51 protein-coding genes (1 of these 51 cut by a window edge) are annotated in these 56,065 nt (G+C 70.2%); 17 read left to right on the top strand and 34 right to left on the bottom strand.

What is annotated here, in order from left to right:
• Window positions 1–341: 341 nt before the first annotated feature.
• From rnhB to AC3A57_RS18810, 13 genes are all read right to left on the bottom strand, one after another.
• A complete protein-coding gene (gene rnhB, locus AC3A57_RS18750) occupies window positions 342–962 on the bottom strand; it encodes a ribonuclease HII (protein ID WP_487580306.1) in 621 nt (206 codons plus the stop codon).
• Between the two features lie 162 nt (window positions 963–1,124).
• Complete coding sequence (gene lpxB, locus AC3A57_RS18755) at window positions 1,125–2,363, bottom strand: lipid-A-disaccharide synthase (protein ID WP_487580307.1); 1,239 nt, start codon at window positions 2,361–2,363, stop codon at window positions 1,125–1,127.
• A gap of 259 nt (window positions 2,364–2,622) precedes the next feature.
• The gene (locus AC3A57_RS18760) at window positions 2,623–3,108 is read right to left on the bottom strand and encodes a hypothetical protein (RefSeq protein WP_487580308.1); all 486 of its coding nucleotides are present in this window, start codon (window positions 3,106–3,108) and stop codon (window positions 2,623–2,625) included.
• A gap of 6 nt (window positions 3,109–3,114) precedes the next feature.
• The gene (gene lpxA, locus AC3A57_RS18765; RefSeq protein WP_221673255.1) at window positions 3,115–3,897 is read right to left on the bottom strand and encodes an acyl-ACP--UDP-N-acetylglucosamine O-acyltransferase; all 783 of its coding nucleotides are present in this window, start codon (window positions 3,895–3,897) and stop codon (window positions 3,115–3,117) included.
• 4 nt (window positions 3,898–3,901) lie between these two features.
• Window positions 3,902–4,357: a 3-hydroxyacyl-ACP dehydratase FabZ gene (fabZ, locus tag AC3A57_RS18770; RefSeq protein ID WP_487580309.1), complete on the bottom strand. Its 456-nt coding sequence runs from the start codon at window positions 4,355–4,357 to the stop codon at window positions 3,902–3,904.
• 152 nt (window positions 4,358–4,509) lie between these two features.
• Window positions 4,510–5,529 carry a UDP-3-O-(3-hydroxymyristoyl)glucosamine N-acyltransferase gene (gene lpxD / locus AC3A57_RS18775; protein ID WP_487580310.1) on the bottom strand — a complete coding sequence of 340 codons (1,020 nt, stop codon included), beginning with the start codon at window positions 5,527–5,529 and terminating at the stop codon, window positions 4,510–4,512.
• Between the two features lie 28 nt (window positions 5,530–5,557).
• Window positions 5,558–8,026 carry an outer membrane protein assembly factor BamA gene (bamA, locus tag AC3A57_RS18780; protein WP_487580311.1) on the bottom strand — a complete coding sequence of 823 codons (2,469 nt, stop codon included), beginning with the start codon at window positions 8,024–8,026 and terminating at the stop codon, window positions 5,558–5,560.
• A 97-nt stretch (window positions 8,027–8,123) separates the two neighbouring features.
• The gene (gene rseP, locus AC3A57_RS18785; RefSeq protein WP_487580312.1) at window positions 8,124–9,485 is read right to left on the bottom strand and encodes an RIP metalloprotease RseP; all 1,362 of its coding nucleotides are present in this window, start codon (window positions 9,483–9,485) and stop codon (window positions 8,124–8,126) included.
• Window positions 9,486–9,523: 38 nt separating this feature from the next.
• Window positions 9,524–10,702 carry a 1-deoxy-D-xylulose-5-phosphate reductoisomerase gene (locus AC3A57_RS18790; protein WP_487580313.1) on the bottom strand — a complete coding sequence of 393 codons (1,179 nt, stop codon included), beginning with the start codon at window positions 10,700–10,702 and terminating at the stop codon, window positions 9,524–9,526.
• A 7-nt stretch (window positions 10,703–10,709) separates the two neighbouring features.
• Entirely contained in the window at window positions 10,710–11,561 is an 852-nt protein-coding gene (locus AC3A57_RS18795; protein WP_487580314.1) for a phosphatidate cytidylyltransferase, read from the bottom strand.
• Entirely contained in the window at window positions 11,558–12,322 is a 765-nt protein-coding gene (gene uppS / locus AC3A57_RS18800; RefSeq protein WP_487580315.1) for a polyprenyl diphosphate synthase, read from the bottom strand. The genes AC3A57_RS18795 and uppS overlap by 4 nt, the downstream gene beginning before the upstream one ends.
• A 152-nt stretch (window positions 12,323–12,474) precedes the next feature.
• Complete coding sequence (gene frr / locus AC3A57_RS18805; RefSeq protein ID WP_221673247.1) at window positions 12,475–13,032, bottom strand: ribosome recycling factor; 558 nt, start codon at window positions 13,030–13,032, stop codon at window positions 12,475–12,477.
• Window positions 13,033–13,253: 221 nt separating this feature from the next.
• On the bottom strand, window positions 13,254–14,360 hold the full coding sequence (locus AC3A57_RS18810; protein ID WP_487580316.1) for a cation diffusion facilitator family transporter: 1,107 nt from the start codon (window positions 14,358–14,360) through the stop codon (window positions 13,254–13,256).
• A gap of 213 nt (window positions 14,361–14,573) precedes the next feature.
• Between AC3A57_RS18810 and AC3A57_RS18815 the strand changes: the two genes are divergently transcribed.
• Together AC3A57_RS18815 and AC3A57_RS18820 are read left to right on the top strand one after the other, a co-directional pair.
• Window positions 14,574–14,960, top strand: a complete 387-nt coding sequence (locus tag AC3A57_RS18815; RefSeq protein WP_487580317.1) for a BlaI/MecI/CopY family transcriptional regulator — start codon at window positions 14,574–14,576, stop codon at window positions 14,958–14,960.
• 1 nt (window position 14,961) lies between these two features.
• Window positions 14,962–16,641 (top strand): M56 family metallopeptidase, encoded by a 1,680-nt coding sequence (locus AC3A57_RS18820; RefSeq protein ID WP_487580318.1) that lies wholly within the window; start codon window positions 14,962–14,964, stop codon window positions 16,639–16,641.
• 96 nt (window positions 16,642–16,737) lie between these two features.
• Here AC3A57_RS18820 and pyrH read toward each other — a convergent pair whose 3' ends face one another.
• On the bottom strand, window positions 16,738–17,460 hold the full coding sequence (pyrH, locus tag AC3A57_RS18825; RefSeq protein WP_221673243.1) for a UMP kinase: 723 nt from the start codon (window positions 17,458–17,460) through the stop codon (window positions 16,738–16,740).
• A gap of 300 nt (window positions 17,461–17,760) precedes the next feature.
• On the opposite strand from pyrH, the gene AC3A57_RS18830 reads away from it, so the two are divergent.
• Entirely contained in the window at window positions 17,761–18,453 is a 693-nt protein-coding gene (locus AC3A57_RS18830; RefSeq protein ID WP_221673242.1) for an AIM24 family protein, read from the top strand.
• 211 nt (window positions 18,454–18,664) lie between these two features.
• A complete protein-coding gene (locus AC3A57_RS18835; protein WP_487580319.1) occupies window positions 18,665–18,928 on the top strand; it encodes a hypothetical protein in 264 nt (87 codons plus the stop codon).
• Window positions 18,929–19,272: 344 nt separating this feature from the next.
• Here the strand turns inward: AC3A57_RS18835 and tsf are convergent, their stop codons facing one another.
• A complete protein-coding gene (gene tsf / locus AC3A57_RS18840; RefSeq protein WP_487580320.1) occupies window positions 19,273–20,151 on the bottom strand; it encodes a translation elongation factor Ts in 879 nt (292 codons plus the stop codon).
• A gap of 159 nt (window positions 20,152–20,310) precedes the next feature.
• A complete protein-coding gene (gene rpsB, locus AC3A57_RS18845) occupies window positions 20,311–21,150 on the bottom strand; it encodes a 30S ribosomal protein S2 (RefSeq protein WP_221673239.1) in 840 nt (279 codons plus the stop codon).
• 438 nt (window positions 21,151–21,588) lie between these two features.
• On the opposite strand from rpsB, the gene map reads away from it, so the two are divergent.
• From map to dapE, 6 genes are all read left to right on the top strand, one after another.
• The gene (gene map / locus AC3A57_RS18850) at window positions 21,589–22,365 is read left to right on the top strand and encodes a type I methionyl aminopeptidase (protein WP_487580321.1); all 777 of its coding nucleotides are present in this window, start codon (window positions 21,589–21,591) and stop codon (window positions 22,363–22,365) included.
• The gene (glnD, locus tag AC3A57_RS18855) at window positions 22,362–25,007 is read left to right on the top strand and encodes a [protein-PII] uridylyltransferase (RefSeq protein WP_487580322.1); all 2,646 of its coding nucleotides are present in this window, start codon (window positions 22,362–22,364) and stop codon (window positions 25,005–25,007) included. The genes map and glnD overlap by 4 nt, the downstream gene beginning before the upstream one ends.
• Complete coding sequence (gene dapD, locus AC3A57_RS18860; RefSeq protein ID WP_487580323.1) at window positions 25,004–25,909, top strand: 2,3,4,5-tetrahydropyridine-2,6-dicarboxylate N-succinyltransferase; 906 nt, start codon at window positions 25,004–25,006, stop codon at window positions 25,907–25,909. The genes glnD and dapD overlap by 4 nt, the downstream gene beginning before the upstream one ends.
• Before the next feature lie 74 nt (window positions 25,910–25,983).
• Window positions 25,984–26,382: a hypothetical protein gene (locus AC3A57_RS18865; RefSeq protein ID WP_487580324.1), complete on the top strand. Its 399-nt coding sequence runs from the start codon at window positions 25,984–25,986 to the stop codon at window positions 26,380–26,382.
• Between the two features lie 76 nt (window positions 26,383–26,458).
• Window positions 26,459–26,818: a Spx/MgsR family RNA polymerase-binding regulatory protein gene (locus AC3A57_RS18870; protein WP_487580325.1), complete on the top strand. Its 360-nt coding sequence runs from the start codon at window positions 26,459–26,461 to the stop codon at window positions 26,816–26,818.
• Window positions 26,815–27,969 carry a succinyl-diaminopimelate desuccinylase gene (gene dapE, locus AC3A57_RS18875; protein ID WP_487580326.1) on the top strand — a complete coding sequence of 385 codons (1,155 nt, stop codon included), beginning with the start codon at window positions 26,815–26,817 and terminating at the stop codon, window positions 27,967–27,969. The genes AC3A57_RS18870 and dapE overlap by 4 nt, the downstream gene beginning before the upstream one ends.
• A 182-nt stretch (window positions 27,970–28,151) precedes the next feature.
• Here the strand turns inward: dapE and AC3A57_RS18880 are convergent, their stop codons facing one another.
• Window positions 28,152–30,569 (bottom strand): penicillin acylase family protein, encoded by a 2,418-nt coding sequence (locus tag AC3A57_RS18880; protein ID WP_487580327.1) that lies wholly within the window; start codon window positions 30,567–30,569, stop codon window positions 28,152–28,154.
• 215 nt (window positions 30,570–30,784) lie between these two features.
• Here AC3A57_RS18880 and AC3A57_RS18885 point away from each other — a divergent pair, with 215 nt between their 5' ends.
• Window positions 30,785–30,907 carry a hypothetical protein gene (locus AC3A57_RS18885; protein WP_487580328.1) on the top strand — a complete coding sequence of 41 codons (123 nt, stop codon included), beginning with the start codon at window positions 30,785–30,787 and terminating at the stop codon, window positions 30,905–30,907.
• 129 nt (window positions 30,908–31,036) lie between these two features.
• Window positions 31,037–32,722 carry an asparagine synthase B gene (gene asnB, locus AC3A57_RS18890; protein WP_487580329.1) on the top strand — a complete coding sequence of 562 codons (1,686 nt, stop codon included), beginning with the start codon at window positions 31,037–31,039 and terminating at the stop codon, window positions 32,720–32,722.
• A 79-nt stretch (window positions 32,723–32,801) separates the two neighbouring features.
• Here the strand turns inward: asnB and AC3A57_RS18895 are convergent, their stop codons facing one another.
• Both AC3A57_RS18895 and AC3A57_RS18900 read right to left on the bottom strand, forming a co-directional pair.
• Entirely contained in the window at window positions 32,802–33,272 is a 471-nt protein-coding gene (locus AC3A57_RS18895) for a hypothetical protein (RefSeq protein WP_487580330.1), read from the bottom strand.
• Window positions 33,273–33,593: 321 nt separating this feature from the next.
• Window positions 33,594–34,760, bottom strand: coding sequence for a polysaccharide deacetylase family protein (locus AC3A57_RS18900; protein WP_487580331.1), 1,167 nt, complete (start codon window positions 34,758–34,760; stop codon window positions 33,594–33,596).
• A gap of 163 nt (window positions 34,761–34,923) precedes the next feature.
• On the opposite strand from AC3A57_RS18900, the gene AC3A57_RS18905 reads away from it, so the two are divergent.
• A complete protein-coding gene (locus AC3A57_RS18905) occupies window positions 34,924–36,744 on the top strand; it encodes a monovalent cation:proton antiporter-2 (CPA2) family protein (protein WP_487580332.1) in 1,821 nt (606 codons plus the stop codon).
• Here the strand turns inward: AC3A57_RS18905 and AC3A57_RS18910 are convergent.
• Both AC3A57_RS18910 and AC3A57_RS18915 read right to left on the bottom strand, forming a co-directional pair.
• Window positions 36,741–37,673: a TolB family protein gene (locus AC3A57_RS18910; RefSeq protein ID WP_487580333.1), complete on the bottom strand. Its 933-nt coding sequence runs from the start codon at window positions 37,671–37,673 to the stop codon at window positions 36,741–36,743. The genes AC3A57_RS18905 and AC3A57_RS18910 overlap by 4 nt on opposite strands.
• Window positions 37,670–38,308, bottom strand: a complete 639-nt coding sequence (locus AC3A57_RS18915; protein WP_487580334.1) for a CGNR zinc finger domain-containing protein — start codon at window positions 38,306–38,308, stop codon at window positions 37,670–37,672. Before AC3A57_RS18915 ends, AC3A57_RS18910 begins: the two co-directional genes overlap by 4 nt.
• A gap of 304 nt (window positions 38,309–38,612) precedes the next feature.
• Here AC3A57_RS18915 and AC3A57_RS18920 point away from each other — a divergent pair, with 304 nt between their 5' ends.
• The gene (locus AC3A57_RS18920) at window positions 38,613–39,557 is read left to right on the top strand and encodes an MBL fold metallo-hydrolase (protein WP_487580335.1); all 945 of its coding nucleotides are present in this window, start codon (window positions 38,613–38,615) and stop codon (window positions 39,555–39,557) included.
• A 385-nt stretch (window positions 39,558–39,942) separates the two neighbouring features.
• Here AC3A57_RS18920 and AC3A57_RS18925 read toward each other — a convergent pair whose 3' ends face one another.
• Window positions 39,943–41,316: a trypsin-like serine peptidase gene (locus tag AC3A57_RS18925; protein WP_487580336.1), complete on the bottom strand. Its 1,374-nt coding sequence runs from the start codon at window positions 41,314–41,316 to the stop codon at window positions 39,943–39,945.
• A 351-nt stretch (window positions 41,317–41,667) separates the two neighbouring features.
• On the opposite strand from AC3A57_RS18925, the gene rnr reads away from it, so the two are divergent.
• From rnr to sugE, 3 genes are all read left to right on the top strand, one after another.
• Window positions 41,668–44,103, top strand: coding sequence for a ribonuclease R (gene rnr / locus AC3A57_RS18930; RefSeq protein ID WP_487580337.1), 2,436 nt, complete (start codon window positions 41,668–41,670; stop codon window positions 44,101–44,103).
• 405 nt (window positions 44,104–44,508) lie between these two features.
• On the top strand, window positions 44,509–45,264 hold the full coding sequence (gene rlmB, locus AC3A57_RS18935; RefSeq protein WP_221673221.1) for a 23S rRNA (guanosine(2251)-2'-O)-methyltransferase RlmB: 756 nt from the start codon (window positions 44,509–44,511) through the stop codon (window positions 45,262–45,264).
• A 567-nt stretch (window positions 45,265–45,831) separates the two neighbouring features.
• Window positions 45,832–46,143: a quaternary ammonium compound efflux SMR transporter SugE gene (gene sugE / locus AC3A57_RS18940; RefSeq protein ID WP_221673220.1), complete on the top strand. Its 312-nt coding sequence runs from the start codon at window positions 45,832–45,834 to the stop codon at window positions 46,141–46,143.
• Between the two features lie 48 nt (window positions 46,144–46,191).
• On the opposite strand, the gene AC3A57_RS18945 is transcribed toward sugE, so the two are convergent.
• The 12 genes from AC3A57_RS18945 to pstC form a co-directional block, all read right to left on the bottom strand.
• Complete coding sequence (locus AC3A57_RS18945) at window positions 46,192–46,809, bottom strand: glycoside hydrolase family 19 protein (RefSeq protein WP_487580338.1); 618 nt, start codon at window positions 46,807–46,809, stop codon at window positions 46,192–46,194.
• 153 nt (window positions 46,810–46,962) lie between these two features.
• Window positions 46,963–47,943: a hypothetical protein gene (locus tag AC3A57_RS18950; protein WP_487580339.1), complete on the bottom strand. Its 981-nt coding sequence runs from the start codon at window positions 47,941–47,943 to the stop codon at window positions 46,963–46,965.
• 31 nt (window positions 47,944–47,974) lie between these two features.
• On the bottom strand, window positions 47,975–48,622 hold the full coding sequence (rnt, locus tag AC3A57_RS18955) for a ribonuclease T (RefSeq protein ID WP_221673218.1): 648 nt from the start codon (window positions 48,620–48,622) through the stop codon (window positions 47,975–47,977).
• Between the two features lie 104 nt (window positions 48,623–48,726).
• A complete protein-coding gene (locus tag AC3A57_RS18960) occupies window positions 48,727–49,407 on the bottom strand; it encodes an HvfX family Cu-binding RiPP maturation protein (protein WP_487580340.1) in 681 nt (226 codons plus the stop codon).
• Window positions 49,408–49,465: 58 nt separating this feature from the next.
• Complete coding sequence (locus AC3A57_RS18965; RefSeq protein WP_487580341.1) at window positions 49,466–50,242, bottom strand: HvfC family RiPP maturation protein; 777 nt, start codon at window positions 50,240–50,242, stop codon at window positions 49,466–49,468.
• A gap of 6 nt (window positions 50,243–50,248) precedes the next feature.
• Window positions 50,249–51,106: an HvfB family MNIO-type RiPP peptide maturase gene (locus tag AC3A57_RS18970; protein ID WP_487580342.1), complete on the bottom strand. Its 858-nt coding sequence runs from the start codon at window positions 51,104–51,106 to the stop codon at window positions 50,249–50,251.
• A gap of 19 nt (window positions 51,107–51,125) precedes the next feature.
• On the bottom strand, window positions 51,126–51,602 hold the full coding sequence (locus tag AC3A57_RS18975) for an HvfA family oxazolone/thioamide-modified RiPP metallophore (protein ID WP_487580343.1): 477 nt from the start codon (window positions 51,600–51,602) through the stop codon (window positions 51,126–51,128).
• 173 nt (window positions 51,603–51,775) lie between these two features.
• Entirely contained in the window at window positions 51,776–52,291 is a 516-nt protein-coding gene (locus AC3A57_RS18980; protein WP_487580344.1) for an RNA polymerase sigma factor, read from the bottom strand.
• 312 nt (window positions 52,292–52,603) lie between these two features.
• Window positions 52,604–53,314 (bottom strand): phosphate signaling complex protein PhoU, encoded by a 711-nt coding sequence (phoU, locus tag AC3A57_RS18985; protein WP_487580345.1) that lies wholly within the window; start codon window positions 53,312–53,314, stop codon window positions 52,604–52,606.
• A gap of 109 nt (window positions 53,315–53,423) precedes the next feature.
• Window positions 53,424–54,278, bottom strand: a complete 855-nt coding sequence (gene pstB / locus AC3A57_RS18990) for a phosphate ABC transporter ATP-binding protein PstB (protein WP_487580346.1) — start codon at window positions 54,276–54,278, stop codon at window positions 53,424–53,426.
• Window positions 54,271–55,173: a phosphate ABC transporter permease PstA gene (gene pstA, locus AC3A57_RS18995; protein ID WP_487580347.1), complete on the bottom strand. Its 903-nt coding sequence runs from the start codon at window positions 55,171–55,173 to the stop codon at window positions 54,271–54,273. The genes pstB and pstA overlap by 8 nt, the downstream gene beginning before the upstream one ends.
• Window positions 55,173–56,065, bottom strand: partial view of a phosphate ABC transporter permease subunit PstC gene (pstC, locus tag AC3A57_RS19000; protein WP_487580348.1) — the 3' portion only. It continues 82 nt past the right edge of the window; 893 of the gene's 975 nt are visible here — the last part of the coding sequence; the start codon falls outside the window, past its right edge; it ends in the stop codon at window positions 55,173–55,175. The genes pstA and pstC overlap by 1 nt, the downstream gene beginning before the upstream one ends.

Here is a 56,065-nt window from a genome sequence, read left to right on the forward strand (position 1 = left end):
GGGGATGCCAGAGCTGGCCGACAAGGTGATTCGGGACGTGTTCAAGCCGTTTGATGCACTTGTACGTTGACAGTGCACACCAAAGAAAAACGCGTTTGCGCAAACCTCCCCTGCGAGTTCGGTGCCGGCGCGGGGATTTTTCGATAGGACATCCTTGTCCTGTCGAAAAACGGCGCACATCCTGTGCGCCGCCCTTCGGGTCTACGGTCGTTCTCGCAAGTTCGTTGCTGCGCCAAGCTCTTCAAGCAAAAGCAAAAGCAAAAGCAACAGTGCGTATCGTTGCAGTTGCAGCGGCGCAAACCGCGACCGTCATGCACCGATTTCGCGCCGCGCAGACGCGCTCAGAACAAGGCCAACTGGCCTTCGGCGATGCGCACCGGGGCGAAGCTGCGGCGGTGCTGCGGGCAGGGGCCGTGGGCGCTCAGCGCGGCCAGGTGGGCGGCGGTGGAATAGCCTTTGTGCTGGTCGAAGCCGTAGTGCGGGTACTGCTCGTGCAGGCCGCGCATCATCCGGTCGCGGGCGACCTTGGCCAGGATCGAGGCGGCCATGATCGACGGTTCCAGCGCGTCGCCGCCGACCAGCGCCTGGGCGGCGCAGGGCAGGCCGGGCGGCAGGTGGTTGCCGTCGATCCGGACCAGGTCGGCGCCGGGGGCCAGCGCCAGCACCGCGCGGCGCATGCCGGTCATGGTGGCCTGGAAGATGTTGATCCGGTCGATTTCCTCGACCTCGACGAACTCGATCCGCCAGGCCAGGGCGCGTTCCTGGATCAGCGGGAACAGCGCCTCGCGGCGGGCCTCGGTCAGCTTCTTGGAATCGTCCAGGCCCTCGATGCGCCGGCGGGGGTTCAGGATCACCGCGGCGACCGCGACCGGCCCGGCCAGCGGGCCGCGCCCGGCCTCGTCGACGCCGGCGATCAGGCGCGGCTTGGCGCGGGGGCGGACGGTGGCGGCGGGGGCGTTCAAGGCAGCGGGCGGGTGCAGAGGAATGAGTGGAGAGGAGCGAGCGGCGAAGAACGAGGCCGGCGCAAAGGTCAGGACATGCAAAAGGCGGGAAAACCGATCGAAGCCGATGCGCAGGCGGGTACTCGTTCCTGGTTCCGCTGAGCCGGCCGCCGATCTCGAAAGCTAGGCGTTGCTTGCCGCATTCTCGCCGATCAATTGCTCGATCGCATCGGCGGCGCGCGCCGAGGCGTCGCGCTTGAGCTCCAGATGGATGCGCTGGAACTTCGGCAACAGCGCGGCTGCGGCCTGCCGGTCGCGCAGCCAGCGCAGGCAGGCGCCGGCCAGGTTCTCCGGCGTGCACTCGGCCTGCATCAGCTCCGGCACCAGCGCTTCGCCGGCGAGCACGTTCGGCAGGGCGTAGTGGTCGACCTTGAGCATGCCCAGGCCCTTGACCAGGGCATAGGTCAGCGGCGCGACCTTGTAGGCCACCGCCATCGGCCGCTTGGCCAGCATCGCCTCCAGGGTGGCGGTGCCGGAGGCCAGCAGCACCGCGTCGCTGGCGACCATCACCGTGCGCGCGCCGCGGTCGACGATGCGCAGCGCGCGGCTCAGCCGCGCACCGTCCGGGTGCGCCTGCAGGATCCGTTCGAACGCGGCGCGCGAGGCGGCGTTGGCCATCGGCGCGACCACGCTCAGGCGCGGCTCGGCGGCCAGCATGAGCGCGGCGGCGGCGAGGAAGTCGCCGGCCAGGCGTTCGATTTCGCCGACCCGCGAGCCCGGCAGCATCGCCAGCACCGGCGCTTCTTCGTCCAGGCCCAGGTTCATCCGCGCTTCCTCGCGGTCGGGGTGGATCGGCATCTCGTCGGCGAGCGGATGACCGACGAAGCGCGCGTCGACGCCGAACTCGGCGTAGATCGGCGGCTCCATCGGGAACAGGCACAGCACCCGGTCGGCGCTGTGACCGATCTTCTGCGCGCGCTTGCGCCGCCAGGCCCAGACCGAGGGGCTGACGTAGTGCACGGTGCGCACGCCGCGCTGCTTGAGCCAGCGTTCGACGCCGAGATTGAAATCGGGCGCATCGATGCCGATGAACGCGTCGGGCTTCCAGTCCAGCACCCGCTGGCGCACGTCGCGGCGCAGGCGCAGCAGGCGCGGCAGGTGCTTGAGCACTTCCGACAGGCCCATCACCGCCAGTTCGCCGGCGTCGAACCAGGTGTCCATCCCGGCCGCGCGCATCTGCTCGCCGCCGATGCCGACGAACTCGGCGCCCGGGTGGCGGCGCTTGAGCTCTTCGATCAGGGCGGCGCCGAGCAGGTCGCCGGAGGCCTCGCCGGCGATCAGGGCGTAGCGCGGCGGCGGGGGCGGCGGAGCGGGGAAGATCTGGTCGATGGGGGCGGGGACGACGGCGGCAGGGGCGTTCATCGGGGCAGGGAGCGTTCCGGTTCGAGCCGGCGCCGGTTCGCGCGCAAACGCAGCGCGACGGCCGGCCGGGAATGAGGACGGTGCCGCATTCTCGCCTGGAACGGCGCGGGCATGGGGCCATTGCGGCCGGCGAGCGGCACTTGCTGCCAAACGGCGTGACCCGCGTCGGCTTTTGCGGGCCGCGGGGCAGGCGCCGGCGATACCGGCTCCGGCCGCGCCCGGGCACGGCGCCAGGCCGCGACGGCGACCGCCGCCGCGCTCAGCGCGCCGGCCGCGAGGCCGAAAAGTGGCGTTCCAGTTCGCGCCGGTACTGGCGGTAGTCGAAGACGAAGTCCAGCGGGCCGACGTCGGCCGCGTCCGCGGTCGGGGCGAAGCCGTGCTCGTATTCCGGCGCCACCTGGCGCCACGCGACCCGGTCCTCGCCCAGTTCCAGGACACAGGACACCACGCCGCAGTAGTCGCAGCCGCAGTGGCAGCGGTACAGCACCAGGCGCGCGCTGCCGAGCTGATTGTGCGCCGGTTGCAGGCCGAGGAACGCGGCGAAGCCGCGTTCGACCAGCGCCGGCGGGCGCGGGACTTCCAGGTCGCTGTCGGCGTTGCCGAGGTCGCGGGCGATGCCCAGCCACTGCGTGAGCGGGCGTTCGTCGATGAAGATCTCGGCGACCTCGGCGCGCCGTTGCGCCCCGTCCACGGCGTAGGCGAAGACGGTCTGGCCGATGCGCAAGCGTCGGATCGTCGCTGTCATCGCGCTTCAGCGCAGCAACGGCCGCTCGCCGTTGCCGATGAAGTCGAGCAGGGCGCGCACGTCCGGGCTGTCGGCGGCGATGTCCTCGAGCTTGGCCCGCGCTTCTTCCAGCGAAGCGCCGGAGACGTACAGGGTGCGGTAAGCGCGCTTGATCGCGCCGATGCGTTCGGCGTCGAAGCCGCGGCGCTTGAGGCCTTCGCTGTTGATCCCGCGCGGGCGGCCGTAGCCGTCCTGGGCGACCATCAGGAACGGCGGCACGTCGCCGTTGACCAGCGCGCCCATGCCGATGAAGGCGTGCGCGCCGATCCGGCAGAACTGGTGGATGCCGGAGAAGCCGCTCATGATCACCTGGTCTTCCACGGTGACGTGGCCGGCCAGGGTCGAGTTGTTGGAGAACACGCACTGGTTGCCGACCTGGCAATCGTGGGCGACGTGGGTGTAGGCCAGGAACCAGTTGCCGTTGCCGATCCGGGTCAGGCCGCCGCCGTTGCCGGTGCCGCGGTTGACGGTGACGAACTCGCGGAACACGTTGTCGTCGCCGATTTCCAGCTCGGTGCGTTCGCCGGCGAATTTCTTGTCCTGCGGGTCGCCGCCGATCGCGCACTGGGCGTAGAAGCGGTTGCCGCGGCCGATCCGGGTCGGGCCGTGGACCACGCAGTGCGGGCCGAACACGGTGCCGTCGCCGACCTCGACCTGGTCGCCGATGTAGCAGAACGGGCCGACCACGACGCCGTCGCCGAGGCGGGCGCCGGGTTCGACGAAGGCGGTGGGGTGGATCGTGGCGCTCATCGCGTCACTCCTTGACCTCGGCGCAGACGATGTCGGCGCAGGCGACCTGCTCGCCGTCGACGCGGGCCACGCCGGTATAGATGGCCATGTTGCGGATGGTGCGCTTGAGCGTGACCTCCAGCTCCAGGCAGTCGCCCGGGGTGACCATGCGCGAGAACTTGGCGTTGTCGATCTTGACCAGGTAGAACAGGCGGCCGTCGGCGACGCCGCCGTGCGAGAGCTGGGTCAGGATGCCGCCGGCCTGGGCCAGCGCTTCGATCACCAGCACGCCCGGCATCACCGGGTGGCCGGGGAAGTGGCCGTTGAAGAAGGGCTCGTTGCAACTCACGTTCTTGCGGCAGAGCACGCGCTTGTGGGCTTCGAACTCGACCACGCGGTCGACCAGCAGGAACGGGTAACGGTGCGGCAGCAGCTTCTGGATCGCCGTAACGTCGAGCGGGAGTTGCAGGGTCTGGCTCATCTTCTTGGGTTCTTCCGTTATGCGCGTCCTGCGCTGGGAGTCCGCGGTCCGTCCGCGGCCCGTCGTGATCGGCTTGCGCCGCAATGCCCATTGTCCCGCAGTTTTCGCCGCGGGTGTGGCGCCGGCGTATGGTGGCGCCGGGGCAGGGCGGCTCAGCCGCCCTCGCGCGGACGCGGGTTGCGGCGGGCGATCGCGTCGAGCTGCTTGAACCGGGCGGCGTTCTTGCGCCAGCTGCGGTTGTCCATCAGCGGCGTGCCGGAGGAGTACTCGCCCGGCTCGCGGATCGAGCTGGTGACCAGGCTCATCGCGGTGATCACGACCTTGTCGCACAGCTCCAGGTGGCCGAGCACCCCGGCGCCGCCGCCGATCAGGCAGTAGCGGCCGATCCGGGCGCTGCCGGCCGCGGCCGAGCAGCCGGCCATGGCGCTGTGGGCGCCGATGCGGACGTTGTGGCCGATCTGGATCTGGTTGTCCAGGCGCACGTCCTCTTCCAGCACCGTGTCCTCGATCGCGCCGCGGTCGATGGTGGTGTTGGCGCCGATCTCGCAATCGTCGCCGACCACGACGCCGCCGAGCTGGGGCACCTTGAGCCAGCGGCCGGCCTCCATCGCCAGGCCGAAGCCGTCGGCGCCGAGCACCGCGCCGGGATGGATCAGCACGCGCTGGCCGAGCCGGACCCGGGTCACCAGGGTCACCCGGGCGATCAGCTCGCTGCCGGCGCCGACCACGCAGTCCTCGCCGATCACGCAGCCGGGGCCGACGATGGCGCCGGCCTCGATGCGGCTGCGCGCGCCGATGCTGACGAAGGGGCCGATATGCGCTCCGGCGGACACTTCCGCGCTGGGATCGATCGCGGCCGAGGCGTGGATGCCGGGTTCGCGCAGCGGGCGCGGCTCGAACAGGGCCGAGATCTTGGCGAAGGCGGCGTAGGGATCGCGGGCGATCAGCGCGGTGCCGGCGTAGCCCTCGGCGTCGTCCTCGCGCATCACCACCGCACCGGCGCGGCTCGCGGCGAGCTGGGCGCGGTACTTGGGATTGGCGAGGAAGGCCAGCTGGCCGGGCTCGGCCCGGGCCAGGGTGCCGACGCCGAGCACGCGCGCGGCGCCGTCGCCGCGCAAGCCGAGCGCGAAGCGCTCGGCCAGTTCCCGCGCGGTGTAACCCTCGGCGCTCACAGCACGGTGCCCAAAGCGCGGTCGGCGATCAGAACGTGCCGCCGAAGGTGAACTGCAGGCGTTCCAGTTCGTCGCCGCGGTCGAGCTGCTGGCCTTGCGCGTTGTACTCCGGACCCTGCTTCTTGAACGGGAAGGCGTAGCTGATCGAGATCGGGCCCATCGGCGAGCGCCACATCAGGGCGATACCGGCCGAGGCGCGCAGCTCGCCCGCGTCGAAGGCGTCGTAGTCCTTGTAGACGTTGCCGAAGTCGACGAACGCGGAGATGCGCGCGGCCGGCGTGTCGAGCAGGGTCGGGAAATACATTTCCAGCGAACCGGTGGTCTTGAACGCGCCGCCCAGCGGCTGCTTGTAGGTCGCGCCGACGAAGGCGGCCTCGCGCGGGCCGAGGGTGTTGTCGGTGAAGCCGCGCACCGAGCGCACGCCGCCGGCGTAGAAGTTCTCGAAGAACGGCAGGCCGGTCGCGGTGATGGTCTCCGGCGGCTCGCCGCCGGGGCCGTCGCGGTCGATGATGCGGCTGCTGTCCTTGCCGTAGCTGTCGCCGTAGCCCAGTTCGGCGCGGGTGTTGAGCACCAGGTGGCGCGACAGCGGCCAGAACTTGGAGAAGTTGTAGTTGATCTTGTAGTACTCGACCGTCGAGCCCGGCAGGGTCGCTTCCAGCCACACCCGCTGCTGGGTGCCGGCGGTCGGGGTCAGCGCATGGTTGAGGCTGTTGCGGCCCCAGCCGATCTGCGCGCGCCAGGCGTGGAAGGTGCGTTGGCCGAGCGCGTCGAGGTAATCGATGATGCTCGGCGGCGCGGTGTTCTCGAACGCCAGGATCTCGTTGCTGTCGATGCCGAGCAGGCCGGTCACCGAGTCGGTCTCGGTCAGCGGCACGCCGAGCACGACCTGGGCGGTGCCGTTGGTGGTCGAGTACTGGGCGGTGTTGAAGTCGGAGTAGTCGAGTTCGCGCCAGGACAGGTTGTAGCCCAGCGAGACGCCGTCGTCGGTGAAGTAGGGGTTGGTGTAGGAGAAGTCGTAGCGCGACTGGTAACGGCTGCGCTGCGCCTGCACCGACACGCGGTTGCCGCTGCCGAGGAAGTTGTTCTGCGACAGCTGGATCTGGGTGGTCAGCTTGCCCAGCTGCGAATAGCCCAGGCCGAACACGAAGCTGCCCGAGGTGGTTTCCTTGAGGTTGTAGACCACGTCGACCTGGTCGTTGGTGCCGGGCACCGGCTTGCTCTCGACGTCGACGTTCTCGAAGTAACCCAGGCCCTGCAGGCGGATCTTTGAGCGGTCGATCGCCGCCTGCGAATACCAGGTGCCTTCGAACTGGCGCATTTCGCGGCGCAGCACTTCGTCGGCGGTGCGGGTGTTGCCCTTGAACACGATCCGGCGCACGTTGACGCGCGGGCCCGGCACCACCTGCATGTTGATGCCGACGGTCTTGTTCTCGCGGTTGACGTCAGGGATCGGATTGACCTGGGCGAAGGCGTAGCCGACGTTGCCCAGGGTCGCGGTGATCGCGTCGGAGCTGATCTCGAGCAGGCGGCGCGAGAAGATCTGTTCCGGCTTGACGATGACCAGCTTCTCGATCTCTTCCTTGGGCAGGATGGTGTCGCCGGTGACCTGCACGCTGGCGACCTTGTACTGGTCGCCCTCGGTGACGCCGGCGGTCAGGAACATGTCCTGGCGGTCCGGGCTGATCGCGACCTGGGTCGAGTCGATGCTGAAGTCGACGTAGCCGCGGTCGAGGTAATAGGAGTTGAGCTTTTCCAGGTCGCCGGACAGCTTTTCGCGCGAGTACTGGTCGTCGCGGCGGTACCAGCTGAGCCAGTTGTGCTCGCGCGATTCCCAACCGTCGAGGATGTCCTTCTGCTCGAACTTGTCGTTGCCGATCAGGTTGATGTGGCGGATCTTGGCCGCCTTGCCTTCCTTGACGGTGATGGTCAGGTCGACGCGGTTGCGGTCGAGGCGGTTCACCGAGTTGGTGATCTCGACGTTGTACTTGCCGCGGTTGTTGTACTGCCGGGTCAGGTCCTGGGTGACCTTGTCCAGGGCCAGGCGGTCGAAGGTCTCGCCTTCGGCCAGGCCGATTTCCTTCAGGCCCTTGAGCAGGTCTTCGCTCTTGATGTCCTTGTTGCCGGTCAGGGTCAGCTTGTTGATCGCCGGACGCTCGGCGACGGTGACCACCAGGATGGTGCCCTGGCGGTCGAGCCGGACGTCTTCGAAGAAGCCGGTCTTGTACAGCGCGCGGATGGCGTCGCCGGCCTTGGCCGTGTCCATCGTGTCGCCGCGCTCGACCGGCAGGTAGGTGAAGACGGTGCCGGCGGAGATGCGCTGCAGCCCGTCGATGCGGATGTCGCTGACCGTGAACGAACCCGGTGCCGGAGCGTTCGGCGCGCCGCCGCCCAGCGAGAACGGATCGGCGGACTGCGCCATCGCGGGAATCGCCGGCGCCGAGGTCATTGCCGTGGCAAGGGCGAGGGCGAGCAGGCGGCGATTAGGGATTCGCGTCATCATTACGTCCGTTTGGGGCTGGATGCCGGCAGTCGGGCATCGGGTCGAAGTGCGGCAGGATAGAGGGCAAAGCGTTCGTTCGAGCGTCAGGCCGGCATCAGCGCACCAAGTTGTTCAGGATGTCGTTGTAGAACGCCAGGCCCATCAGGCTGGCGATCAGGGCCAGGCCGACGAAATGTCCGGCCGCCATCACGCGCTCGCTGACCGGGCTGCCTTTGACCAGCTCGATAAGGTAATACAGCAGGTGACCGCCGTCCAAGATCGGGATCGGCAGCAGGTTCAGGATGCCCAGGCTCAGCGACAGCAGGGCCAGCAGCTGCAGATACCAGGCCGGCCCGTTGCGGGCATAGGCATTGGCGGCGCGGCCGATGGTCACCGGGCCGGCCACCGTGTTCTGCAGCGAGACCCGGCCGGTGAAGGCGCGGCCGATCATCGCGAACAACTGCTCGGTCTGGTGCACGCCCTCGCGCAGCGCCGCCGGCACCGCCTGCAGCGGGCCGTAGCGCAGCACCGCGTCGCGCGCCGGCTCGGGCATGGCGGCCGCGGTGAGGCCCAGGCCCCAGTAGGTTCCGCCGTCGGGCCTGGTCATCGGCTTGGGGGCGATTTCCAGCGCCAGGCGGTCGCCGTTGCGGGCCACTTCTATCATCGCCGCGCCGCCGCGCTCGCCGAGCTTGGTCACCGCCGCGCTGAGGTCGTCCCAACTGCGCACCGGATCGCCGTCGAGCGCGGTGACCCGGTCGCCCTCGGCCAGCACGCCCCAGGCCGGGGTGTCCGGCGCGATCCGGCCGATCACGGTCGGGCGCAGCTCGTGGCGGCCGCTGAGGCCGACGATCTGCACCGCGCGGCGCTCGTCGAACTCCGCCGGCAGGCGCGACAGCTGCAGTTGGCGGGTGGTCTGCGCGCCGTTCTCGGCGCGGATCCGCACCGCCACGTCCTCGCGGTCCAGCGCGTAGGGCAGCAGGGCCAGTTGCACCTCGCTCCAGGTCGGGGTGTCGCGGTCGCCGATCCGCAGCACGCTGTCGCCGCGGCGCAGTCCCGACTCGGCGGCCAGGCCGACGGCGTCGCCGATCACCGGCGCGAAGTCGGGGCGGCCGATCACGAACATGCCCCACAACAGGGCCACGCACAGGACCAGGTTGGCGACCGGGCCGGCGGCGACGATGGCGATGCGCTGCCACACCGGCTTGCGGTTGAAGGCCTGCGGGATCAGCGCGTCGGGAATCTCGAATTCGCGCTCGTCGAGCATCTTGACGTAGCCGCCGAGCGGAATCGCGCCGATCGCGTACTCGGTGCCGTCGGCGCCCTTGCGCAGCCACAGCGGCTTGCCGAAGCCGATCGAGAAGCGCAGCACCTTGACCCCGCAGCGGCGGGCGACCCAGAAATGGCCGAACTCGTGGATGGTCACCAGCAAGCCGATGCTGATGATGAGCCACCACAGCGATCCCAGGACCTCGCTCATGGCTGCCTCGACGACGGTGGCTGGGCTGCTGCCATGGTTCAGGCTCGTTGAACGATCGCCTGTTCGGCGTGGCGGCGGGCCCGTTGGTCGGCGTCGCGCAACGCCGCCAGCGAACTGGCCGGTTGGGAGGGGAGCGCGGCGAGGGTGTCCTCGACCAGCGCCGGTATCGCTAGGAAACCGATGCGCCGCTGAAGAAACGCTGAAACCGCCACTTCGTTGGCGGCGTTCAGCACCGCCGGCGCGGTGCCGCCTGCGGCCAGGGCCTCGAAGGCCAGGCGCAGGCAGGGGAAGGCGGCGAGGTCGGGGCGCTCGAAATCGAGCCGGCCGTGGGCCAGCAGGTCGAGCCCGGCCACGCCCGAGTCGATCCTTTGCGGCCAGCCGAAGCCCACCGCCAGCGCGGTGCGCATGTCGGGCAGGCCGAGCTGGGCCAGGGTCGAGCCGTCGACGAATTCGACCAGCGAATGGACCAGGCTTTGCGGGTGCACCAGCACTTCGATGCGTTCGCCGCCGACCCCGAACAGGTGGTGGGCCTCGATCACTTCCAGGCCCTTGTTCATCAGCGTCGCCGAATCGACCGAGATCTTCGGCCCCATCGACCATTTGGGATGGGCCACCGCCTGTTCCGGGGTGACTTCGGTCAGCTGCGAACGTGTACGGCCGCGGAACGGGCCGCCGGAGGCGGTCAGCAGGATCCGCTTGAGACCGGCGTGGGCGTGCGCGTCGGGCAGGCACTGGAAGATCGCATTGTGCTCGCTGTCGATCGGCACGATGCAGGCGCCGGCCTGGGCGGCGGCGTCCATCAGCAGCTCGCCGGCCAGCACCAGGGACTCTTTGTTGGCCAGCAGCAGGCGCTTGCCGGCGCGGGCGGCGGCCAGGGTCGAGGTCAGCCCGGCCGCGCCGACTATGGCCGCGACCACGGTGTCGCAGACCGGCGAGCCGACCAGTTCGACCAGGGCCTGGTCGCCGCCATGGGCCTGGGTGGCCAGGCCGCGTTCGCGCAGGCCGTCGCGCAGCGCGGCGAAGCCGCCCGGGTCGGCGATCACCGCGTGCTCGGGGCGATGGCGTTCGCACAACGCGAGCAGGGCGTCGACCTTGCCGCCGGCGGCGAGCACGCTGGCGCGCAGCGAATCGGGGTGGCGCGCGATCACGTCCAGCGCGGACGTGCCGATCGAACCGGTGGCGCCGAGTACGGCGACCTTGCGGGCGGGAGCGGTCATGGCCGGATCAGAACCCGAAGATGGCCTTGCCGAGCGCGAACACCGGCAGCGCGGCGAGCACGCCGTCGATGCGGTCGAGGATGCCGCCGTGGCCCGGAATCAGATGACCGGAGTCTTTGACCCCGACATGGCGCTTGAGCAGGCTTTCGAACAGATCGCCGACTACCGAGAACAGCACCGCCGCCAGCGACACCAGCGCGATCCAGTGCAATTGCTCGGTGCGGGCGCCGGCCAGCAGCGAAAAGCCCACGCCGGCGGCGACGCCGGCGATCGCGCCGCCGATCAGGCCTTCGACGGTCTTGTTCGGGCTGACCCGCGGGGCCAGCTTGAGCATGCCGAACTTGCGTCCGGCGAAATAGGCGCCGCTGTCGGCGGCCCAGACCACGGCCAGCGCGGTCAGCAGCCACCAATGGCCGTTCGGGCCCTCGGCGTGGATCCAGGCCAGCGCGCACCAGGCCGGAATCACGCTCAGCGCCGCCGCGGCGAGCTTGAACGCCCGCGCATAGGTCTCGTGGTTGCTGGCGAACTGGAAGCGCTGCAGCCACAGCAGGGCCAGCAGCCACCACACCACGCCGACCAGCGAGGCGATCTTGAACAACACCATCGACGGCGCCTGCACCGCGCCCATGCCGCCGCCGCGCGACGCCCAGACGATGGTCACCATCAGCGCCAGGTGCGCGACCAGCAGCACGGTGCGCGACAGGGTGTCCTCGATCTCGGCCAGGTCGAACCACTCCCACAGGCCGGCCAGGAACAGCACCGCGGCCACGGCGATCATCCACGGCGTCGGCAGCAGCAGGATCGCAGCGATCGCGACGGGCGCCATGACCAGCGCGGCGAGCAGGCGGGTTCGGGTCATTCAACGGTCTCTTTGGGCTGGGCGGCGATTTGCGCCCCGGTCAGGCCGAAGCGCCGTTCGCGGCCGCCGAACTCCTCCAGCGCGCGTTGCAGCATCGCCTCGTCGAGTTCGGGCCACAGCGCCTCGGTGAACCACAGTTCGGTATAGGCCAGCTGCCAGAGCAGGAAATTGCTGATCCGGGTGTCGCCGCCGGTACGGATGAACAGATCCGGCGGCGGCAGGTCGGCCAGGCAAATCCGCGAGGCGAACAGGGATTCGTCGATCGCGTCCGCGGCCAGCCGGCCGGCGGCGACGTCGGCGGCCAGCGAACGCGCCGCCTGGACGATGTCCCAGCGGCCGCCGTAGCTGGCGGCGATGGTCAGGTGCAGGCGGTCGTTGGCGCGGGTCTGCGCCTCGGCCGCGGCCATGCGTTCGCGGATTTGGGCCGAGAAGCGTTCGCGTTCGCCGATGAAGCGCACCCGCACGCCGCGCCGGTGCAGCTCTTCGACTTCGCGCTCCAGCGCGTTGAGGAACAGCTTCATCAGCCCGCCGACTTCGTCCTCCGGGCGGCCCCAGTTCTCGCTCGAGAACGCGAACAGGGTCAGCGCCCGGATGCCGCGGGCGATGCAGAAATCGATGCAGACGTTGACCGTGCGGGCGCCTGCGCGGTGGCCGATGATGCGCGGCCGGCGCCGGCGTTCGGCCCAACGGCCGTTGCCGTCCATGATGACGGCGAGGTGGCGCGGGATGCGGGCGGGCGAGGGGGCGGACTCGTTGGGCATGGCGCCGATGACGGGGATCTCGGTAGGCGGACGGTCGGCCGTTGACGGGGGATGGCGGCCGGGCGGAGCCGGGGCCGCGCGCGCGGGACCCGGAACTGGACCGGCGCGGCGCGCGGAAGTTCAGTCGAACCCGCGTGCGGCGCCTGGCGGCGTCAGACCGCCATCAACTCCTGTTCCTTGGCCTTGACCACGCCGTCGACGTCCTTGATCGCGCTGTCGGTGACCTTCTGGATCTCGTCCTCGAACCGACGCAGCTCGTCCTCGGTGACCTTCTTGTCCTTGAGCAGTTCCTTGGCCTGATGGTTGGCGTCGCGGCGGATGTTGCGGACCGCGACCTTGGCGTTCTCGCTTTCGCTGTGCACGACCTTGGTCAGCTCCTTGCGGCGCTCTTCGGTCAGCGCAGGCAGGTTGATCCGGATCACCGTGCCGGCGGTGTTCGGGGTCAGGCCCAGGTCGGAGGCGAGGATGGCCTTCTCGACCGCGCCGACGATCTGCTTTTCCCACGGGGTGATGGTCAGGGTGCGCGCATCGCTGACCTGGACGCTGGCGACCTGGTTCAACGGCATGTCGGAACCGTGGTAGTTGACTTTCAGATGGTCCACCAGCGCAGTGGAGGCGCGGCCGGTGCGGACCTTGGTCAGATCGTGGCGGAACGCTTCCACGCTCTTGGCCATGCGGTTCTGTGCGTCTTTCTTGATGTCGTTGAGCATCGCCGGCTCCGGTCCTTTCGTAACGGTAACTGCAAGGGTAATCGCGGGATTATATGGGCTCGGGCGGGTTTTGCGGGCCGGGCGGCCGCCCCGAGGGGGCCGCGCAAGCGCCGCCGGGGCGGCGCGTCGGGCGTCGGCGGTCACGGTTTGCGCGCGCCGGAGGGCGAGGACGGCGGGCGATTCGGCGCCCCGGCGCGCTTCGCTGCGATGCAGCATGGACCTCAGCGCGACGCCGATGGGCCGGGGGTCGGACACTGCGGATGCGGGGGCGGGCGATCGCGATCGTGATCGTGCGGATGGCCGCCATCGTGGCCGGCGGGGTGGTGACCGTGGCGGTGGTCGTGGCCGCAACCGTCTTCGTCGCGATGAGGGGCGCGGCGGTGGCCGTGCTCGTGGTGCTCATGGCCATGGTCATGGCCGTGGCCGCCGTGCGGCGCGCGGTCGTGGCGGTCGTGCTCGCAGGCGCGGCCGTGCTCGACCTGCAGGGTCGGGTGATTGATGCCGAAGCGGCGGTCGAGCTCGCGGTTGAGGCGGTCGATGAAAGCGTCGTGGTCGCTGTCGTCGGGGCGCACGATGTGTGCGGTCATCGCGATCTCGCCGGCGCCCAGCGACCAGATGTGCAGATGATGCACGGTCTCCACGCCCGGCTGCGCGCGCAGCAGCGCCTCGACTTCGCCGCGGTCGATGCTGCGCGGCACCGCGTCCATCGCCGCGTCGAAGCTTTCGCGCAGCAGGCCGAATGCGCCGATCGCGACCACCGCGCCGATCAGCAAGGCGATCGCCGGGTCGAGCCAGGCCCAGCCGGTCAGCCACATGCCGGCGCCGGCCAGCACCGCCGCCAGCGACACCGCGGCATCGGCCATCAAATGCAGGAAGGCGCCGCGGCGGTTGAGGTCGTGCTCGTGGCCGTCGCGCACCAGCCAGGCCGCGCCCAGGTTGACCGCGATGCCGATCGCCGCGACCAGCATCACCGGCAAGGCCGGAATCTGCGGCGGCGCGCCGAAGCGGCGGATCGCCTCCCAGCCCAGGGCGCCGGAAAAGGCGACCAGCAGCAGCGCGTTGGCCAGCGGCGAGAGCAGGGTCGCGCGGCGCCAGCCGTAGGTATGGCGGTCGGTGGGGCTGCGCCGGGCCAGGGCGGCGGCGCCCCAGGCCAGGCCCAGCCCGAGCACGTCGCCGAGGTTGTGCAGGGCGTCGGACAGCAGCGCCAGCGAATTGGTGGCGAAACCGTAGCCGGCCTCGAGCACGGTGTAGGCGAGGTTGATCAGGGTCACCGCGGCGAAGGCGCGGGTGCCGCCGTGGGCGTGGTGGTGGTGGCCGTGGGAATGCATGCGGCCATGCTGTCACGCGGCCGGGCACGAACACTATTACAAGCCGCCGCGGCGCGGCTTCAAACCCGGCAGCCGGGCACGGAATCCGAGATTGGAGCGGCGCTGCCGGAACGCTCGCGCCGCCGTCCCGCGGCCCCGGACCCATGACTTTCGGCCGCTTGACTACGTCTGTAGTCAAACGCACTCTGACTACAGACGTAGTCAGGAGGATCCATGAACCGCAAATCGATCGGCGACCAGGAGTTGGCCCTGCTGCACTACCTGGACGAGCGCGGCGACGCCTCGGTCGGCGAAGTGGCGGCCTACTACGGCCAGGCCCGCGGCCTGGCCCGTTCGACCGTGCTGACCATGATGGAGCGCCTGCGCGCCAAGGGCTTCCTGCGCCGGCGCAAGGCCGGCGGCGTGTACCGCTACGCCAGCGCGACCGCGCCCGACGAAGTCATGCGCTCGGCGGTCGGCCAGTTCGTCGCCAACACCCTGCAAGGTTCGCTGTCGCCGTTCGTGGCCTGGATGTCGCAGCGCGGCGAGGTCAGCGACGAGGAATTGGGCGAACTGGAAGAACTGGTCGCGCAGCTGCAATCGCGGCGCAAGGACGGCTGACATGGGCATCGATGCGCACTGGGTGCCGGAACTGATCGTCAGGCTGGCGGCGGCGAGCCTGCAATCGCTGCTGCTGGTGGCGCTGGTGGCCGCGGCCTGCCGCTGGCTGCCGCGGCTCAGCGCGGCGGCGCGCTGCCGGCTGTGGTGGCTGGCGGCCTTGCAGTTGCTGATCGGCCTGTGTTGGCCGACACCGCTGGCGTTGTCGGCGCCGTGGTGGTGGCCGGCGCTGGCCGCCGGCGACGGACTGCCGGCCGCGCCCTGGCCGGAGCGCCTGCCGTTCGCGATCGCCGCCGGCGAAGCGGCGAATGCGGCGCCGGGCGCCGGCCCGGGCCTGCCGCTGTGGTCGCTGGCGCTGGCCGGGCTGTGGCTGGCCGGCTGCTTGGCGACGCTGGCGCCGCAGGTGTGGGCCTGGCGCGCCGCGCGCCGCCGCCTGGCCGATTCGCAATCTTGCGAGCACCCCGACGCGCTGCGGATATGGCGCCGGCTCGGCGTCGCGCTCGACCTGCGCCGGATGCCGGCGCTGCGGCTGTCGGCGCAGATCGAATCGCCGCAGTTGCTGGGCCCGTGGCCGGCCACGGTGCTGCTGCCGCAGGCGCGGCTGGCGGGCATGAGCGCGGCCGAGCTGGAAATGGCCCTGCACCACGAACTCGAACACCTGCGTCGCGGCGACCTGTGGTGGGGCTGGGTGCCGGCCGCGGCGCAATGGCTGTTTTTCTTCCACCCGCTGGCCCACCTGATCGCTCGCGAGTACGCCCTGGCGCGCGAGGCCGCGGTCGACGCGGCCGTGCTCGACAGCCGGCGCTACGCCGCCCAGGACTACGGCCGCCTGCTGGTGCGGCTGGGCGTCGGCGCGCGGCCGCAGGCCGGGCTCGCCAGCGCCTCGCCGACCTATCTGATCCTCAAGAGGAGACTGACCATGCTGCACAACGCCGTTCCGACTTCGCGCCTGCTCGCCCTGTGCCTGACCGCCGCGGTCGCCGCGCTCGGCCTGGCCCCGTACCGGATCGCCGCCGCGGACGCGGCGCCGGGCACGGTATCGATCGCCGACCAGGGCCGGGGCGAAACCTTCATCACCGAGCTCGGCGGCGGCGCGATGCAGCGCTGGGCGGTGCGCGGCGAGCGCTACTACCGCATCGACGAGGGCGGCCAGTACCGCGAAGTGACCGATCCGGCGACGCGCGCACGGCTCAAGCAGCGCGTCCGCGACTCGCGCGCAGCCGCCGCGCAGGCCGAGGTCGCCGCGACCGAGGCCCGGCGCGCGGGCGAGCAGGCCAGGGCGGAGGGCCTGCGCGCGGCCGAACAGGGCCGGCTCGAGGCGGCGCGGGCGCGAGCGGAAGGCCTGCGCGCCGCCGAGCAGGGCCGGCGCGAGGCCGAGCGGGCGCGCCGCGAGGGCTTGCAGGCGCAGGCGGCGGCGACCCGCGAGGCGGTGCGCGCGCAGCAACAGGCGCGCCGCGAAGGCCAGCAGGCGCAGACGGTGGCGGCGCGCGAAGCGGCGCGGGCCCGGGCGCGGCAGGCGGCGGGCGAACAGACGGCCGCCGAACGCGTTGCCGAGCAGGCCCGGCATGCGGCCGAGCTGGCGGTGCGCGAAGCCGATGCGGCGGCCCGCGCCGCCGAGCAGGCCGCCGGCGAGGCCGCGCGCGCCGCCGCCGAAGCGGCGCGCCGGCTCAGCCGCGAAGGCTGAGCCGAGCGACCGACGCGCCGGCGCAGCCGGGCGCCAACGAAAACGAAAACGGCCGCCCTCAGGCGGCCGTCCTTATCGGCGCGGGGCGGGCGGGGGTCAGCCGCGGCCCTGCACCAGGGTGCCGATGTTTTCGCCGCGCAGGATCTTCAGCAGCACGCCCGGCTGGCTCATGTCGAAGATGCGCAGCGGCAGTTCGCTGTCGCGGCACAGCGCGAACGCGGCGGTGTCCATGACCTGCAGGTCGCGGCTGATCACCTCGTCGTAGCTGAGCTTGTCGAAGCGCACCGCATCGCTGTGCTTCTTCGGGTCCTTGTCGTACACGCCGTCGACCTTGGTCGCCTTCAGCAGCAGGTCGGCGCCGATCTCGATCGCGCGCAGCGCGGCGCCCGAGTCGGTGGTGAAGAACGGGCTGCCGACGCCGGCGGCGAAAATCGCCAGGCGGCCTTTTTCCAGGTGGCGGATGGCGCGGCGGCGGATGTAGTCCTCGCACACGTCGTTGATCTTGATCGCGCTCATCACCCGCACCTTGGCGCCGAGCTTCTCCAGCGAATCCTGCATGGCCAGGGCGTTGATGACCGTGGCGAGCATGCCCATCTGGTCGCCGGTGACCCGGTCCATGCCGCCGGCGGCCAGGCCGGCGCCGCGGAAGATGTTGCCGCCGCCGATGACCAGCGCGACTTCGGCGCCGGCCTGCTGGACTTCGATGACCTCGCGGGCGAGGCGGCCGATCACCTTGGGATCGATGCCGTAATCCTCGTCGCCCATCAGCGCCTCGCCGGAAAGTTTCAACAAGACACGGCGATAGGCGAGCTGGGACATGGGCTTTCTCGGGGGAGCGACGGGGCGGCGGAATTGTAGCCCAAGCCCTCCATGCTGCGGCGTGCGGAATCGAGCCGGTCGCCCGCGGTTTGGACGCGATTGGGGTAAGCCGCGCGCTCCGGCGGCCGTCGCCGGGGGCGCGGCGGGGTGCGATCGCCGTCGCGCGCCGACCGCGACCGGTTTCGCCATCGTCGCGCCGCCGCGATCCCGTATCATCGCGCCGCCGGTCCCGTGGCGGGACCGCCGCATCGCGCCGGCGCCGCCGCGGCGCGCGCCGCGCACCACCCAAGGAGATGGACCGTGTCGATCAAGAATCTCAACGAATTCCTCGAGGCTTCCAAGCAGAAGGACCTCAGCCAGGAGGCGTTCGAACTGGAAAGCTCGCACCTGCTCGAGGTCAAGCTCAACGGCCGGGTCTGGGCCAAGGCCGGTTCGATGGTCGCCTACCGCGGCGGGGTCAAGTTCGTCCGCCAGGGCGTGCTGGAGCAGGGCCTGGGCAATCTGCTGAAGAAGGCGATCAGCGGCGAAGGCACCCAGCTGATGAAGATGGAAGGCCAGGGTCGGGTCTACATCGCCGACGCCGGCAAGAAGATCACCCTGCTGCGCCTGAACGGCGAGTCGATCTTCGTCAACGGCAACGACGTGCTGGCCTACGAGGACGGCATCGCCTCGGACATCAAGATGATGCGCAAGGTCGCCGGCATGGTCTCCGGCGGCCTGTTCAACATCAAGCTCAGCGGCCAGGGCGTGGTCGCGATCACCTCGCACTACGAGCCGCTGACCCTGGCGGTGACCCCGGACCAGCCGGTGTTCACCGACCCGAACGCGACCGTGGCCTGGTCGGGCGGGCTGAGCCCGGACATCGTCACCGACATCTCGCTGGGCACCCTGTTCGGCCGCGGCTCGGGCGAGAGCGTGCAGCTCAAGTTCGCCGGCACCGGCTGGGTCGTGGTGCAGCCGTACGAAGAGGTGTATTTCCAGCAGCAGGGCTGAGCCCGCGGGCGCCTGCGCCCGGACTGCCGAGGCCGCGTCGACGACGCGGCCTTTTTTGTGTCCGTGCCCGCCCTGGGCGCGCGGCTTTGCGACGGCGGTCGTGGTTGCGGCGGCCGGCCTGTCGGATCTGACGGAGCGCGGCGCAGGCGCCGGGTCCCGGTCTGGCTAAGATCGGGGCGGCGAGCCGTTCGCCGTTCCCAGGAGGGGTGAGATGACGTATCGGAATGCGTTGCGCGTGCTGGGCAAGTCGATCCTGCTGGTGGTGCTGCTGGTGCTGCTGGTGTTGGTGGGACTGCTGCTGCTGCCGGTGGCCCGGGCCGACCCGGTCGAGGGCGAGATCATGAGCCAGACCAACTGCGAGGACCGCGGCTGGGCCTACGAGGTGGTCACGGTCAAGTACCGTTGGAGCGGCGGGCAATGGGTGTACCTGTCGAAGAGTTCGTATTACTCCGAATCCTGCCCGCCGATCGAGTGAGGCCGCGCGGCGATTCGCCTGCCGTCTGCGCGCTATCTTGCGCCCCCCAATGGTCATCCCCGCGCAGGCGGGGATCCACAGGCTTCAGAGCCATGTCGCGATGAGCCCTGGATGCCCGCCTGCGCGGGCATGACGGTAGGCGGATACGCTATTGCCCGATCCCCGATCCCCGATCCCCGATCCCCGATCCCCGGTTCCCGGTTCCCGGTTCCCGGTTCCCGAATCCCGAAACCCGAAACCCGAAACCCGAGTCCCGAGTCCCGAGTCCCGAACCCCGAACCCCGAACAAAGAAAAAGGCCGCGGAATCCGCGGCCTTTTTCGTCTCGCTTCGCAACGGCTGGGCTTACGCCAGGCCGGCCTGCTTCATGACTTCGGCGGCGAAGTCGTCGACCTGCTTCTCGATGCCTTCGCCCACGGCCAGGCGGTGCATGCCGACCACCTCGGCGCCGGCGGCCTTGACCACCTGCTCGACGGTCTGGTCGCCGAGCACATAGGTCTGGCCGTACAGGGTGACCTCGTTGACGATCTTGGCGATCTTGCCGCCGATGATCTTCTCCAGGATGTCGGCCGGCTTGGCCTTGTCCTTCTCGGACATCTTGGCCAGCTCGATTTCCTTTTCCTTCTCGACGAACGCGGCCGGCACGTCGCTGGCCTTGATGTGCGGCGGGTTCATCGCCGCGACATGCATCGCCAGGCCGCGCGCCAGGTCGGCATCGCCGCCCTTGAGTTCGATCAGCACGCCGATCTTGCCGCCGTGCACGTAGGCGGCGACGTTGTTGGCGCTGTCGATCGCGACCATGCGGCGGACCTGAATGTTCTCGCCGATCTTGGCGATGACCGCGGCGCGGGTTTCCTCGACGGTCTCGCCCGACGGCACCTTGGCGGCCTTCAGGGCTTCCACGTCGGCCGCGCCGGAGCTCAGGGCGACCTGGGCGACGGTGTCGGTGAAGCTGACGAAATTGCTGTCCTTGGCGACGAAGTCGGTTTCGGAGTTGATCTCGACCAGCACGGCCTTGCCGCCGTTCTGGGCGACGGCGATGCGGCCTTCGGCGGTAACGCGATCAGCCTTCTTTTCGAGCTTGATGATGCCCGACTTGCGCAGCCACTCGGCGGCGGCGTCGAGGTCGCCGTTGTTTTCGGTCAGGGCCTTCTTGCACTCCATCATGCCGGCGCCGGTGCGCTCGCGGAGTTCCTTGACCAGGGAAGCGGTGATTTCAGCCATGGGGTTACCTCGGGTGTTCGATAAAGTCCGGGCAGGGACGGCGCGGGCCGCGCTTTCGTCGCGGATCGCGGCAACGCATCGCCGCTTGCGCGGCGGCCGCCCGGAACGGATACGGGTAATCGCAGCCGCGCAGTGTGGCGCGGCTGCATTACATGACGCTTACTCGGCAGCCGGCGCTTCGCCGTCGGCCTTCTTCGCGGCCGGGGCCGGGCCCTTCTTGGCCGGCGCGCGGCCGCGCGGGGCCTTGCGGTCGTCCTTGGCGGCGCCTTCTTCGCCGGCTTCGGCGAACTCTTCCTCGCGCACGCCGGCCGACGGAGCGGCGGCCTTGCCTTCGAGCACGGCGTCGGCGGCGGCGCGGGCGTACAGCTGCACGGCGCGGATGGCGTCGTCGTTGCCCGGGATGGCGTAGTCGACCAGGGCCGGATCGTAGTTGGTGTCGACCACGGCGATGACCGGGATGCCGAGCTTCTTGGCTTCCTTGATCGCGATGTCTTCATGGCCGATGTCGATCACGAACAGCGCGTCGGGCAGGCGGTTCATGTCCTTGATGCCGCCCAGCGAGGCTTCCAGCTTGGCGCGCTCGCGACGCAGGCCCAGCACTTCGTGCTTGACCATCTTCAGGAAGGTGCCGTCGGTTTCGCCGGCTTCCAGTTCCTTCAGGCGCGACACCGACTGCTTGACGGTGCGGAAGTTGGTCAGGGTGCCGCCCAGCCAGCGCTGGGTCATGTACGGCATGCCGCAACGCTCGGCCTCTTCCTTGATCGACTCGCGCGCCGAGCGCTTGGTGCCGATGAACAGGATGGTGCCGCGCTTCTGGGCGATGCCCGAGATGAAGTTCATCGCGTCGTTGAACAGCGGAACGGTCTTCTCGAGGTTGATGATATGGATCTTGCCGCGGGCGCCGAAGATGTACGGGCCCATCTTGGGGTTCCAGTAGCGCGTCTGGTGGCCGAAGTGGACGCCGGCTTCCAGCATCTGACGCATGGTGATCTGGGGCATTGCAAAGACTCCGAAGGCAGTGGAACCGGCGCCGCGATAGGTGAGGGCGCTGCCGCGCGGCCTGGCCGCGTGGCGGTGGTTCCGGGGTTGGGCCTCCCTGGCGCTTTCGTGTCCGAACCGCGGATCGGCTTGCGGCCGATTTCGCGGCACCCCGGCACGAATTGGGGCGACAGGTGTGTATTCGCCGGTGACGTCCGGCGTGGACGGCGCGGCCGATCCGGGAACCCGGTCCGGCGCACAGCCGCGGAATTGTAAGCGCGGCGGGCCGGCAGGGCAAATCCGCGCCTGGCGGGCGAGGGCGGCGGGCGCGGAGGTTGGAATCTCATTGAAATGTGAGATTTGCCGGGTCGGCGGACGGCGCCGGCGGCACGCTGCGTCGCGGCCGTGACGGTCCGCGAACCGTGATGGCCGGGGCGTTAATAGGCGATAATCCCAGCCATGGCCTACACCCTCAAAACCCCCGAAGAGATCGAGAAGATGCGCGTCGCCGGCCGACTGGCCGCCGAGGTCCTGCAAGTGGTCGCCCCGCACGTGAAGCCTGGCGTGAGCACCGGCGAACTGGACCGCATCTGCAACGAACATATCGTCAACGTGCAGAAGGCGATTCCCGCCAACGTCGGTTACAAGGGCTTCCCCAAGACCGTCTGCACCTCGGTCAACAACGTCATCTGCCACGGCATCCCCAGCGACGGCAAGATCCTCAAGGACGGCGACATCGTCAATATCGACGTCACCGTGATCAAGGACGGCTGGCACGGCGACACCAGCCGGATGTACTACGTCGGCACGCCGTCGGTCATGGCCAAGCGCCTGGTCGAGGTGACCCGCGAGGCGATGTTCCGCGCCATCCGCATCGTCAGGCCCGGCATCACCCTGGGCGACATCGGCCACGTCATCCAGACCTATGCCGAGTCCGAGCGCTTCAGCGTGGTCCGCGACTACTGCGGCCACGGCATCGGCCGGGTCTACCACGAAGACCCACAGGTCCTGCACGTCGGCCAGCCCGGCGCCGGGCTCAAGCTGGTGCCCGGGATGACCTTCACCATCGAGCCGATGATCAACGAAGGCACCTATCGGCATAAGACCCTGCCGGACGGCTGGACCGTGGTCACCAAGGACCGCAAGCTGTCGGCGCAGTGGGAGCACACCGTTGCGGTGACCGAAGACGGCGTCGAAATCCTGACCCGCGTGCCCGGCGACGACAACGACCTATGACCGCACCCGTCGCGGCCGACGACGCCGCGCCCGAGGCCGGCACTGCGGCGGCGATCCGCGCGGCCCTGGCCGCGGTCGACGCCGCCTTGGCCGAACGTTTCGACCGCGACGGCGACGCCGACATCGACCGCTTGCTGCGCGCCCGTGCCGACGCGGTCGACGCGCAGGTGCGCGCCGCCTGGCAGCGTCACCTGGGTAGCGGCGCGGACTTGGCGCTGTTCGCGGTCGGCGGCTACGGCCGCGGCGAACTGTTCCCGCAATCGGACATCGACCTGCTGGTGCTGGCCGAGCCCGAGGCCCAGGCGGCCCGGGCCGAAGCGCTGGGCGAGTTTTTCGCCGCGCTGTGGGATGCCGGCCTGCCGGTCGGCCACGCGGTGCGTTCGGCCGCGCAGTGCACCGAGGCCGCGGCCGACCTGACCGTGGCCACGGCGATGCTGGAAGCGCGCCCGATCGCCGCCGACGCGGTCGCGCAGATGGCCCTGCAGGCGGCGATCTCGCCTTCGCAGGTGTGGCCGGCGCGCGATTTCTTCCTCGCCAAGCGCGAGGAACTGCGCCAGCGCCACGCCCGCTACGGCGACACCGCCGACAACCTCGAGCCCAACCTCAAGGAAGGGCCGGGCGGCATGCGCGACGTGCAGACCCTGCACTGGATGGCGCTGCGCATCATCGGCACCGCCGACCTGGAATCGCTGCTGTCGATCGGCCAGCTCGGCCCCGACGAACTGTCGACCCTGGAGCGCGAGCGCCGCGCCCTGTCGCGCCTGCGCTTCGGCCTGCACCTGGTCGCGCGCAAGCGCGAAGAGCGGCTGCGCTTCGATTACCAGAAACTGCTCGCGCAGCGCCTGGGCCATGTCGACCATGCCGACAGCCTGGCGGTCGAGCAGATGATGCAGGGCTTCTACCGCAGCGCCGCGCTGGTGCTGCGGATCGGCGAGCGCCTGCTGCAGCGCTTCGAGGAGCAGATCGAGGGCGAGGCCCAGCCGCAGCCGCTGGAAACGCCGTACGAGGCCTTCGAACTGCGCCGCGATTACATCGCCGCCAGCCAGCCGGAGTGGCCGCGCGACGCGCACGAGATATTCGCCCTGTTCGCGGCCTGGGCCGCGCACGACCGCATTCGCGGCCTGCACTCGCAGACCGCGCGCGCGCTGGCCGAGGCGCTGTCCAAGGTGCCCAGCTTCGATCGCGCCGAGCCGGCGCTGCGCGAGCGCTTCCTCAAGCTGCTGCGCGGCCCGCACCCGGTGCACGCGCTGGAGCGCATGGCCCGGCTGGGCGTGCTCGGGCGCTGGATTCCGGCGTTCTCGAAAGTCTCCGGGCGGATGCAGTTCGACCTGTTCCATGTCTACACGGTCGACCAGCACACCCTGGCGGTGCTGCGCAACCTGGCCCGCTTCGCTTCCGGCGTGGCCGACGAGCGCTTCAGCATCGCCCACGAAGTCTGGCCGCGCCTGCGCAAGCCGGAACTGCTGCTGCTGGCCGGGCTGTTCCACGACATCGCCAAGGGCCGCGGCGGCGACCATTCCGAACTCGGCGCCGAGGACGCGCGCACGTTCGGCGCCGCCATGGGCCTGAGCGAGTCGGACACCGCGCTGATCGAATGGCTGGTGCGCCATCACCTGCTGATGTCGGTGACCGCGCAGAAGCAGGACATCGCCGACCCGGAAGTGATCCACCGCTTCTCGGCCAAGGTCGCCGACCGCGAGCACCTGGACCATCTCTACCTGCTGACCTGCGCCGACATCGCCGGCACGTCGCCCAAGCTGTGGAACGCGTGGAAGGACCGGCTGCTGGCCGACCTGTACACCGCGACCCGGCTGGCGCTGCGGCGCGGGCTGGAACATCCGGTCGCCGGCGCCGAGCGCGCGGCGGAAACGCGCGAGGCGGCGCAGGCCATGCTGGCCGCTTTCGGCGCCCGCGACGAGGAAATCGCCGCGTTGTTCGCGCGCATGCCGCAGATCGCCTTCCAGCGCGGCCGTCCCGACCAGATCGCCTGGCAGGCGGCTTCGCTGCGCGGGGTCGCGCTCGGCGACACCCGGGTGCGCGCGCGGCCGGTCAGCGCCCACGGCGGCGCGCATGCCGGCGCGCTGGAAGTGTTCGTGCATTCGCCCGACCGCGACGGACTGTTCGCGGCGATCGTCGCCACCCTGGACCGGCTCGGCCTGGCGATCCAGCAGGCGCGCGTGCTCGACGGCCCGAACGGGGCGATCTTCGACACCTTCGAAGTGGTGCCGACCGATCCGCGCCAACCGCCGACCGCCGAAGACGTGGAGCGCCGCCTGGAGTCGGCCCTGGCCGGCGAGCTGGAGCGGATCCAGCCGGCGCGGCGCGCCCAGCCGCGCCACCTGCGCCACTTCCGCATCGCCCCGCAGATCGAGTTTTCCGATTACCGCAAGCACGAGGGCGCGGCGCCGGCGCGGACCACGCTGAGCCTGGTCTGCACCGACCGGCCGGGGCTGCTGGCCGACGTCGCCCAGGCCCTGCGCAAACAGCGCCTGCGCGTGTACGACGCGCGCATCGCCACCTTCGGCGAACGCGCCGAGGACGTGTTCCAGATCACCGACGGGCGCGACCGCGCGCTCGACGAAACGCAACAGCAGGCCCTGCGCGACGCGTTGCTGGCCTGCCTCGAAGGAGACAGTCGATGAGCCCCCCCGCCAAGAAGACCACCAAGAAGGCCGCGAAGAAGACGGCCAAGAAGAGCCACGAAGCGCCGGGCGCCGACGAGCTGAAGTTCATGATCGACAGCGCCTTCGAACGGCGCACGATGCTGACCCCGGACGAGATCGAAGGCTCGACGCGGCCGACCGTGGAACGGGTGATCGCCGGCCTGGAGCAGGGCGAGTTCCGCGTCGCCGAGCCCGACGGCGCCGGCGGCTGGAAGGTCAACGAATGGTTGAAGAAGGCGGTGCTGCTGTATTTCCGGGTCAACGACATGCAGGTGGTCGAGGCCGATCCGGCGCCGTTCTGGGACAAGGTGCCGGCGCGCTTCGAAGGCTACGGCGAAAGCGATTTCCGCAAGCTCGGCGCGCGCGTCGTGCCCGGCGCGATCGCCCGTCGCGGCGCCTATATCGGCAAGGACGTGGTGCTGATGCCGAGCTTCGTCAACATCGGCGCCCACGTCGGCGAAGGCACCATGGTCGATACCTGGGCCACGGTCGGTTCCTGCGCCCAGATCGGCAAGCACTGCCACCTGTCCGGCGGCGCCGGCATCGGCGGCGTGCTCGAACCGCTGCAGGCCTCGCCGACCATCATCGAGGACCACTGCTTCATCGGCGCGCGTTCGGAAGTGGTAGAAGGCTTCGTGGTCGGCCATCACAGCGTGATCGGCATGGGCGTGTTCCTGGGCCAGAGCACCCGGGTCTACAACCGCGCCACCGGCGAGATTTCCTACGGCTACGTGCCGCCGTACAGCGTGGTGGTGTCCGGCCAGTTGCCGGCCAAGGACGGTTCGCACTCGCTGTACTGCGCGGTGATCGTCAAGCAGGTCGACGCCAAGACGATGTCCAAGACCAGCATCAACGAGTTGCTGCGCGGGCTGGCGGACTGAGCATGGGCTCGCCAGGTGCGTCCAGGATCTCGCATCCGTCGTTGACCCGGTGGGTGAAGCAGCCCTTTCCGGGTATGGCCCTGGCCGTGCTCGCGGCCTTGCTCGTGGGCGGGGTTTTTTCCCGCCCCTTGCCGCCGCTGAGCGTGCTGTTCGGGTTGGGCCTGGTCGCTTCGGCGGCGCTGATCCAGCGGTCGATGGCCCGCCATCTGGCCGATGAGGTCGTCGACGGCGGCGATCACCTGCTCGTACGTTCGAACGGCATCGAAGAAAAAATCATGCTGAGCGAGGTGGCGGCCATCCGGCGCGGCTTCGGCTTCAATCCCGAACGGCTGATCCTGACGCTGCGCCGTCCGGGCCGGCTGGGCGATACGATCGCGTTCATTCCCAAGGGTGTTCGATGGTTTCCCTACGTCGAGCATCCGCTGGCCTACGAGCTCAGGACCCGCGCGCAGTCGCTGCGACTGCGCCCCTGAGCCGACGCGCATTCGCCGGCCATCGCCTCGGCGCGCGCTGCGCGCTTGTTTTCAACGATCCAAAGGCTAGTCCGCCATGACCACCCTGTACGGCCTCAACAATTGCGACACCTGCAAGAAAGCCCGCAAGTGGCTCGACCGCTTCGGCGTCGCCCACAGCTTCGTCGACTACCGCGACCACCGGCAGAGCGCGGAAACGCTGATCGAATGGAAGAACCAGCTCGGCGGCTGGGACAGCCTGATCAACAAGTCTTCGACCACCTGGCGCACCCTGCCGCCGAACCGCAAGGAGCCGGCCTCGGATGCGGAGTGGAAGCTGTTGCTGAAGGAGTATCCGCAGCTGATCCGCCGGCCGGTGGTGGTCACCGACGACGGCAAGGTCAGCCAGGGCTTCAGCGACAACGGCTTCAAGCAGCGCTTCGGGATCGGCTCGTGAGCGCCGCCGCGCCCAGCGAAGTCCTGGCGCTGACCTGCGAACTGATTTCGCGCGCGTCGGTGACGCCGGCCGACCTGGGCTGCCAGGACTTGATCGCGCAGCGCCTGCAGCGCGCCGGCTTCGCCTGCGAGCATCTGCGTTACGGCGAGGTCGACAACCTGTGGGCGGCCCACGGCGCGGGCGAGGGCCCGACCCTGGTCCTGCTCGGCCACACCGACGTGGTGCCGTCGGGCCCGGCCGAGAGCTGGGCCAGCGACCCGTTCCGGCCCGAGATCCGCGACGGCGTGCTGTACGGCCGCGGCGCGGCCGACATGAAGGGCAGCGTGGCCGCGTTCGTGGTCGCGCTGGAACGTTTCGCCGCACGCCATCCCGGCCACCGCGGCCGGGTCGCCTTGCTGCTGACCTCGGACGAGGAAGGCGACGCCATCGACGGCGTGCGCAAGGTCGCCGAGACCTTCCGCGCCCGCGGCGAGCGCATCGACTGGTGCGTCACCGGCGAGCCTTCGTCTACGCGCACGCTCGGCGACCTGTTGCGGGTCGGCCGGCGCGGCACCCTGTCGGCGACGCTGAGCGTGATCGGCGTGCAGGGCCACGTGGCCTATCCGGACAAGGCGCGCAACCCGATCCACCAGGCCATGCCGGCGCTGTCGGAACTGGCCGCGCGGCGCTGGGACGAGGGCTACCAGACCTTCCCGCCGACCTCGCTGCAGATCAGCAACATCCACGCCGGCACCGGCGCCAACAACGTGATTCCGGGCGAACTGCAGGTGCTGTTCAACCTGCGCTATAACCCGAACTGGAACGCGCAGCGACTGGAGCGCGAGTGCGAACAGGTGCTGCAGGCGCACGGCCTGGAGTACCGGCTGCAGTGGTTCCGCGGCGGCGAGCCGTTCTACACCCCGGAAGGCCCGCTGCGCGCCGCGGCGCGCGAAGTACTGGCCCGTTTCGCCGGCGCCGCGCCGGAGGAAAGCACCGGCGGCGGCACCTCGGACGCGCGCTTCGTCGCGCCGCTGGGCGCGCAGTGCATCGAGATCGGCCCGGTCAACGCCAGTATCCACAAGGTCGACGAGAACGTCTCGGTGGCCGACCTGGAGGCCTTGCCGGAGCTGTACCTGGCGCTGATCGAGCGCTTGCTGGTCGAGAACGGCTGAGGCGGGCGCAGGCGCGCGATCGCTTCGTTGCGATCGCGCGGCGCACGGGCACGACGCGGGTGCCCCGTCGCGGCTCACGCCGCTCCTGCAAAAGACAGCCGCTCCCTCGCAGGAGCGGCGCCCCACCGGGATTTCTTTCGGTCACGAGCCGCCACCGCGATGTTGCCGATCGCGTCGGCCGCTCACTCGATCGGCCGCAACTCCAGCCTGTACTTCGCCGGCCCCGGCAGGAACGGCGTCGGCCGCCCGTGGACCCAATCGTCGTGGCCCGCGCCCCAGAACGGCGACAAGGGGTGTCCGCTCTGGCCGCCGGGCATGTGCACGATGCCGTCGGCTTCGTGGCCGGGCGAGACCACCATGCGCTCGGACGCGCCGAAGCTCGGCCGCTGCACCCGCGGCATCGCCGCATCGCCGGGCAATTGGTCCGGCGGCATGCACAGCGCACCGCGGGCGAAGCCGGGCAGGGCCGAGGCCAGCGGGTGGCAGATCGAGGCGGTGTTGTGCTCGCCCCAGGAGTGCCTGGCCAATTGCGCGGCCGCGTTCGGTCCCGACGGCACCTTGAGTTCGTCCAGCACGTCCTGCGCGGCATGCTCGAGCAGGCTGTCCCAGGAACGTTCGCTGCGCGGCAGCAGGTGCGCCGGGCGCTGGCTCAGCAGCGGCCAGATCACTCCTTCGAGCTGCTTGAGGTCGGGCATTTCGAACTGCGCGCCCAACGCCGCCTGCGCCGGCGCGGTCAGGCCGTTGGCGATGCGGATGAACACCGCGCGGCGCCAGTTGCGGACCATGCGGTAGCTGACCGAGCCGGGTTCGGCGCGGCCTTCCCAGCGCTGCGCCGCCTGCGCCAGCGCGGCCAATGCCGGCGAATCGCCGGCTTGCTGCGCGCGCCGGCCCTGGTCTTGCAGCAACCGCCACCAACGCTGCAGGAACAGCGCGCGGTCGTCGAGCTGGATCGCCAGCAGATCGCGTTCGTTGAAGCGTTGCTTGGCGAACAGGCCGTCGCGGATCTGGCCGGCGCGCGCGCCGAGCACATAGTCGCCCTGGCCGATGCGTTCCAGTTCCAGGCCGTCGAGCGTACGCGTGTTCGCGGTCCACAGACGCCCCGACGGCGGCGCCACCAGGTCCGGCGCGTCCGCGGTCTGGATCGTCCACGGCGGGCAGGTCGGCACCTGCAGGGGGCGGCCGTCGGTATCGGCGTTCTCGGCCAGCGCGTCGGTGGTGCACGAGCCCTCGCGTTCGGGAATCGGGCCGAGCAGGCGCCAGGCGATCTTGCCGGCGCGGTCGCCGACCACCAGGTTCTGCACCGGCATCGCCACGGTGCGAGCGATCCGTAGCGCCTGGTCGACCGAACCCGCGCGCTGCAGCTCGGCCAGGCCGAGGTTGAGTGCGCCGGGCAGATGCGCGCTCCAGCGCAGGGCCAATGCGCTGCCGTCGGCGTTGTCGTGCAGCAGCGGGCCCCAGGCGGTTTCGCGCACGATGAGTTTTTCCGGCGCGCGGCCGGCGACGGCGATGGTTTCCTCGTGCACGCGCAGGCCGGCGCAACTCGCGGGCGGGGCGCCGGCGGCGCAGCCGGGCTGCAGCGACCAGTCGGCCCAGTCGCCGTAGCTGTTGGTGAAAGCCCAGGCGACATGGCCGTTGCTGCCGACCACCACCGCCGGCAAGCCGGGCAGGGTGAAGCCGGAAACGTCGATACGGCCGTCCGGCGCGCCGGCATCCGGGTAGCGCAGGCGCGCGCGGAACCAGAGGTTGGGCGCGCGCAGGCCCAGGTGCATGTCGTCGGCGACGATCGCGCGGCGGTCCGCGGTCAGGCTGCCGGCGACGGCGAAGTTGTTGCTGCCGATCTCGTCGAGGAAGGGCAGGGGGATCAGCGTGGCCGAGGCCGGCGCGGGCAGCTTGCGCAGGTCCAGTTGCTCGGCGCTCGGCAGGACGGCATCGCCGAACGGCGCGCCGTACAGCGGCGCGTCCCAGCTGCTGCCGGGATTGGTCAGCAGGGCGAACAGGGGCGGCGGCACATGCGGCCGGATCCGCCACAGCGCCAGTTCGCGCGCGTTGTCGCCGCCCTGCAGGTCGAAGTACATCGCATAGCCGACCAGGGCCGAATCGGCCACGGTCCACGGCTCGGGCTCGCTGCGCAGCAGCAGATAAGGCCAGGGTTTGCGCGACAGCCCGCGCAGGCCGGCGTTGACGCCGTCGGCATAGGCCTGCAGCAGCGCCGCCTGCTCGCCGCTGAACTCGGCCAGATGCTGCTGCACCCGCGCGCGCAGGCGGTGCACGCGGTGGCGGCGGTCGAAGTCGAGCGCGCGTTCGCCGAACAGCGCCGACAACTCGCCGGCGGCGGTACGGCGCAACAGGTCCATCTCGAAATAGCGTTCCTGGGCATGGACGAAGCCGAGCGCGCGCACCGCGTCGGCCTGGGTCGCGGCGTCCACCGTGACCACGCCCAGCGCATCGCGTTCGAGCTTCGCCGGCGCGGACAGGCCGGCCAGGGCGAGTTCGCCGTCCAGGCGGGGCAGGCTGCCGCGCAGCAGCCACCAGGCCGCGACGGCGCCGATCAACGACAGGCACAACAGCGCGAGCAGAGCGCGCTTGATCCATTTGGCCATGGGGGTCCTCCGGGGGCGAGCTTAGCCTTTCTCGGGACTCGGGACTCGGGACTCGGGACTCGGGACTCGGGACTCGGCAATGGGACCGGACGGATCTCGTCGGAGTGCGAGAGCGCAGAGCTCGGTACGGGGACGGGCGTGCGGCGGGTCGCAGTCCCGGGCCTGGGCGGGTGGGGGCGCTTGCATCCGCGGCGATCCTCAAGCAGGATCGGCCCATGATCTTCCCGTCCGCCATCGCCGACCGCCGCTGCGCCGCTCGCGCCTGCGCGACCGTGGCCGACGTGCGCGCCAACAACAATAACCGCAATAACGCCAGCCTCCCGCGGGCCGGCGATTAGCGCGCGCGACACACGCTAAATCGCTCAGGAAGCCCGCACTGCGAAGTGCGGGCTTCTTGCGTTTCAGGCCCGCGAAACGCTTTCCCATCCCACCCCAACCGCCGCTCACCCCCTCCTGGAGATACCCCGATGTGCTCGATCCTCGGTCTGTTCGACCTGCGTCCCGGCGCCGACCTGCGTCCGCTGCGCCCGCTGGCGCTGTCCCTGTCGGCGCGCCAACGCCACCGCGGTCCGGATTGGTCCGGGGTCAGCGTCGAGCCGCGCGCAATCCTGGTCCACGAGCGCCTGGCCATCGTCGACCCCACCGGCGGCTCGCAGCCGCTGCGTTCGGCCGACGGCGAGCTGGCGCTGGCGGTGAACGGCGAGATCTACAACCATCGCGAACTCGAGCAGCAACTGGGCACGCCTTACGCGTTCCAGACCAAGTCCGACTGCGAGGTCATCAACGCCCTGTACCGCGAGGGCGGCGAGATCGGCGAGTGGGTCGGTCGGCTCAACGGCATCTTCGCCTTCGCCCTGTGGGATGCGGCGCGCGGCCGCTACGTGATTGCGCGCGATCCGATCGGAGTGTGTCCGCTGTACTGGGGCCACGACGCCGACGGCCGGTTGTGGGTGGCTTCGGAGATGAAGGCATTGGCGCGGCTGTGCGACGACGTCGCGCCGTTCCCGCCCGGGCACTACTACGACAGCGAAGTCGGGGTAGCGGTGAAGTACTACCGGCGGCCGTGGCGCGAGTACGAGGCGGTGCGCGGGGTCGAGGTCTCGTTGCAGGAACTGCGCGAGGCCTTCGAGCGCGCGGTGCACCGGCAGATGATGAGCGACGTGCCCTACGGCGTGCTGCTGTCCGGCGGCCTGGATTCCTCGCTGGTGGCGGCCTGCGCGGCCCGCTTCGCCCGGCGCCGGATCGAGGAAGACGATCAGGCCGAGGCCTGGTGGCCGCGCCTGCATTCCTTCGCCATCGGCCTGGAGGGCTCGCCCGACCTGGCCGCGGCGGAAATCGCCGCCAAGGCGCTGGGCACGGTGCACCACGGATTCACCTACACCTTCGAGGAAGGCCTGGACGCGCTGCCGGACGTGATCGCCCACATCGAGACCTACGACGTCACCACCATCCGCGCGTCCACGCCGATGTTCCTGCTGGCGCGGCGGATCAAGGCGATGGGGGTGAAGATGGTGCTGTCGGGCGAAGGTTCGGACGAGATCTTCGGCGGCTATCTGTACTTCCACAAGGCGCCGAACGCGCGCGAATTCCATGAGGAACTGGTGCGCAAGCTCGACGCGCTGCACAGCTACGACTGCCTGCGCGCGAACAAGTCGATGATGGCCTGGGGCGTGGAGCCGCGGGTGCCGTTCCTGGACGTGGAATTCCTCGACGTGGCGATGCGCATGGACGCGCAGGCCAAGATGGTCGACAAGCCGGCCGGACGGATCGAGAAGGCGATCCTGCGCGAGGCCTTCGAAGGCTACCTGCCCAAGGAAATCCTGTGGCGGCAGAAGGAGCAGTTCAGCGACGGCGTCGGTTACGGCTGGATCGATGGTCTCAAGGCGCACGCCGAGGCCCAGGTCGGCGACCGCGAGTTCGCCGCGGCGGCGGTGCGTTTTCCGATCAACACGCCGCAGACCAAGGAAGCCTACTACTACCGCAGCATTTTCGAACGCAATTTCCCCGGCGAGGCCTGCGCGCAGACCGTGCCGGGCGGCAAGTCCATCGCCTGTTCGTCGCCGGCGGCGATCGCCTGGGATGCGGCCTTCGCCAATGCCGCCGACCCGTCCGGACGAGCGGTGGCGGGCGTGCACCAGGCCGCGTTGGTTTGAACGGGAAAGCATCGGGCGCCTTGCTGGCGCCCGATGCGAGAGCGATACGGTACCCGCATCGCTGCGGGCGCCGCGCCGATCAGGTGCCGCAGCGCGGCCAGCTGACGGTCAGGGTCTTGATGTCGGAGCCGCCGTTCGGACAGGCGACTTCGACGATCGCTTTGCCGGTCAGTTCGCAGGTCGAGCTGCGGAACACGCTCAATCCCTTGCGCGCCGGCGTGCCCGGGAAGCTGTAGGTGCCGTCCAGCGACTGCGAGTCGGTGGTCACCGGGACGCCGTCGTGGCTGCGGCCGGAGACCTGGGCGGTGACGATGTACCAGGCCGGGTTCGGCGCCGGCGGGCTGAAGCCCTGGCGCACGCTGGCCTTGGCGACCACGGTGGCGGTGCTGCCGCTGTTGCCGAAATCCAGCCACAGGTCGGCGGTGTAGGCGCCGCAGATGTTGACGTGGCTTTCGGTGTCCGGCGGCGGCGTGGCGGCCGAGGCCAGCGGCGCGGCGAGCATGAGCAGGGCGGTGGCGGCGAAAGCCGCGAGCGAGCGACGATTCTTCATACGCAGTTCCTTGCGTGATAGTGGGTATGCGCGCGGAAGCGGCGGCGAGTCCCCGTTGCCGTCGCTTCCTTCGCGGTCCGAGCCGGCGCGCCTGGAGCGGCGGGCCGATGCGCATTCTGGGCGATGGCCGACGCAGCGAATGCGACGTTTTGACGGCCGCGCGACAGTTCTAAAAACTGGTTCGGCGTCCAGCGGAACCGTCGCAGCGGGCGCAGTTTCGTCGCGTTTTTCGGCATCCAGGCAGCTCGCGCGCAAGCGTCGCGCAGCGACCGCGGGGCCCAGTTGCGCGGCCGACTGCGCCGGCGCGGCGGACCGCCGTGCTCAACCCGCAGCGGCGGGATAGCGCTTGCAGTCCACCCACTCCACCCCGGCGCCGCGGGTCTGCCGCAGCAGCCACGGCAGCGCCTGGCGGGCCTTGTCGTGCACGTCGTGGAACAGGATCGTGCCGCGCCGCCACAGCAGCATCAGGCTGAGCAAGCGCTGGCCGACCGCATCGGCCGAGACCTTGGCGTTCCAGTCCTGGCTGTCGATGTTCCACAAGGCCACGCGCAGTCCCTGGGCGCGGAAGAAGGCGCCGCTGTCGGCCGGGCGTTGGCCGTAGGGCGGACGGAACAGCGGCACGTAACCGTTGCCGACGCGCTGGGCGACCAGCGCGCTGCTGCGCGTCACCGAGTCCTGCCATTGCGGCCAGCGCGCATGCGACTGGTGCTGCCAGCCGTGCGAGGCCACGCACATGCCGGCGTAGAGTCGGCCGGCATCGTCGCCGCGCCGTTGCAGCGATTCGCCGAGGACGAAGAAGGTGCCCTGCAGGCGCAGCTCGCGCAGGCTGCGCAACAGCCGGTCGGTGTTGCCGCCGGGCGCGGTCGGGCCGTCGTCGAAACTGAGCAGGAAACGGCGGTCGCCGAGCTCGCTGCCGTCGGACTCGACCTCGGAATAGGTGTCGATCTCGCTGCTGACCCGGGGGAACAGCGCCGCCAGGCGCAGCTGCTCGTCCAGGTAGATGCGATGAAAGCGCGCCGCATCGGCGTGCCAGGCCGCGTAGGCCGGATCCGGCGCGGCCTGGAAGCGCAGCGCCAGGCCGCGCAGCGCGATGGCATCGTCGGCGGGGGCGCAGAAGGGCTCCTGACGGGCGCAGGAACGCAGCGCTTGGCGATAGCCCGCGGCCAGGCGTCGCCAGAAGCGGCCGCGGATGCGCTCCAGAGCCGGCCGGTCGATCCGCTTCAGGCCCAGGCGCGCGCGCAAGGCCTCGTCGTCCAGGGTTTCGCTGAGCGCGAGTTGGCGGGCGAAAGCTAGGATCTCGGCGCGCGAGGCGCGGTCGAACGCGGCCGGGGAGTTCAGCGGCTGCGGCCAGGCGCTGCGATCGGAGGCGGCGATGTTGGCCGGCCCCGCGGCGCGTGCCGGCGATGCGGCCGTCAATGCCGCCGCGGCGAGCGCGCCGGCGGCGAACGGTACGACGGCCAGAGCCAGGGCGCGCGCGCGGCGGAGCATGATCGAGTCCTTCGATGACGGTCGGCAGGCGGCGATCATAGCAACGCGGCGACGGCGGGCGCCCGGCTTCAGACCGCACCGGCGCGCCTGCTAGGCTGTCGCGACGGAGCGCGCTGCGGCGCGGCTGCGACCGATACGATCCAAACGCAAGCGAGGTGGGACCATGGCGGCCGAAGCGCAGGGCAGCGAACTGGTGAAGGTGGTGGTGCTGCTCGCCGCCGGGGTGGTCGCGGTGCCGATCTTCAAGCGCATCGGCCTGGGTTCGGTGCTCGGCTATCTGGCCGCGGGCCTGGCGATCGGGCCGTTCGGCCTGGGCTTGTTCGCCGAATCGCAGGCGATCCTGCACGTGGCCGAACTCGGCGTGGTGATGTTCCTGTTCCTGATCGGTCTGGAGATGCGGCCCACGCACCTGTGGAGCCTGCGGCGCGAGATCTTCGGCCTGGGCAGCGCGCAGATCCTGGTCTGCTCGGCGGCGATGACCGGGGTCGGGCTGCTGTTCGGTTTCCCGCCGGTGGTGGCCTTCATCGGTGCGATGGGTTTCGTCCTGACTTCGACCGCGATCGTGATGCAGATCCTCGGCGAGCGCGGCGACCTGGCCTTGCCGCGCGGCCAGCGCATCGTCTCGATCCTGTTGTTCGAGGACCTGCTGATCGTGCCGCTGCTGGCCCTGGTCGCGCTGATGGCGCCGGCCGATGCGGTCGCCGACGGCGCGGCGCGTTCGCGCTGGGCCGACATCGGCATCGCCCTGGCCGCGCTGGCGACCCTGCTCGCCGCCGGCATCTGGCTGCTGAACCCGCTGTTCCGGCTGCTGGCCGCGGCCAAGGCGCGCGAGGTCATGACCGCGGCCGCGTTGCTGGTGGTGCTGGGCGCCGCGCTGTTGATGCAGATCGGCGGGTTGTCGATGGCGATGGGCGCGTTCCTGGCCGGGGTGCTGCTGTCGGAGTCGACCTTCCGCCACCAGCTCGAGGCCGACGTCGAACCTTTCCGCGGCATCCTGCTCGGCCTGTTCTTCCTCAGCGTGGGCATGTCGCTGGACCTGCGCGTGGTGGCGTCGAACTGGCCGTTGATCGTCGGCGGAGTGCTGGTGCTGATGCTGACCAAGGCGGCGTGCATCTACGCGGTCGCGCGGCTGCTGAAGGCCTGCCACACCGAAGCGCTGGACCGCGCGGTGCTGATGGCGCAGGGCGGCGAGTTCGCCTTCGTGCTGTTCTCGGCCGCGGTCGGCGCGCGCCTGCTCGACGCGCAGACCGGCGCCAACCTGACCGCGATCGTGGTCCTGTCGATGGCGCTGACTCCGATCGCGATCCTGCTGCTGCGCCGGCTGGCGCCGAAGGCGGCGCTGTCGCTGGAAGGGGTGGACGAGCCCAACGGTCTCAGCGGCAGCGTGCTGCTGGTCGGCTTCGGCCGCTTCGGCCAGGTGGTCTGCCAATCGCTGCTCGCGCGCGGGGTCGAGGTCTCGATCATCGACACCGACGTGGAGATGATCCAGAGCGCGCAGAGCTTCGGCTTCAAGGTCTACTACGGCGACGGCACCCGCCTGGACGTGCTGCACGCCTCCGGCGCCGGCAGCGCGCAGCTGATCGCGATCTGCATCGACGACCGCGCCGCGGCGACGACCACGGTGCAACTGGTGCGGCACCAGTTCCCGCAGGCCAAGGTGCTGGCGCGCAGCTTCGACCGCGAACACGCGCTGGAACTGGTCAACGCCGGGGTCGACCTGCAGATCCGCGAGACGTTCGAATCGGCGATGCGCTTCGGCGAGGCGGCGCTGGTCGAACTCGGCGTGCCGGCCGACGAAGCCGGCGAGGTGGTCGCCGACATCCGCCGTCGCGACGCCGAACGCTTCGAACTGGAACTGGTCGGCGGCACCCGCGCCGGCGTGCCTTTGCTGTACGGCAATATGCAGCAGACCCCGCTGATCGCGCCCAAGCCGCGCGCCGGCGCGGCCGGCGCCGAAGCGCCGGCGGCCGGCACGGCGAGCTAGTCGCGGCCCTCGCGCGGCCGCGCCGGCGCCGCGCCGCAGGCCGGCGGCCAGCGGCGGTCCGGTGCCTCGACCAGGTCGAGCAGGAACAGTTCGCCCGAGCGTTCGCCGTCGGCCTGGGCGAACAGCAGCCGGTCGCCGGCCGGCGACAGCAGCGGGCCGACCTGGAACACGTCCTCGCGCGCGGGCAGGCGACCGCGCTCGCGCCACACGCCGCGCTCGCGCTCGAACCGATACAGGTGCGAGCGGTCGCCGCGATCGATCACCGCGACCAGGCGGCGGCCGTCGCTCGAGACGTCGGCTTCGTATTCGTTGGCGGCGCTGCTCAGCGGCGGGCCGAGGTTGGCCACCGTCCAGCGCCCGCCGGCATCGGCCCGAGCGAGATACAGATCTCCCTGGCCGTGGCCGCCGTCGCGGCTGGAACCGAAATACAGCCCGCCGTCGCCGGTCGGCCGCGGCAACAGCTCCGAGGCCGGCGAGTTGACCGGCGCCGGCAGGCGTCGCGGCGCCGACCAACCGTCGCGGCCGCGGCGCTCGACCACGTAGATGTCCAGGTCCTCGCGGCGCGGGTCGTGGCGCGAGGAGACGAAGTACAGCCGGCGGCCGTCGGGGCTGAAGGCCGGGTCGGCGTCGACCCCGGCTTCGGCGCTGGCGAACGGCGGTGGTCGCGGCGGCGACCAGCGGCCGCGCTCGCAGCGCGATCCCAGCAGCCGCCAGCGGGCGAAATTGCGGTCGCTGCGCATGAACACGATTTCGTCGCCGTCCGGGCTGAAGCTCGGCGAAGATTCGTAGCCGTCGCTGGCCAGGGCCGGCGGGGTCCAGCGTACCGGCGCGGGCGCCGCGCCCGAAGCTGCGGCGGCGAGCGGCAGGCACAGGGCGAGCACGTACACGGCCCGCAGGCCGCCGCGCGGCCGGATGCGTGGAGCGGTCATGACGAGCGATCCCAGTCGGCGTCGCGATGGCGCTGCTGGAAACGCCGCGCCTTGGCGACGTTGCCGCAAGTGGCCATGTCGCACCAGCGGCGGCGGCCGTTCTTCGAGGTGTCGACGAACACCCAGCCGCAGTCGCGGCCGTCGCAGATCCGCAGTCGGTCGATGCGCGGGTCCTTGAGCAGGTCGATCGCATAGGCGGTGATCACGTGCGCGATCAAATCCAGCCCGGAACGTTGCGGCGACCACTGCGTGCGCAGCCGGCCGCGGTCGGACACCAACTGCGCGGCGCGCGACGCGTCGAGGCGGGCGCGGTCGATGGCGTCCAGCGCGCTCGGCGCGGGCGCGCGTCCGCCGGCCAGCGCATACAGGGCTTCGCACAAGGCCTCGCGCAGTTGCTTGCAGCGGCTCAGCGCCGCCGCGGCCTGGGCGGGCGATTCGCGCCGCAGCGCGTCCAGCCGGCCCAGATCGGACTCGGCGAAGGCGCCGCTGCGCGCGGCCCAGTCGAGCAGGGCGGGGTAGCCGTCGAGCCAGTCGCGCGGTTCGCTGTCGCGCGCGGTGACGGTGTTGACCAGATCCAGGGCCGGATCGCCGCCGACCAGGTCGGCCGGGCGGAAGTCGTGGGGTTCCAGGCGCATAGGCGTCCCTCGTCGATGCGGGCAGGGTAGATCGCGCGCTTGTAACCTGCAATGACAATTTTAAAGGTTTTAAGCCCGGTGCGGCCTTGAGCCGCCGCAGGCGCGATCGGAACGGGATATGGCTGTTATACGCAACAGATAATCGACTGGTGCGCCATTTTTAGCGCCGTTTTGGTCAACTATTCTGCCGGGCATGCCGCAGCCGACCGGGCCGGCCGGCCCGCCTCACGCGTCCGGCGTGCCGGCATCGGTATACCGGCCCAGCCGCGCCGCTTCGCCCGTCCGACCTTCATGAGGCCCTGCCATGTCCCGAACCCATCTGTTTCTCGCCCTCGCCGCCGCCGGCCTGAGCCTGGGCCTGATCGCCTGCCAACGCGAAGCCGCGCCCGCCGCAGCGCCGGCGTCGACCGCCGCCGCGCCCGCGCCGGTCGCCGCCGTGGCGGCGCCGCTCAAGACCGAGGTCTACAACCCTGGCGAGAAAGGCCTGTTCCAGGTCGCCTCGGTGCTGGTCGTCGGCGCCAAGGACGCGGTGCTGATCGACGCCCAGTTCTCCGCCGCCGATGCGCGCCGACTGGTCGAGCGGATCCAGGCCTCGGGCAAGCGCTTGAGCGCGATCTACATCAGCCACGGCGACCCGGACTACTACTTCGGCCTGGACACCCTGCACGAGGCCTTCCCCGAAGCCGAAATCCTCGCCACCGCGCCTACGGTCGAGCACATCCGCAGCACCCAGGCCGGCAAGCTGGCCTACTGGGGCCCCAAGCTCGGCGCCGACGCGCCCAAGCGCATCGTGGTGCCGCAGGTGCTGCAGGGCGACCGGATCGAGCTGGAAGGGCAGAGCCTGCAGATCGTCGGCCTGGACGGCCCCAGCCCGGACCGCAGCTTCGTCTGGATCCCGTCGATCCGCACCGTCGCCGGCGGCGTGCCGGTGGTCGCCGGCGAGCATCTGTTCATGGCCGACACACAGACGCCGAAATCGCATCAGGACTGGCTGGCGACCCTGGCCAGGATCGAATCGCTGCAGCCGCAGACGGTGATCCCCGGCCACTTCGCGCCCGGCTCGGCGCAGACCCTGGATGCGGTGCGTTTCAGCGCCGACTACATCCGCGCCTTCGACGAGGAGGCGGCCAAGGCCAAGGACGCCAAGGGCCTGATCGCGGCCTTGAAGCAACGCTATCCGCAGCTCGGCGGCGAGCTGTCGCTGGAGATCAGCGCCAAGGTCGCCAAGGGCGAGATGCCCTGGCCCTGAGCCGTCGTTCGCGACGCGTCGACGCATCGCACGGCCGCTGCTTGCGCAGCGGCCGTTTGGTTTTCCTCGGCGGCGGCAGGGCCGCTGCCTGCAGGAGCGGCGTGCCACGGGGACTTCCTCCGGTCATGAGCCGCGACAACCGACGCGGTGCGATTCCACGACCGCATCCGAAGCCGCGAATCGTCGGGCGTCTTCCGAGCCGACTCCAGTTGCCCCGCGGCTTCGGCCGGCGCCGCTTGCGTACGTCGCTGCGGCTGTCGCGGCTTGCGCCGCTCCTACAAGAGCGGCGCGATGGGCGGCCGTCGCGGTTCGTGACTGGGCCAACCCGCTCCTGCAGGGGGGCTGCGATGCGCCGTCCGCCGCGCGGCGGACGGCGCAAGGCCGATCACGGGTTGAAGTAGCTCGACACGCTCGAATAGATGTCCGAGAAGCGCGAGTAGTAGTCCGGATCGCGCGGCGCGCTGCAATAGGAGTAGCCGCCGTAGAGGCCGCCGCGCAGCTGGTAGCCGCCGCTGCCGGTGACGGTGAACAGGCCCGAGCCCGAGGAGCCGCCTTCGGTGACGCCGGTGTTCCAGACCACGCGATACAGCGGCGACTTGCCGTCGATCGAGGTCGACAGGCCGGTCACCGAGCCCAGCGAGTATTTCTTGACGTCGCCGGCCGGGTGGTGGATGCCTTCGATCGCGGTGCCGGTGGCGCCGATCGCCGCGCTCGACCAGCCGGCGTACACGGCGCCGGCCGGCGGCGCGCTCTTCAGCTCCAGCAGGGCGGTGTCGCGGGTGGTGTTGGCGTGGCGCAGGTAGGCGCCGCCGCTGAGCGTGGTGTAGGCCGGGTTGACCGTGCTGCCGCCGCAGGTGGTGACGTCGTAGAACCAGTAGGTCTGCAGCGAATTGGCCACGGTCTGGTTGCTGATGCAGTGCGCGGCGGTCCAGAACAGGCGCTTTTTCGGCGAGTGGTTGTTGTTGAGCAGGGTGCCGGTGCACAGGTAGGTGCCGCCGCCGCTGGTGAAGGTCATGCGCGCGACCGACTTGGCGGTGGAAACGAAGCCCGACGGCGGGCTGGTGCGGCAGACGATGTCCTTCTCGCAATAGTCGCTTTCGCCTACCAGGGCCTGGAACTCGCGTTCGCTGGCGACCGGGCTGACGTCCAGGTGCGAGAGCTGCGGCACTTTCAGGCGCAGGCCGTCGCGGCGGACGCCCTTGGGCAGCACGATTTCCACGGTCAGGGTGTCGCCGGCGACCAGCGGCGACCAGCCGACCGCGTTGCCGGCGAACTCGGCGCCGCGCGCGGCGAACACCCGGCCATCGTTGCCGGCGAAATGCAGCACCGCCGAGGCCGCTCCGACGCCGCGCAGGGACAGGCCGGCGCGCAGCGCCACCGCGGTTTCCGAACGCAGTTCCAGGCGCGCCGCCTGGCCGCCGTCGGCCAGCGGCTGCCAGGCCAGGGTGCGCAGGTCGATGTCGCTGCGGGCGATGTCGCGGGCGAAGCCGATTTCCAGCGGCTGGCCGTGCTTGTCCTGCTGCACGCGGCGCTGCTTCAGCGCCGAGCGTTCCAGGTCGGTCGGGCGGACCAGGCTGATCGGACGCACCGCGCCGGCCTTGGCCGGAACGGCGAATTCGGCTGCGCCCATGGCGCCGGCCGAGGGAGTTTCGACGACCGGCGCCGAATCCATTTCGGCCGTCGCGGGCCCGGCGGCGTGGGCCGAGGCGGCGGACAGGCCGGCGAGCAGCGCGAGGCAAAGCGCGTTGTTGCGGATCATCGTGCGTTTCCTTGGAAGTCTGAGGGGAGGTCGGCGAGGCAGCCGCCGGTCCGCGCGGGCGGCGGACGTGGCGACCCTAAGCCGCGCCGGAGGCGGTTTTTGTGCGGTGGTCGGGGCTTCGCGCAAGCGCCGCCAGCGCAAGCGGGCAGGGGAAAATCGCCGCCCGCGATCTGTGCGCGGCTTTGCATATCGGCGTGCCTCGTCACGCGGCGCTGGCGCGGCTTTTACGTTTTGCTAAACGTGCTTTGACGCGGCGCAACGCGAGGGCGGCGCGCAACCGTGCGTCGGAAGGGGCGGGCCGTCGGGCCCGTCCAGACGCTGCGTTCATGGCGATGTGCGACCATAGCGGCCATGACCAAAAAACCGAAGAGCAAGAAGACCGGAAATACCGGCGGCAAGACCTCCTCACGCACCACCGCCGGCAAGCCCGCCGCCCCGCGCAGCCGCAAGAACGCGCCGCCGCGCCCGGCCTGGCTGCCGGAGAATCTCCAGCACGGGCCGGCCAAGAGCCCGCGCAAGAAGTCCGCGGCCCCGGCCGCCGCAGGCGACGCGCCGGCCTACCACGACCCCTACGCCGAGCGCGAAGCGATGCGCTACGCGCAGCCGATCGCCAGCCGCGAACTGATCCTGCAGACCCTGATCGCGGCCGACGGCCCGGTCACCGCCGAGGACCTGGCGCAGCGCCTGCAGCTGACCGAACCCGAGCGCGCCGAAGCGCTGGCCAAACGCCTGGGCGCGATGCTGCGCGACGGCCAGTTGCTGCAGAACCGCAAGGGCGAGTTCGCCCCCGTGGCGCAGATGGATCTGATCCCTGGGGTGGTGATCGCCAACCCCGACGGCTTCGGCTTCCTGCGCCCGGAGGCCGGCGGCGACGATCTGTTCCTGCCGCCGTTCGAGATGCGCAAGGCCATGCACGGCGACCGGGTGCTGGTCAGCGTGACCGGCGTCGACCGGCGCGGCCGCCGCGAAGGCGCGATCGTCGAAGTGCTGGAGCGGCGCCTCAACCGCCTGATCGGCCGCTTCACCCTCGAGCAGGGCATCAGCTACGTAGTGCCCGACGACCGCCGCATCCAGCGCAATGTGCAGATTCCGCCGGACGCGCGGATGGACGCGCACAACGGCCAGTTGGTGGTGTGCGAACTGGTCCAGGCGCCCGATCCCAAGCGCCCGCCGATCGGCCGCGTGCTGGCCGTGCTCGGCGACAAGCTGACCGCCTCGCTGGCGGTGCAGGCGGCGATCCACGGCCACGAAATTCCCGACCAGTTCCCGCAGGCCACGCTGGACGAAGCCGCCGCGGTGCCGTTGACGGTGCCCGAGTCGGTCGCCGCCAGCCGGGTCGACCTGCGCGCGATGCCGCTGGTGACCATCGACGGCGAGGACGCCAAGGACTTCGACGACGCGGTGTATTGCGAAAGCAACCGCAACGGCTTCCGCCTGGTGGTGGCGATCGCCGACGTCTCGCATTACGTGCGTCCGGGCACGCCGCTGGACGAAGAGGCGCAGAAGCGCGCGACCTCGGTGTACTTCCCCGGCTTCGTCGTGCCGATGCTGCCGGAGACCCTGTCCAACGGCATCTGTTCGCTGAACCCGAAGGTCGACCGGCTGTGCTTCGTCTGCGACATGCAGATCGATCGCGAGGGCCAGGTCGGCGAGTCCCGGTTCTACGAAGCGGTGATGAATTCGCATGCCCGACTGACCTACACCCAGGTCTGGAACGCGGTCGGCGACGTGCCCGAAGAGGCCAAGGCCGAGGCGCAGGCGCAGATCGGCTCGCTGCTGCCGCATATCCAGCGCCTGCACCAGCTGTACCAGGTGCTGTCCAAGGCGCGCGCCAAGCGCGGCGCGATCGAGTTCGAATCCGGCGAAGTGCGCTTCGTGCTGGGCAAGGACGGCGAAGTGGTGCAGGCCGGCATGCTGCAGCGTAACGACGCGCACAAGCTGATCGAGGAGTGCATGATCGCCGCCAACGTGGAAGCGGCGAAGTACCTGATCGCGCAGCGGGTGCCGGCGCCGTTCCGCATCCACGACCGGCCGCCGGAGCAGAAGTACGCCGATCTGCAGGAATTCCTCAAGGAGTTCAAGCTGCGCATGCCGGCCTGGAACCAGGTCGAACCGCGCGATTTCACCGCGTTGCTCAAGAAGATCCGCGAGCGCGCCGACGCGGCGCTGATCGAGTCGGTGCTGCTGCGCAGCCAGAGTCTGGCGGTGTACGCGCCGGAGAACGTCGGCCATTTCGGCCTGGCGCTGGAGGCCTACGCCCACTTCACCTCGCCTATCCGCCGTTATCCCGACTTGCTGGTGCACCGCGCGATCAAGCACGCGCTGAGCGGCGTCAATCCGGCCGCCTACGAGTACTCGCCGCGGCAGATGGCGGCGCTTGCGCTGCAGTGCTCCGAGCGCGAACGCCGCGCCGACGAGGCCGAGCGCGAGGTCGACGAGCGCTACCGCGCGGCCTGGATGGAGCAGCATGTCGGTGGCCAGTTCGCCGGCGTCATCAGCGGCGTGACCAGCTTCGGCTTGTTCATCGAACTCGACGAGTCCAAGGTCAACGGCCTGGTCCACGTGACCCAGCTGCCGCACGACTACTATCACTTCGATCCGATCCGCAAAACCCTGCAGGGCGAGCGCACCGGCCGCGAGTTCCGGCTCGGCGACCGGGTCGACATCATCGTGCTCAAGGCCAGCGTCGAAGACCGCAAGATCGACTTCCGCCTGGTCGAGGAACGCGGCGTGAAGCCGCTGCCCCCGCGCGGCCAGCCGGCCAAGCGGGTCAAGCAGAAATACTAGGCGCCGCGCCGCAGCCCGGAGTCGCCGCTCCACTTGGCGCCTTGAACCATCGCCCCTTTAGCGCCTCGAACCATCGCCCCCTTTGACAAAGGGGGCAAGCGCCTTGCGCGAATCGATTTTCGCCGGGCCTGGCGGCGCGGGGGATTTGCTTTTGCTGCGAGGGCAAGCCGGAACTAGGCCAAGGGCCAAAGCCAAAGCCAAAGCCAAAGCCAAAGCAAATCCCCCCTGACCCCCCTTTTTCAAAGGGGGGGGAATGGCTTGGGACGGCAGCACGTCGCGGCGGGGACGACGCCGCGGACGCCGCAGCGGGGCCGCCACCGGCCCGATAGCCTAGAATTGCCCTCCGCCCCCGCCGCGCCGCCGTTCCCCGGCCGCCGCGCGGCCTCCCAGCCCCACGGAAGTCCCATGAGCCAGAAACAATGGATCGCCGGCATCAATGCCGTGTCCGCCGCGATCGAACACGATGCGCAGAACGTGCGCGAGGTCCTGATCGAAGCCGGGGCCAAGAACCCGCGTCTGGCCGAGATCGAGACCGCCGCGCGCCGCGCCGACATCGACGTGCGCCGGGTCGCGACCCAGGCTCTGGACGGCGTGGTCGGCGGCCTGCGCCATCAGGGCGTGGTGGCGCGCTATGCCGCGGCCAAGACCTGGAACGAGAACGAGCTGGAAGGCTTGATCGAATCCGCCGAAGGCCGCGCCCTGGTGCTGGTGCTGGACGGCGTGCAGGACCCGCACAACCTCGGCGCCTGCCTGCGCAGCGCCGCCGCCGCCGGCGCGACCGCGGTGATCATCCCCAAGGACAAGTCGGTGCAGGTCAACGCGACCGTGCGCAAGACCTCGGCCGGCGCAGCCGACAGCATCCCGGTGATTCCGGTGACCAACCTGGCGCGCGCGCTGCGCGACCTGCAGCAATTGGGCGTGTGGATCTACGGCCTGGCCGGCGAAGCCGAGGCCTCGTTGTACGCGATCGACCTGCGCGGCAACGTCGCCCTGGTGCTCGGCGGCGAAGCCGACGGTCTGCGCCGCCTGACCCGGGAGACCTGCGACCAACTGGTCAAGATCCCGATGCCGGGCGGCAACGCCGCCAGCGGCGTGGAAAGCCTGAACGTCTCGGTCGCCGCCGGCGTGACCCTGTTCGAAGCGGTGCGCCAGCGCGGCTGACCCGGACAGGCAGGCGCACGGCCGCGGAACCCGCGGCCGGCAGCGACGGCTGCGGAGGAACGAGTGCGGAGGAACCGGTAGGGAGTGGTCTGCTCCTGTGGCCGCTGCGTCCGCTCCTTCACAGCGCGCGTTCGCGCCAAGGGCTAGAAGCGTGGCCCCACAGGGATTTCCTTCGGTCACAGGCCGCGACCGCGGCAACCCGCCTGCGGCGCAGGCCCCGCTGGAGTTGCGTTGCGACCCGCGCAGACGCTTTTCCCGCGCCCCTGGTCCGTCTTCGCCCGGCCGCCGGCCGTGAGGCGAACAACGCATCGCAGTACGGCTGCGCGCGCCACTCGTTCCTCGTTCCTGCGCATTCGTTCCTCTGCGGCCCCAAGCGCGAAGCCGCATCCCCGTCTTCACGCGCCGTCGGCCTGTGTAACCCCCCGCTGACCCCGAGCTCGCGCCGGCGCTCCGTCCGCGCCGGGCGTCGATATACTGCGCCGCGATCCGGGACGACCCGGGTCCGCGCAGCCCGACAGCGGCGCGCGTTTCGTCAGGGGACGGCCCCATCTGCACGGGAGCTGCGTCATGCCCTGGATTTTGCTCGTTCTCGCCGGCCTGTTCGAAGTGGGTTGGGCGATCGGCCTGAAGTACACCGAAGGCTTCACCCGGCTGTGGCCGTCGGTCGGCACCGTCGCGGCGATGGCGATCAGCGTCGGCTTGCTCGGCCTGGCGATGAAGTCGCTGCCGGTCGGCACCGCTTACGCGATCTGGGTCGGCGTCGGCGCGGTCGGCACGGTGATTCTCGGCATCGTCCTGTTCAACGAACCGGCCAACGCCCTGCGCATCGGCAGCATGGCCCTGATCGTCGCCGGCCTGGTCGGTCTCAAGCTCGCCTGACCGGCCACGCCCGCGTCGCTGCGACAGCGATGCGGGCGTGACCGCCGATCACGCCGGCTCCAGCGCGCTGGCGAACAACTCGTCGAAGCGGCGGGCGATGTCGGCGATGGTCTGGGCCTTATCCATGCCGTTGATGATCCGCCGCGCATCCTCGTAGTTCGGCGCCTGGCCCGGCTTGAAGTAATGGTCGAGCTTCTTGCCGGTGAACCAGCCCTTCTTCATGCCTTCCATCGCGATCGCGTAGGCGATCTCCGGCTGCTTGGCGTCGTCGGGCTTGCCCAGCAGGTCGACGCCGAGCAGCTTGCCGGCGCGTTCGTAGTTGGTGCGTCCGGTCAGTTGCACGTAGCCGCGGCCGTGGTAGCGCGCGCCGTCGCCGGGCTTGGTATTGCCCAGCGCCTTGCCGATCCGGGTGTGCGCGCCGTACAGGCGCTCGAAGCGCGCATCGTCGCCGAACTCGTCGATCGGGCGCAGGGTATGCGCGGTCTCCCACTTGAAAGTGGCCATGCAATAGGCGATCTGCTGCCGGTGCACCGGGCTGTCGCTGAAGCTGCGGTCCTGTTCGATCCGCCCCATCAGGAAACGCAGCGCCTGTACCAGATCGGCGCGCAGCGGGCCGAAGCGCCGGCGGTAGCCGTCGAGAAACTGCTCGTCGTCGAAAGCGAACATCCTGTCCTCCCGTCCTGGGCCCCGACCCGCGTCGCGGGCCGGATCGGCGGCACAGCGCCGCTCGCACTCCAGGAAACGAGGCCGCACGAGGCGGGCGGCCAGGACGGGCATGTTGCGCGCGCGCAACATCGGTGCGCGCGATCGCTATGCGCCTCAGTCGAGCCGATAGCGCTCGGCCACGGCCTCGGCGGCGCTGTCGTACTGCCATAAGACGTACTCGAACGCTTCGCCGCGCGGCACGCCGGCTTGGCGCAGGTCGGCGCCCCACTGCTGCAGCCGGCGGCGATCCAGGCTCCGCCTCAGCGATGCCTGCACGAGTCGGCGTCGTTCCGCATCGACGAATGCCGCCGGTAGCGCGTCCGGCACGATCGGCTTCGAGGGCGCGTCCAGCAGATGGGCGTTGAGCCAACCGGCGGGGTGGAAGCTGCCGTTGTCCAGCGCGCTCGGATAAGCGCCATCGATGAGGACCGGCGCCGCGCCGGCCAGCCAGACCACCCAGCCGGCGCGCCAGAACGGGTCGGCGATGCGCATGACCGAATCCAGCCAGTTGGCGAGCCGCCCGGGATCCAGGTAGGTTGCGATCAAGATGCAAGAGGCGGAAAACGCGTCGCTCGGGTCGAGCATGTCGCCGTGCCGGGTTCCGCGCTGCCACGGCGAGCAGAAGGCGTTTTCCTGCATGCCCGACGCGCCCCAGAGCGAGGTTGCGAACATCGCCCGGCCCAGCGTATCGAGCAGGTCCTGGCGCAGGTTCGCGGGCAGGCGTTCGCCATCGGGGTAATGGACGAAGGTGGCGGTGATCAGGCCGCTGAGCAATCGATCGTCGTCGACCGCTGCCGCGTCGGATCGGCCGAGCAGTTCCAGCGCACGCGGCAGCAGGAACGCGAACCACAGGCTCCATTCGCGCAGCGGGCCGAATGCGGCCGGCCCGGAAGCCAGTTCGTGCAGCGCCGAGTCGAGTTCGTCCCGGGGCCATCGAGACGGATCGTCGTGCATCAGCGCCGGGTACATGCGCCGGGTCTCGCCCATGAACCAGGCTTCGCCCATCGGCTGTTTCGGCACCCGGGTCAGGGCGCGCAGGCGCTGCAAGGCGGCTTGATCCGGGCCCTGGCCGGGCACCCAACGGTACGGATTCATCGACACTCCCTGTCGGCCGAATACAGCCCGCTCAGCCGCGCGCGGCGCCGGCCGGCCAGGCGTTGACGATCTTGCAGAACAGCTCGGCGGTGCGTTCGGTGTCGTAGACCGCCGAATGCGCCTCCTGCGCGTTCCAGGACAGGCCGGCGGCCTGCACGGCGCGGGCGAGCACGGTCTGGCCGTAGGCGACGCCGGCCAGGGTCACGGTGTCGAACACGCTGAAGGGGTGGAAGGGATTGCGCTTGTGGCCGCTGCGCGCGACCGCGGCATTGAGGAAGTTGAGGTCGAAGTGGGCGTTGTGGCCGACCAGGATCGCGCGCTGGCAGCCGTGGCGCTTGACCGCCTCGCGCACCGGCGCGAACACCTGCTCCAGCGCCTGCCGCTCGGGCTTGGCGTCGCGGAACGGGTGGTCGATGTCGATGCCGGTGACTTCCAGCGACTTGGGGTCGATCAGGGTGCCCGGGGCGGGCACCACATGGGCGCTGGCGACCGCGCCCGGCACCAGTCGGCCTTCGCCATCGAGCTCGAGCGGCTGCACGGCGATTTCCAGCAGGGCGTGCTTGTTCCAGTCGAAACCGCCGGTCTCGACGTCGACGACCACCGGCAGGTAGCCGCGGAAACGGGTGGCGAGGGTAGGGGGCGCGACGGGAGCGGTTGCGATGGGGCCGGTTTCGATCATGGGCGGAAGCCTAGCAGGTTGATGCTGAGCCTTCGTCCGTACGCGGCCCCGGCCTCGCGCATGGCCGCCGCCGCGGTCCAGCCGCGGCGGCAGGCAGGGGCGGTTCAGTTCGCCGGCGCGAGCGCGCAGCCCGGCGCGCGCCGGGCGCCGACGAGCAGGGCCGCCGCGCCGAGTCCGGCCAGGGCCAGGCCCGGCGCCGGCAGCAGCATCGCCACGAGCAGGCCGAACGGCGCCAGGACCAGGCCCCAGCCGAACAGATCGGCGCTCGGCGCGGTCGCCGGCAGCGCCGCGCGGCGCGTCAGCCAGGCGTCCAGGCTCAGCCGCCCGGCGCCGCCGAGGATCAGCGGCCACAGCATGGCCAGGAAGATCAGCGGCAGCTTGTAGTTGCCGGCGCCGCTGTCGCGGATCGCATAGCCTTGCGCCAGTTGGGCCAAGCCCATCCAGTCCTGCGGCCAGTGCACCGCGGCGGTGGCGACCACGGTCAGCGCGAATAGCGAAGCGGCGGCGAAGCGGGTGGCCAGGCCGAGCAGCAGCGCGGCCGCGCCGAGCAGTTCGAACCAGGTCGCCAGCGACCAGCTCAATGCCGCCGGCACGCGGTCGAACGGGAACGGGAAGTTGGCCATGATTTCGCCGAACCAGTTCTCGCCGCGCAGTTTCTCGCGTCCGGATTCGAAGAACTCCCAGGCCAGGATCAGGCGCAGGCCCACGGGCGCCAACCAGGCGCCGACGCCGGCGAGGCGATCGCGCAAGGACAGGCAGGACTTGATCAGGCAGAACGACGGCATTGCGGGCACTCCACGGTCGCGCCGGAAACGCCGGCGCTTTACCGATAAGAGGCGCCGCTCAGGCCGAAGGGTTCGCCGCGGCGAAAAAAATCACTGCGTTGGCGCGCATCTGCCGCAGCAGGCCGTGGCCGAGTTCGAGGAACCCGGCCGGATCGTCGCTGCCGGCCTCGGCGGCGAGCGCGGCGAGTTGTTCGCGCGCGCTCAACTGCGGCGCCTCGCCGATGCGTTCGATCAGGCGGTAGGCCAACGGGCTGAGTTCGGAGAAGCGGACCTCGCCGTCGGCCTCGCGGCGCAACAGCAGCAGGCTCGGCGCGGCGGGGGCGCGGTCGGGTTCGAAATCCGGGCCGATCCGGTGCACCGGCCAAGCATAGGCCAGCGGCCAGGCCAGCGGCGACAGTTGCGGCACGTGTTCGAGCAGGTCGGCATCGGCGATGCCGGCGTCGTCGCGGGGCGCCTGCGCCTCGCTGAGCTGCAGGGCGAGTTCGACCCATTCGTAATGCGCCAGCTCGGACAGGAACGGCGGGTCGTCCGCGTTCTCGCGCTGCTCCAGGTAGCGCATGAACTCGCGCGCGATCTCGGGGAACAGCGGGGTGCGGCAGCGGTGGTCGCGAAAGAAGTCGCGCACCATGCGCGGCCAGCGCTCGTCGCCGAGCAGGCGGCGGATGACCGGGAAATTGCCGGCCAGCAGGCCTTCGATGTTGTTGAACAACAGGTCGCGGTAGATGCCCAGGCGGCGGTCTTCCAGGCCGGCCGGGGCCGGGCTGGCCTGCGGGTCGCGCAGGTGCCGGGTCAGTTCGAATTGCTGCGCGCGCAGGCGCGAGGGAGCGTCGTTCATGGGCAGTCAGCCGCGCGCGCGACGGGCGGCGGCCGGCGCGGCCTGGGCCAGGATCCGGCGCACCTGGCCGAGTTCGCCGATCAGTTCTTGGTAAGGCGGGAAGTTGAAGTCGCGTTCGAGCAGGGTCGGGCGCTGGCCGAACAGCCGGTAGGCCTCGCCGAGCAGCGACCACACCGCGTCCTTGACCGGCGCGCCGTGGGTATCGACCTTGAGGTCTTCGGCCTCGTCGTAGTGGCCGGCGACGTGCAGGTAGGCGATCCGCTCGGCCGGCATCGCGGCCAGGAAGGCGCGCGCGTCGTAGCGGTGGTTGATCGAATTGACGTAGACGTTGTTGACGTCGAGCAACAGCTCGCAGTCGGCCTCGGCCAGTACCGCCAGGGTGAACTCGATCTCGCTCATCTCCTGGTGCGGCGCGGCGTAGTAGGAGGCGTTCTCGATCGCGATCCGGCGCCCGACCAGGTCCTGGGTGCGGCGGATGCGCGCGGCGACGTGGCGCACCGCCTCTTCGGTGAACGGAATCGGCAGCAGGTCGTAGAGGTGGCCGTCGTCGCTGCAGTAGCTCAGGTGCTCGCTGTAGCAGGCGACCCGGTGCTCGTCGAGGAAACGCCGGACCCGGACCAGGAAGGTCTCGTCCAGCGCCTCGGTGCCGCCCAGCGACAGCGACAGGCCGTGGCAGACCAGCGGGTGGCGCGCGCCGAGTTCGCGCAGGGCCTCGCCGTAGCGGCCGCCGACGCCGATCCAGTTCTCCGGCGCGCATTCGAGGAAATCGAAATCCCCGTCCGCGGCGGACTGCAGCGGGCCCAGCAGGGCCCGCCGCAGGCCGAGGCCGACGGCATCCGGTTTCAGGGGACGCGTGCCGTCCATCGTCATCGCGTGGCGGCGATCAGACCGAACCGCCGCACTTGCCTTCGCCGCACTTGCCCTCGCCGGCCTTCTTGGCCGCCGGCTTGGCGGCGGCGGGCTTGGCCGCGTCCTTCTTGTCGCCGCCGCACTTGCCCTCGCCGCACTTGCCTTCGCCGGCCTTCTTCTCGCCGCCGCACTTGCCTTCGCCGCACTTGCCTTCGGCGTGCTTCTTGTCGGCGCCGCACTTGCCTTCGCCGCACTTGCCCTCGGCGGCCTTCTTGTCGGCGCCGCAGCTGCCTTCCTTCGCCTTCTTGTCGGCGCCGCAGGTGCCTTCGGCCTTCTTGGCGTCGGTGGCCTTGGCGTCGGCGGCCTTGTCGGCGGTCTGCGCCGACTGCGCGCCCAGCAGGTAGCCCTGCGACAGGTCGGTCATCGCGAACGCGGAAGCCGACAGGCTCAGGCCGCCGATCAGGGTGGCGCCGAGGGCGAGAGCGACGGGCTTCTTGATTTGCTTGGACATGGAATGACTCCTACGTGGCGATGTCGGCGGTTATCCGCCGGTTGGGATGACGGTCCGACAGGTCGGGTCCGTGGTTTGCGCTGAATTCGGGTTTGCGGGTACGGAGCATGGGTCGAACCAAAGGGAATACGCAATCCGGCGCGGCCGGGTGCCATGCGGCGGGCGGCGCCGGGTCAAGTCTGCAGGTACTCGCGGGCGAGCACGCGGGCGCGGTGCAGGCGCGACTTGACCGCTTCGCGGGTCATGTCCAGGCGCGCGCCGAGCTCTTCGACGGTCAGCCCTTCCAGGTCGCGCAACAGGATGATCTCGCGGTAGTGCGCGGGCAGGGATTCCAGCGCGGCGGCGACGTCGTGGCGCCACTCGACCGGTTCCGGGGTCGTCACCGGCATGATCTCCTCGCCGATCGGCTGGCCGGCCAGCAGGCGCCGGGCGCGCTTGAGCCGGTTGCATTCGCGCTTGACGATGCGGAAGGTCCACGACACGAAGCATTCCAGCACGCGCAGGTCGCGCAGCTTGCGCGAGACGGTGATCAGGCTTTCCTGGACCGCGTCCTCGACGTCGTTGATGACGCAGTAGAACTCGGCGTAGCGCCGCAGGTCCTGGCGCGAATGCGTCAGCACGCGTTCGAGCGCCGCCCGATCGCCCGAGCGGGCCGCCGCCAAATCTCCGTTGGCCATCAGCAGGGTCATGCCGGTCCTCCTCCGGGTTGCCAAAATACACCGCCGCGCAGCGCTGCGGGCATGTACCAAGAGTCGGGGGAGGGGCGGATGGGTTCGCGCAACGCGACCGGGGTCGCGTTTTGTTCAGAACGGATTCAGTCCACGCCGCGTGAAACCGTTTGCATGCGCGGCATCGCGGCGAAATCGCGATGCATCGGCCGGCCCGCGCCTGCGTGGCGCGGCGGCAAACGGCGAAGACGAGCCTGCCGGACCGACTTCGGCGCAGGCCGGATTATGTTGCGGCGCAGCGCGGACGGGCGCGTCCGGCGTCCGTCCGCGGGCTCAGACCGGGCTGGCGGTGTTGGTGTCGTCGCGCTTTTCGCGCGGCGGCAGCGGATGCTCGCCCTTGACCAGGAACCAGACGTTCTCGGCGATGTTGGTGGCGTGGTCGCCGATGCGCTCGATGTTCTTGGCCATGAACAGCAGGTGCGTGCAGGCGGTGATGCTGCGCGCGTCTTCCATCATGTAGGTCAGCAATTCGCGGAAAAGGCCGGTATAGGCGGTGTCGATCTCGGCGTCGCGCGCGCGCACCCGCTGCGCCAGCTCGACGTCGTTGTCGCGGTAGGCGACCAGCACGTCGCGCAACTGCGCCACCGCCAGGGTGCCCAGGGCGTGCAGGCCGGCCACGTGCGGCAGCGGCGGCGCCAGGTTCAGCGCGGTCGATCGCTTGGCCACGTTGGCGGCGTAGTCGCCGACCCGCTCGATGTCCGAGGCGATCCGGATCGCGGCCAGGATCTCGCGCAGGTCGCGCGCCATCGGGCCGCGCAGGGCCAGCTTCATGACGTCGTGGCTGATCTCCTGCTCCAGCGCGTCGATCGCCTCGTCGTTGGCGATGATCCGCTCGGCGGCCTTGTCGTCGCGGCGCTGGACCACGTCGAGCGCGGCTTCCAGCTGAGCGGCCGCCATTTCGCCCATGCGCAGGGTCTCGTCGAGCAGCCGGCGCTGCTCGTCGTCGTAGCTTTTGACGATGTGGTCGTGCATGTGGTTGCTCATGTTCGGGACTCGGAGTTTTCGGGACTCGGGACTCGGGACTCGGAACTCGAAGGGATGAGGAGGGATCGGCTGCGGCTTTGCCGAATCCCCAGTCCCGAGTCCCGACCGATCAGCCGAATCGGCCCGTGATGTAGTCTTCGGTCTGCTGCTTGGTCGGCTGCGAGAAAATCTGTTCGGTCGCGCCGTGCTCGATCAGGTCGCCGAGGTACATGAAGGCGGTGAAGTCGGAGACGCGCGCGGCCTGCTGCATGTTGTGGGTCACGATCGCGATGGTGTAGTCCTTCTTCAGCTCCTCGACCAACTGCTCGATGCGGCTGGTCGAGATCGGGTCCAGCGCCGAGGTCGGTTCGTCGAGCAGCAGCACGTCCGGGCGCAGGGCCACGGCGCGGGCGATGCATAGACGCTGCTGCTGGCCGCCGGACAGGCCGAGCGCGCTCTGGCCGAGCTTGTCCTTGACCTCGTCCCACAGCGCGCCCTGGCGCAGGGCCTGCTCGACGCGGTCGTTCATTTCCGACTTGGACAGCTTTTCGTGGTGGCGGATGCCGTAGGCGACGTTCTCGAAGATGGTCATCGGGAACGGCACCGGCTTCTGGAACACCATCCCGACTTTGCTGCGCAACCGGTTCATCGGATAGCGCGCGTCGAGGATGTTCTCGCCGTCCAGCAGCACTTCGCCGCGCGCCTCCAGCTTCGGGTACAGGGCGTAGATGCGGTTGAAGATGCGCAGCAGGGTCGACTTGCCGCAGCCGGAGGGGCCGATCAGCGCGGTGACGCGCTTTTCCGGTATCTCCAGGTCGATGTTCTTCAGCGCGTGGAACTTGTCGTAGTAGAAGTTCAGGCCGCGCGCGGCGAGCTTGACCGGCGCGTCGGCGGATGCCGCGCGCTCCGGAGTGGCGACGGTGAGGCGGGGCTCGTTCATGGCGGCCTGGGTACGGGCGGCGGAAATGTTGGACAGGTCAGTCATTGGAGATCCGATTGCGCAGCACCAGGGTGCGGGCGAGCAGGCTGACGATCAGGACGAAGAAGGTGAGGACCAGGGCGCCGGCCCAGGCCAGGGTTTGCCAGGTCTCGTACGGGCTGCCGGCGAACTGGTTCATCACTACCGGTACGCTGGCCATCGGCTGCAGCACGTTGTGGTTCCAGTACTGGTTGCCGAAGGCGGTGAACAGCAGCGGCGCGGTCTCGCCGGAGATGCGCGCCAGGGCCAGCAGCACGCCGGTGACGATGCCGGCCGAGGCGCTGCGGTACAGCACCTGCACGATCACCTTCCACTGCGGCACGCCCAGCGACAGCGCCGCTTCGCGCATCTGCGCCGGAACCAGGCGCAGCATCTCGTCGGTGGTGCGCACCACCACCGGCAGGACGATGAAGGCCAGCGAGATCGCGCCGGCGAGGGCGGAGAAATTGCCGCCGGTCTGCATCACCACCAGGGTGTAGACGAACAGGCCGAGCACGATCGACGGCGCCGACAGCAGGATGTCGTTGACGAAGCGCACCACGGTGCCGATCTTGCGCCCGGCGCCGTACTCGGCCAGCCAGGTGCCGGCGGCGATGCCCAGCGGGGTGCCGATCGCGATCGCGATCGCGCACATCACCGCGCTGCCGAAGAAGGCGTTCATCAGGCCGCCTTCCTGCATCGGCGGCGGGGTGTTCTGGGTGAACAGCGCCCAGTCGATCCCGCCCAGGCCCTTGGCGATCAGGGTGTAGAGGATCCAGCCGAGGAAGAACAGGCCGAACCCGGCGGCGGCGCAGGCCAGCAGCACCGACACGGCGTTGACCAGGCGGCGCCGGCGGTACAGGGCGTCGGCGGTGCGGTGGCGCTGCTGCAGGGCGGGGTCGGCGGTAACGGCGGCGCTCATCAGGTGCCCTCCTTGCGCGAGAGTTTCAGCAGCATCAGCCGCGCGGCGGCGAGCACGACGAAGGTGACGATGAACAGCACGAAGCCGAGCAGCAGCAGGGCCGAGCGATAGGTCTCGGTGGCTTCGCCGAAGTCGTTGGCGATCAGCGCGGCGATGGTGGTGCCGGGTTCGAGCAGCGAGGCCGAGAAGTTGACCGAGTTGCCGATCACGAAGGCCACCGCCATGGTCTCGCCGAGCGCGCGGCCCAGGCCGAGGAAGATGCCGCCGATCACCGCCGAGCGGGTGTACGGCAGGACGATGTCCCAGCTGACCTCCCATCGGGTCGAGCCCAGCGCGTAGGCCGATTCCTTCAGCCGGGTGGGCACGGTCAGGAACACTTCGCGCATCACCGAGGAAATGAACGGGATCACCATGATCGCCAGGACGATGCCGGCGGTGAGCATGCCGATGCCCAGCGGCGGGCCCTGGAACAGCTTGCCGATCACCGGCCAGGTGCCGACGTGGTCGTTGAGCCAGGGGGTGACGTGTTCGGTCATCACCGGGACCAGCACGAACAGGCCCCACATGCCGTAGATGATCGAGGGGATGCCGGCGAGCAGTTCGATCGCGGTGCCGATCGGGCCGCGCGCCCAGCGCGGCGCGACCTCGGTCAGGAAGAAGGCGATGCCGAAGCTGATCGGCACCGCGATCAGCATCGCGATCAGGGCGGTGACCACGGTGCCGTAGATCGGCACCAGCGCGCCGTACTTGTCCTCGACCGGGTTCCATTCGGCGGTGACGAAGAAGCTCAGGCCCTCATGGGCGAGCACGTGGCGGCCGCCCCACAGCATCGACAGCGCCGCGCTGGCGAGGGCGAACAGGACGAAGACGACGGTGGCGGTGAGCGCGTAGC

The organism is Lysobacter sp. Soil_C_15 (genome assembly GCF_057657315.1).

Bases quoted from the DNA above. Each gene is read 5' to 3' on its own strand.
- AC3A57_RS18970 (WP_487580342.1), bottom strand. From the start codon at position 51,106: ATGGACGGCACGCGTCCCCTGAAACCGGATGCCGTCGGCCTCGGCCTG.
- AC3A57_RS18915 (WP_487580334.1), bottom strand. From the start codon at position 38,308: ATGCGCCTGGAACCCCACGACTTCCGCCCGGCCGACCTGGTCGGCGGC.
- fabZ (WP_487580309.1), bottom strand. From the start codon at position 4,357: ATGAGCCAGACCCTGCAACTCCCGCTCGACGTTACGGCGATCCAGAAG.
- phoU (WP_487580345.1), bottom strand. From the start codon at position 53,314: ATGAGCAACCACATGCACGACCACATCGTCAAAAGCTACGACGACGAG.
- AC3A57_RS18835 (WP_487580319.1), top strand. From the start codon at position 18,665: ATGACGTATCGGAATGCGTTGCGCGTGCTGGGCAAGTCGATCCTGCTG.
- AC3A57_RS18905 (WP_487580332.1), top strand. From the start codon at position 34,924: ATGGCGGCCGAAGCGCAGGGCAGCGAACTGGTGAAGGTGGTGGTGCTG.
- AC3A57_RS18965 (WP_487580341.1), bottom strand. From the start codon at position 50,242: ATGAACGACGCTCCCTCGCGCCTGCGCGCGCAGCAATTCGAACTGACC.
- glnD (WP_487580322.1), top strand. From the start codon at position 22,362: ATGACCGCACCCGTCGCGGCCGACGACGCCGCGCCCGAGGCCGGCACT.
- pstA (WP_487580347.1), bottom strand. From the start codon at position 55,173: ATGAGCGCCGCCGTTACCGCCGACCCCGCCCTGCAGCAGCGCCACCGC.
- frr (WP_221673247.1), bottom strand. From the start codon at position 13,032: ATGCTCAACGACATCAAGAAAGACGCACAGAACCGCATGGCCAAGAGC.
- AC3A57_RS18790 (WP_487580313.1), bottom strand. From the start codon at position 10,702: ATGACCGCTCCCGCCCGCAAGGTCGCCGTACTCGGCGCCACCGGTTCG.
- pyrH (WP_221673243.1), bottom strand. From the start codon at position 17,460: ATGTCCCAGCTCGCCTATCGCCGTGTCTTGTTGAAACTTTCCGGCGAG.
- AC3A57_RS18975 (WP_487580343.1), bottom strand. From the start codon at position 51,602: ATGTCCAAGCAAATCAAGAAGCCCGTCGCTCTCGCCCTCGGCGCCACC.
- pstB (WP_487580346.1), bottom strand. From the start codon at position 54,278: ATGACTGACCTGTCCAACATTTCCGCCGCCCGTACCCAGGCCGCCATG.
- AC3A57_RS18810 (WP_487580316.1), bottom strand. From the start codon at position 14,360: ATGCATTCCCACGGCCACCACCACCACGCCCACGGCGGCACCCGCGCC.
- map (WP_487580321.1), top strand. From the start codon at position 21,589: ATGGCCTACACCCTCAAAACCCCCGAAGAGATCGAGAAGATGCGCGTC.
- AC3A57_RS18880 (WP_487580327.1), bottom strand. From the start codon at position 30,569: ATGGCCAAATGGATCAAGCGCGCTCTGCTCGCGCTGTTGTGCCTGTCG.
- bamA (WP_487580311.1), bottom strand. From the start codon at position 8,026: ATGACGCGAATCCCTAATCGCCGCCTGCTCGCCCTCGCCCTTGCCACG.
- uppS (WP_487580315.1), bottom strand. From the start codon at position 12,322: ATGCCCAACGAGTCCGCCCCCTCGCCCGCCCGCATCCCGCGCCACCTC.
- AC3A57_RS18950 (WP_487580339.1), bottom strand. From the start codon at position 47,943: ATGAATCCGTACCGTTGGGTGCCCGGCCAGGGCCCGGATCAAGCCGCC.
- tsf (WP_487580320.1), bottom strand. From the start codon at position 20,151: ATGGCTGAAATCACCGCTTCCCTGGTCAAGGAACTCCGCGAGCGCACC.
- rlmB (WP_221673221.1), top strand. From the start codon at position 44,509: ATGAGCCAGAAACAATGGATCGCCGGCATCAATGCCGTGTCCGCCGCG.
- rpsB (WP_221673239.1), bottom strand. From the start codon at position 21,150: ATGCCCCAGATCACCATGCGTCAGATGCTGGAAGCCGGCGTCCACTTC.
- AC3A57_RS18795 (WP_487580314.1), bottom strand. From the start codon at position 11,561: ATGACCCGAACCCGCCTGCTCGCCGCGCTGGTCATGGCGCCCGTCGCG.
- AC3A57_RS18920 (WP_487580335.1), top strand. From the start codon at position 38,613: ATGTCCCGAACCCATCTGTTTCTCGCCCTCGCCGCCGCCGGCCTGAGC.
- asnB (WP_487580329.1), top strand. From the start codon at position 31,037: ATGTGCTCGATCCTCGGTCTGTTCGACCTGCGTCCCGGCGCCGACCTG.
- sugE (WP_221673220.1), top strand. From the start codon at position 45,832: ATGCCCTGGATTTTGCTCGTTCTCGCCGGCCTGTTCGAAGTGGGTTGG.
- AC3A57_RS18885 (WP_487580328.1), top strand. From the start codon at position 30,785: ATGATCTTCCCGTCCGCCATCGCCGACCGCCGCTGCGCCGCTCGCGCC.
- AC3A57_RS18945 (WP_487580338.1), bottom strand. From the start codon at position 46,809: ATGTTCGCTTTCGACGACGAGCAGTTTCTCGACGGCTACCGCCGGCGC.
- AC3A57_RS18870 (WP_487580325.1), top strand. From the start codon at position 26,459: ATGACCACCCTGTACGGCCTCAACAATTGCGACACCTGCAAGAAAGCC.
- lpxB (WP_487580307.1), bottom strand. From the start codon at position 2,363: ATGAACGCCCCTGCCGCCGTCGTCCCCGCCCCCATCGACCAGATCTTC.
- lpxA (WP_221673255.1), bottom strand. From the start codon at position 3,897: ATGAGCGCCACGATCCACCCCACCGCCTTCGTCGAACCCGGCGCCCGC.
- AC3A57_RS18760 (WP_487580308.1), bottom strand. From the start codon at position 3,108: ATGACAGCGACGATCCGACGCTTGCGCATCGGCCAGACCGTCTTCGCC.
- AC3A57_RS18815 (WP_487580317.1), top strand. From the start codon at position 14,574: ATGAACCGCAAATCGATCGGCGACCAGGAGTTGGCCCTGCTGCACTAC.
- rseP (WP_487580312.1), bottom strand. From the start codon at position 9,485: ATGAGCGAGGTCCTGGGATCGCTGTGGTGGCTCATCATCAGCATCGGC.
- rnt (WP_221673218.1), bottom strand. From the start codon at position 48,622: ATGATCGAAACCGGCCCCATCGCAACCGCTCCCGTCGCGCCCCCTACC.
- AC3A57_RS18980 (WP_487580344.1), bottom strand. From the start codon at position 52,291: ATGACCCTGCTGATGGCCAACGGAGATTTGGCGGCGGCCCGCTCGGGC.
- AC3A57_RS18960 (WP_487580340.1), bottom strand. From the start codon at position 49,407: ATGCCGTCGTTCTGCCTGATCAAGTCCTGCCTGTCCTTGCGCGATCGC.
- AC3A57_RS18910 (WP_487580333.1), bottom strand. From the start codon at position 37,673: ATGACCGCTCCACGCATCCGGCCGCGCGGCGGCCTGCGGGCCGTGTAC.
- AC3A57_RS18820 (WP_487580318.1), top strand. From the start codon at position 14,962: ATGGGCATCGATGCGCACTGGGTGCCGGAACTGATCGTCAGGCTGGCG.
- AC3A57_RS18900 (WP_487580331.1), bottom strand. From the start codon at position 34,760: ATGCTCCGCCGCGCGCGCGCCCTGGCTCTGGCCGTCGTACCGTTCGCC.
- AC3A57_RS18925 (WP_487580336.1), bottom strand. From the start codon at position 41,316: ATGATCCGCAACAACGCGCTTTGCCTCGCGCTGCTCGCCGGCCTGTCC.
- AC3A57_RS18895 (WP_487580330.1), bottom strand. From the start codon at position 33,272: ATGAAGAATCGTCGCTCGCTCGCGGCTTTCGCCGCCACCGCCCTGCTC.
- rnr (WP_487580337.1), top strand. From the start codon at position 41,668: ATGACCAAAAAACCGAAGAGCAAGAAGACCGGAAATACCGGCGGCAAG.
- AC3A57_RS18865 (WP_487580324.1), top strand. From the start codon at position 25,984: ATGGCCCTGGCCGTGCTCGCGGCCTTGCTCGTGGGCGGGGTTTTTTCC.
- dapD (WP_487580323.1), top strand. From the start codon at position 25,004: ATGAGCCCCCCCGCCAAGAAGACCACCAAGAAGGCCGCGAAGAAGACG.